This window comes from Streptomyces diastaticus subsp. diastaticus (genome assembly GCF_011170125.1).
Taxonomy (GTDB): domain Bacteria; phylum Actinomycetota; class Actinomycetes; order Streptomycetales; family Streptomycetaceae; genus Streptomyces; species Streptomyces diastaticus.
Genome location: NZ_BLLN01000002.1, coordinates 279,595 through 334,883, shown reverse-complemented (window position 1 = coordinate 334,883; position 55,289 = coordinate 279,595). Strand labels below are relative to the sequence as shown.

The window sequence follows — 55,289 nt, the reverse complement described above, 5'->3', positions numbered from 1 at the left end:
ACCGGCCACCCTCGCCTCGGCCGCTCCCGCGCCCGTCGGCACGGTGGCGCGGCAGCCCGTGCCCGGCGAGGAGACCGAGGCGGGCACCGCCGGGCCGCACGACGTCGTCTTCGTGCAGACCTCGGGGGAGAAGGGCAACCAGGTCGTCGCCTACACCCGGACCACCGACGGCACCCTGCGTGAACAGGGCAGCTACGAGACGCGCGGCGAGGGCGGCCGCCTGCGCGGCGCCGAGGCCGACGGCCACCAGGCGTCCCAGGGCTCCCTCGCGTACGACCCGCGGGAGGGCATCCTCATCGCCGCCAACTCCGGCAGCGGCACCGTCTCGGTCTTCGAGGTCGACGGCGCGAAGCTGACCCTCCGCCAGGTCACCCCGTCCGGCGGCGGATTCCCCGCGAGCATCGCCGTGCACGACGGCGTCGCGTACGTCCTCAACGCCGGAACCGGCGGCTCCGTCCAGGGCTTCACCATCGACGGCCCCCGCCTGGAGCCGATCGCGGGCAGCCGCCGCGAACTCGGCCTCTCCACCGACCGCGGGCCGCTCCAGTACACCCGCACCCCCGGCCAGGTCGGCTTCACCGACGACGGCTCCCGCCTGGTCGTCACCACCAAGGCCAACGGCTCCCTCCAGGTCTTCGACGTGGACGACGACGGGCTGCTCTCCGCCGAACCGGTCACCAACGACCTCGCGCCGAGCGCCCCCTTCGCCTTCACCACCGGCGAGGACGGCCGCCTGGTCGTCGCCGACGCCACCAACGCCGTCGACACCTTCACCCTGTGGAAGGACGACACCGTACGGCGCGTCGACACCGCCGACACCGGCGAGATGGGCACCGGCCGCATCGCCCGCAACGGCGGCACCGTGTACGTCTCCCACGCCGGCAGCGACGCCCTCACCGCCTACCAGGTCGACGCCTCCGGCCGCCTCACCTCGCTCGGCCGCACCGCCACCGGCGCCGGCCCCACCGACCTGGCGGTCTCCCCGGCGGGCGACTACCTCTACGTCCAGACCAGCGAGAACGGCGGCGTCGAGACCTACCGCATCGGCCCCGACGGCGGTCTGACCAGGACCGGCACGACCACCGTGCCGGACGCGGTCGGCGGCGAGGGGATCGTGGCGCCCTGACCGGACGCCCGCACCCCGAGCCCTGCTCCGACGCCCGGCCGCCCCGCCCCCGCCCGCCCGGACCTCCGCGCGCGGGGCGCGTCGCTCACACCGCCTTGCGCAGCGCGTCCTGCTCCCGCTCCCCGTCCGGCCGCGGTGTCGCCGGCTCCACCGCCGGCTCGGGGGCCGGCGGGACCGAGCCGGTCGCGGCGGGCGTGGTCCGGCTCTCCTCGCCGAGCCCCCGGACGAGCAGCCAGTACCCGCCGGCCGCGACCGTCCCGATGACGGCGCAGGCGCCCCACAGCCAGGCCGCGCCCCACCGGTCCAGGACGACGCCGGACATCAGCGGCGCCACCATCGCCGCGACCGCCCAGGACAGCGTGTACATGCCCTGGTAGCGGCCGCGTCCGTGGACCGGGGAGAGGCGGACGACCAGGCTGGTCTGGGTCGGCGCGTTGATGATCTCGGCGAGGGTCCAGACGCAGACGGTCAGCGCGAAGACCCCGACCGACCCGGCGAAGGCGGTCAGCCCGAAGCCGTACCCGGCGAGCAGCGTGGAGAGCGTCAGCAGCCGTCCCGCGTCCCGGTGCTCGATGAACCGCGTGACGGGGATCTGGAGCGCCACGATCAGCACGCCGTTCACCGCGATGACCAGGCCGTAGTCGGCCGGACTGAACCCCTCGCGGCCCATCGCCACCGGCAGCCCCACCGCCCCCTGCTGGAAGAGAAGCGCGGCCAGGAACGACAGCCCGACCACGCCCATGAACCGCCCGTCGCGCAAGACCGTCACCAGGCTCACCGCGTCCTCGGCGCCCTGCTCCTGCGCCGACCGCTCGGGCCGGGACTCCGGCAGCTTGACGAAGACGAGGATCGCGCAGGTCAGCGTCATCACCGCCTCGCCGAGGAACCCGGCGAGGTAGCTGTACTGCGCGATGAACCCGGCCGCCATCGCCGACACGGCGAAGCCGAGGTTGATGGCCCAGTAGTTGAGCGAGAAGGCCCGCACCCGGTCCTCGGGCCGCACGATGTCGGCCATCATCGCCTGCACCGCGGGACGGCTCGCGTTCATCGAGGCGCCGACCAGGAAGGCGACGGCGGCGATCGCCACCGGGTGCGTCATGAAACCGAGCAGCGCCACCGACAGGGCCGTCGACACCTGCGCGACGAGCATCGTGGGCCGTCGGCCGAGCCGGTCCGTCAGCACCCCCGCGACCAGCGAGGAGACCACCCCGCCGAGCCCGTGCAGAGCCGCGACGAGGCCCGCGTACGAGGCCGAGTGCCCGCGCTCCAGCGTCAGGTACAGCGCCATGAAGGTGGCGACGAACCCGCCCAGCCGGTTGACGAGCGTGCTCGTCCACAGCCACCAGAACTCCCGGGGCAGTCCCGAGACGCTGCGCCGCACGGCGGTGCGGACCGCCCGGGGGAGGAGCGAGGAAGGCGACGGCAGGGACGGCACGGGCATGATCGCGGCTCCGCGTACGGTAAGCGGTGAAAGAGGTCAGCGCATATTACGTCTGGCGCCACCCCGCCTGCCATCGCTTTTCACCCAGTGGTCCGCGCGCGCCCGCCCCCCTGAGCTTGGATTACGCTCGGGCCCATGGCCGACGCACCGTACAAGCTGATCCTCCTCCGCCACGGCGAGAGCGAGTGGAACGCGAAGAACCTGTTCACCGGCTGGGTGGACGTCAACCTCACCGAGAAGGGCGAGAAGGAGGCTGTACGCGGCGGCGAGCTGCTGGCGGCCGCCGGGCTCCTCCCCGACGTCGTACACACCTCGCTCCAGAAGCGCGCCATCCGCACGGCGCAGCTCGCCCTGGAGTCCGCCGACCGCCTCTGGATCCCCGTCCACCGCTCCTGGCGGCTGAACGAGCGCCACTACGGCGCCCTCCAGGGCAAGGACAAGGCACAGACCCTCGAGGAGTTCGGCGAGGAGCAGTTCATGCTCTGGCGCCGCTCCTTCGACACCCCGCCCCCGCCGCTGGCCCCCGACGCCGAGTGGTCCCAGTTCCACGACCCGCGCTACGCGGTCATCCCCCCGGAGGCCCGCCCCCGCACGGAGGCCCTCCTCCAGGTCGTCGAGCGGATGCTCCCGTACTGGTACGACGCGATCGTCCCCGATCTCCTCGAAGACCGCACGGTCCTCGTCGCCGCCCACGGCAACAGCCTCCGCGCCCTGGTCAAGCACCTCGACCAGGTCTCCGACGCCGACATCCCGGGCCTCAACATCCCGACGGGCATCCCGCTCTCGTACGAACTGGACGAGAACTTCCGCCCCCTCAACCCCGGCGGCACCTACCTGGACCCGGAGGCGGCCGCGGCCGCCATCGAGGCTGTGAAGAACCAGGGCAAGAAGAAGTAGGCGGCAGCGCTCAGGCCCTCGTCCCCGGAGTCTTCGGGGGCGGGGGCCTGATGCTTGGGCGAGGTGGTTTCCGGGAGCGGGCGTGGCAGGTCCGGTGCGTCCCGGGGCCGGCCGCGTTGCTCGGGCGGGTGAAGCGGGGGCCCGGGCGGACACCGGCGTGGAGTCGCTACAACCTCCTGCGCTCCCGCCCGGTCAGACTGACCAGAAACGCCCGTGGGCGCCTGCTCCGGGCGGGTTTCGAGACAGGGGGTCACACCATGCGTGTCCGTCCACTGCCCGCTCTGGCGTCCGCGTGCGCGGCGCTCGTCGCCGTCGCCCCTCAGGCCGGGGCCGCCACCACCGCCGACCGTGCCCCGCTGGCCACCTGCCGGGCCTTCGCCGTGGAGGTCGGTGCCAAGGCCGACGCCCAGGACAGGACCGTCGTCCGGATCACCGTGACCAACCAGGCCCGTCGGACCTGTGTCGTGGACCGGCTGCCCACCGTCAGCTTCGGGGAACTGGACGGGCCCGCTCAGCACGTGCCGGCGGGGGAGAGCGGGCCGTACCGGCTGGGGGCGGGGGAGACGGCGTACGCCACGGTGCGGACCGTGGGGGCGGACGGGGAGGTCCGGCGGGTCGGTGGTGTGACGGTGGCGGGGGACCCCTCGCACTCCGGGCGGACGTTCTCGGCGCGGGAGTTGGGGGCCGGGAGGTATGTGGAGGTGTGGGAGCCGGTGAGTTCGTGGTGGAAGGGATCGGCGCGGGCGGCCGACGAGGCCGTCGGGGTCGGCTGACGCCCGGAGTACGCGCGCCCGGTGGGCGGGCGCGCGTAATTCCGTGGCCGTGGGGGGCGGGGTGTGCCTAGCGTTCCGGGTATGGAACTGCTCTCGGTGAACGTCGGCGTGCCCCGCCTCAACCCGTGGAAGGGCCTGGCGGCCACGGGGATCGACAAGCGACCCGTCGAGGGACCGGTGGCGGTGACCGCACCGGGGCCCAAGGGCGACGGACGGGTCGGGCTGGCGGGGGACCGGGCGTACGACGTGAAGCACCACGGGGGTGCCGATCAGGCGGTGTACGCGTACGCGCGGGAGGACCTCGACCGGTGGGAGGGCGTGTTGGGGCGGCCGTTGGCGGGGGGTGTGTTCGGGGAGAACCTGACGACGCGCGGGGTCGACGTCAACGGCGCGCTGATCGGCGAGCGCTGGCGGATCGGGGCGGATGTGGTGCTGGAGGTGGCGGTGCCCCGGGTGCCGTGCGGGACCTTCCAGGGCTGGCTGGCGCGGGAGGGGTGGATCAGGGAGTTCACGGTGGCGGCCGAGCCGGGGGCGTACCTGCGGGTGGTGGCGGAGGGCGAGGTGCGTGCCGGGGACCCCGTGGAGATCGTGCACCGGCCCGGGCACGAGGTGACGGTGGCGCTCGCCTTCCGGGCGCTGACGCGCGAACCGGAGCTGCTGGCACGGCTGTCGCCGGCGCAGGCGCTGCCGGAGGAGGCGCGGGAGCTGGTCCGGCGGAGGACGGGGGCGGGGAGGGCCGGCCGACCGGGGTGAGCCCCTCGGGTCATGTGCCGATGACCCGGCGCATCGCCTCCTCGACCCGTCCCGCGTCCACCGGTTCGTCGCGCAGGAGGGACTGGAGGAAGAGGCCGTCCAGGGTCGCGGTGAGGGTGGTGACGGTGGCGGGGTCGGTGGTGAAGGGGGCGGTCAGTTCGGTGAGGACGTCGGTCCAGCGGGCGGCCGCCGGACGCAGGGCGGGGCGGCGGGCCGCCTGGAGGTACAGCTCGTACTCGGCGAGGGCGCGGGAGCGGTTCTCCTCCTGGCAGGCGGTGAGGTGGGCGGCCAGGTCGGCCAGGCCGTAGCCCTCGGGGAGGCGGGCGGAGAGGTCGCGGGCGTAGGCGTCGGAGCTGTCGCGCAGGGCGGCGGTGAGCAGGTCGTCGACGGCCGGGTAGTGGTAGGACGCGACCGACTTGGTGACGCCCGCCTCGGCGGCGACGGCGCGGTGGGTGACCCCGGTGACGCCGTCGCGTTCGATCACCCGGACCGTCGCGTCGAGCAGGTGGCGCCGGGTCTCCGCGCCGCGTGCCCTGCGTCCGTCCGTCTCGGCGCCGCCGGGTCCGGGGTCAGTGGGCACCGCCCGCCTCCAGGGCGACGACGCCGACGGCGACGAGAGCCAGGCCGCCGTACTGGACCGGGGTCAGGCTGTCCCCGAGGAAGGCCGCGCCGATCAGGGCGACCAGGGCGACACCCGCGGCGGCCCAGATGCCGTAGGCGATGCCGATGGCCATGCCGCGCTTGAGGACCAGGGCCAGCAGGGTGAAGGCGGTGAGGTAGCCGACGACCACGACGACCGACGGGGCGATCTTCGAGAACCCCTCGGAGAGTCGCAGGGAGATCGTCGCCGTGACCTCGGCGAGGATCGCGCACGCCAGCAGGACCCACGTCATCGTGATGCTCCGTTCCGTTCGCGGGATGGTGCGAGTACGTAGGAGGCGGGCGCCTCCGGCCGAGAACAACCTGGACGTTTGTCCAGTTATTCCAGCGTACGCCTGCGCACGTCCGCGGGCCCGCGCCCGGGTGTCACCGGAGGCGCGGGCCCGCGGGTGTGGGCGCGGTGGCGGTGTCAGCCGCAGCCGCCCCCGCACTGGCACGAACCGCCGGACTGGCAGCCGCAGCCGCAGCTTGAGCCGCAGCCGCAGGCGCCCAGCAGGACGAGGCGTGGCAGGTCGCGGCGGGTGGCGGGGCGGACGCGCTGTTCCTGGGAGGTCTCGGGTGTGCGGGCCTGGGCCATGGCGTTCCCTTCACGGGTCACAGGCGGACGGCGCTCCCGGCCCGGGCGCCCGCTCGATGGCGGTGCGCCGGCCGGATGCGCGTCCGGATCTGGCGGACAGCGTGCGGTGCGGCGCGGCGGGGCCGCGCGGGAGGTCCGGGCGGCTTGGGCCGTACAGACGGCGCCGCGTACGGCGCGGAGCCGTACCGCTCTCTCATTGGACGCCGCGACCGGTGGGCGCATCAACGGCGCACATGGGCGTGGGGCGTGAGGGGGCCGCACGCCGGTGCGCCCGCTCGCACCACCGCGCGGGACCGGTGGGGCAGGAGGGTCGCCGGGGCGCGGAAGTGACGGGAGGGGCGGGGCGCCGATGGGCACCCCGCCCCTCGCGTCCGCCCGGCTGCCACCCGGCGCGCCCCGTGAGGGGCCTCGCCGTGCGTCGGGGCTGTCGGGCTACACGCCCTCGACCGGCACCCCCGGCGTCTGGATGTCGTCGGCGTGCTCGCCGGTCACCAGGTAGACGACCCGGTTGGCGACCGAGACGGCGTGGTCGGCGAACCGCTCGTAGTAGCGGCCGAGCAGTGTCACGTCGACGGCCGTCTCCACGCCGTGCTTCCAGCGGTCGTCCATCAGGTGCTGGAAGAGCGTGCGGTGCAGCAGGTCCATCTCGTCGTCGTCGGTCTCCAGCTGGAGCGCGAGGTCGACGTCCTTGGTGATGATCACCTCGGCCGCCTTCGCCATCAGCCGCTGCGCGAGCTGCCCCATCTCCAGCAGCGTCGCGTGCAGGTCCCGGGGGACCGGCGAGTCGGGGAAGCGCAGCCGTGCCTGCTTCGCCACGTGCTTCGCCAGGTCGCCGGAGCGCTCCAGGTCGGCGCTCATCCTCAGGCTGGTCACGACGATCCGCAGATCGGTCGCCACCGGCTGCTGGCGGGCCAGCAGTGCGATGGCCCGGGCCTCCAGGTCGTGCTGGAGGTCGTCGATCTTCTGGTCGCCGGCGATCACGCTCTCCGCCAGATTCAGATCGGCGTCCAGTATCGCCGTCGTGGCACGACCGATGGCCGACCCGACCAGCCGAGCCATCTCGACCAGGCTGTCGCCGATCGAGTCCAGTTCCTCGTGGTACGCGTCCCGCATGGGCTCCCTCTCTCCCGGTTCGGGGGGCTCCGGGGGCGTCTCCCCGGTCTTCGTGGACCGGCCCGCGGTGTGCCGCGCGGTGCCTCGGTGTGCGAGGCGCCGTGCCCGGCGTCGCGGGCCCACGAAGGCCGGGAGTCGCCTCCTGGCCCCACGCTCCCACGATCGGGGGCCTTCGCGACGGCATCCGGCACCTCCGGTGAACCGGCCCCGTCGCCACGGTGAACTCTGGGCGACGAGTGGTGCGGGCCGCACTCCCACCGCTGTGACCGGGACCTTCCCCCCGCATAACCTGGACACATGGACGTGAACACGGCAGTGGCCGCGGTGGCCGCGCTCGCCGGGCTGTGCACCGGTGTCGTCGCGATGCTGGCGTTCCGCTGGAGCGAACGCGAGCTGCGGCGGCCCACCCGCAGTTCCCTGCACAGCACCCCGGTGCTGCCGCCGGGTGTCGACACCGTCCTCTCCGCGCTCCGCTCCTCCGCCGTCGTCCTCGACGAGGGGGACGGCGTCGTGAAGGCCAGCTCCGCCGCGTACGCCCTCGGGCTGGTGCGGGGCGGCAAGCTGGCCGTCGAGCCGATGCTGAAGATGGCCCGCGACACCCGGCGCGACGGCGAGATACGCCAGGCGGAGCTGGACCTGCCCCGCCGGGGCGCGATCCGGGGCGACGGCCTCGCCGTCTCCGCGCGGGTCGCCCCCCTCGGCTCCCGCCTGGTGCTGCTGCTGGTCGAGGACCTCACCGAGGCCCGCCGCATCGAGGCGGTACGGCGCGATTTCGTCGCCAACGTCAGCCACGAGCTGAAGACCCCGGTCGGCGCCCTCTCGCTGCTCTCCGAGGCGGTGCGGGACGCCGCCGACGACCCGGAGGCGGTCGAGCGGTTCGCCGGGCGGATGGAGATCGAGGCGACCCGCCTGACCAGCCTCGTCCAGGAGCTGATCGACCTCTCCAGGGTGCAGAACGACGACCCGATGGAGGACGCCGAACCCGTCGACGTCGACGAGCTGATCGCCGAGGCGATGGACCGCAGCCGCCAGGCCGCCGCCCACAAGCAGATCACCATGAGCTGGGGCGGCGACATCGACCTCTTCGTCTGGGGCAGCCGCGGCGCCCTGGTCGGCGCCCTCGGCAACCTGGTCGAGAACGCCGTCAACTACAGCCCGCCCCGGACCCGGGTCGGCGTGGCCGCCCGCCGGGTCCGCGAGCCCGACGGCGACTACATCGACATCACCGTCACCGACCAGGGCATCGGCATATCGGAGAAGGACCGCGAGCGGGTCTTCGAACGCTTCTACCGCGTCGACCCCGCCCGCTCCCGCGCCACCGGCGGCACCGGCCTCGGCCTCGCCATCGTCAAGCACGTCGCCGCCTCGCACGGCGGCGAGGTCACCGTCTGGAGCTCCGAGGGCCAGGGTTCGACCTTCACCCTCCGCCTCCCCGAGGCCGGCGCCACCCGCGACCGCCGGACGAGGCCCAAGGCGCGGCCCCGGCCCGGGACGGGCCCGGACGACTCCGCCTCCACCACGACCACCACCCCCGGCAGCGCCGCCGGGGGCTCCGGCGCCACCCGGCGCCCCCGGACCGACGACGTCGACACCGACGACGCAACCGGCGGCGCGGACCGCGCGTACGGCCACGGGGAGCCGCACGGCGCGGCGCCCCGCCCGGCCGCGGCCGTCCCGTCCTGCGCGTCGCCTTCCGCCCCACCATCCGTTCTTCCTGCCCCGGAGGTCCTCCCGTGACCCGAGTGCTCGTCGTCGAGGATGAGGAATCCTTCAGCGACGCCCTGTCCTACATGCTGCGCAAAGAGGGCTTCGAGGTCGCCATCGCGGCCACCGGCCCCGAAGGACTCGACGAGTTCGAGCGCAACGGCGCCGACCTGGTCCTGCTCGACCTGATGCTGCCCGGACTCCCCGGTACCGAGGTCTGCCGCCAGTTGCGCGGCCGCTCCAACGTGCCGGTGATCATGGTCACCGCCAAGGACAGCGAGATCGACAAGGTCGTCGGCCTGGAGATAGGGGCCGACGACTACGTCACCAAGCCCTTCTCCTCGCGCGAGCTGGTCGCCCGCATCCGCGCCGTGCTCCGCCGCCGGGGCGAACCGGAGGAGGCCGTACCGCAGGCCCTGGAGGCGGGGCCGGTGCGGATGGACGTCGACCGGCACGTGGTCACCGTCTCCGGCGACAAGGTCGACCTGCCGCTCAAGGAGTTCGACCTGCTGGAGATGCTGCTGCGCAACGCCGGGCGCGTGCTGACCCGGATGCAGCTCATCGACCGGGTCTGGGGCGCCGACTACGTGGGCGACACCAAGACCCTCGACGTCCACGTCAAGCGGCTGCGCGCCAAGATCGAGCCGGACCCGGGGGCCCCGCGCTACCTGGTCACCGTGCGCGGCCTCGGCTACAAGTTCGAGCCCTGACGGGGCCCGGCCCCGAGGCGGGCCGGTGACACGCGGAGGGCGGGACCCGGTGATCCGGGTCCCGCCCTCCGCGCGTCACCCTGCCGCCCGGCAGGGAGGAGTCCTCAGTGACCGGCCTCGGCGCCGTCCGCCTCGCCCTGCGCGCCGTCGGCCGGGGCTCCGGAGCCCTCGCCGGCGGTCTCGGAGCTCTCCGGGGAGGGGCTGTTCGAGGCGGGGGCGCTCGGCATGTCGCTCGGGCCCCACTTCTTGAAGTAGCCGGCGGCCGGGACGACCAGGGTGTCCAGCTTCACGTCGCCGGTACGGCTGAAGGTGAAGGTGACGGCCTGCGCGTTGCCGTCGAGGACGGAGGTGCGGCTGCTGGGCAGGACCGCCGAGGCGTTGTCCTCGCCGCCGACGATGAGGCGGCCGCCGGCCGGGATGGTCAGCGGGCCGTTGCCCTGCGCGGCGGTCAGCTCGGCCTTCTTGTCCACCCCGTCGACCACGACCGAGTCCAGGGTCTGGTCCTTGGTGCCGTTGTTGAAGATGGTGGCGGCGACGATCGCGGGACCGGTCGACTCGAGGTCGGGCTGGGTCACGATCGTGGCGTTCTGGACCATGATGTCGCCGACCGTGGCCGCCGCGTTGTCCGGACGGATCTGGTGGGTCTCGGCGTTGTTCCCTGCGGCGCACGAGGCGAGCGAGGCGATCGAGAACGCGATGGCGGCGGCGGCGACTGCGCCGCGTCGAAGGCTGCTGCTCACGGTGCGGGCAACTCCTTGAACGAGGACGGAACGAGGTCGGTACGGGACAAGCGGGCGGTTCGTGACCCTCCCGGTCAAGCGTGATCAGGTTACCGAGCCGTCGCCACCGGGCTTCACCCGACCCGCCCCCTGCCGGAGCGGTGACACCCCGGGCGGCGGTACGAGCCCGCCGGGACGGAGCCCGGGAGGCCCCGGGCTCCGTCCCGGCCCGGGGCCTATCCGGAAATGCGCGGGCGGCTCCGTTGAGGGGATTCCCGGGGTTTTCGGTAAGGAATGCATGGCCGTCGTGGGAAATGGATCAGAGCGCCGCGGGTTGCCGCCGGCGCTGTGCCGCGTGATCACCCCGTGATCGTGCCGTGATCCGGCGGGGCGTTTCCCGGGCGGTCCGGAGGCCGTCCGGCCGGGTGTGCCGGGCGGGTGGTGTGATCAATTCCGGCAATGCCGGGAAGTGTGACGCGGTCCCTCGAACACGGGAGCCGTCCGGGGGCCCGCCGTACCGGACAAAACGGGACATAGGGCCCGGTCTTTCCGGCTTCAACCACCTGTAACGTACGCGTTTCCCTTTCCCTGGAGAGCCGCCCCGACCTGCGAATACCTCCTTCCGCAGGCCCTTCGCAGCACGTTCGCGTTGTTGTTGTCAAGCCCCGAGATATGGCCTGACCTGCGAAAACGCCATTCAAGGGGCTCGATTCTCGTGTTACCCTAGATAGCCACGGAAGGGGTACCTGTCACATGACGTTCAAGGTTGGCGACACCGTGGTCTATCCCCATCACGGGGCCGCGCTGATCGAGGCAATCGAAACTCGTCAGATCAAGGGTGTGGACAAGAACTACCTGGTTCTCAAGGTCGCGCAAGGCGACCTGACGGTGCGCGTGCCCGCGGACAACGCGGAGCTGGTCGGCGTGCGCGACGTAGTGGGCCAGGACGGTCTGGACCGGGTCTTCGAGGTGCTGCGCGCGCCGTATGCCGAGGAGCCGACCAACTGGTCCCGACGCTACAAGGCGAATCTGGAGAAGCTGGCGTCGGGCGATGTGATCCGCGTCGCCGAGGTCGTCCGCGACCTGTGGCGCCGGGAGCGCGAGCGCGGTCTGTCCGCCGGTGAGAAGCGCATGCTGGCGAAAGCACGCCAGATCCTGGTCAGCGAGCTGGCGCTGGCCGAGAACACCAACGAGGACAAGGCCGAGGCCCTCCTCGACGAGGTGCTCGCCTCCTGACGTCCCGCTCCTCGCGGAGCGGCGTCGCGTGAGCGCGCACGTCCATCTGCCGAATCGCCCGTTGATCACCTTCACCGGGCGATTCGGCATGTCCGAACCGGACACGGAGAGAGTGCGGAAAAGAGGGGCACGCCTGCCGGTGTGCCCCTCTGGCGTACCGGGATACTGATCGACACGTGCCGTGTGTGATGGGTGGAGCGGACGGTCTGACCGCCGCCGTCCGGTGGTGTCGCGTCTGTGGTCGGAAAGGCCCCCGCGTGTCGCTCCTGGAGGTGCCGGGCCCCCGGCAAGTGGCTCGACCGGAAGTCACGGAAGGGTCCGGTCCAGACGTCGCGCCCGGCACGTTGGTGGCCATACCCAGGACGCCCGAGCGTACAAACCTGAACGGAACCGATGACTGACGAAACACAGGCGCCCCGCACGGCGGTGGTGATCCCGGCGGCCGGCCGCGGCGTGCGGCTCGGCCCCGGCACCCCGAAAGCCCTGCGTACGCTGCACGGAACCCCCATGCTCGTCCACGCCGTCCGGGCCATGGCCGCCTCGCGCGCCGTGTCCCTGGTCGTGGTGGTGGCCCCGCCCGACGGCGTCGCCGAGGTCCGGGCGATGGTCGACGACCACCTCCACCCGGCCGAGGCACCCTCCTTCGCCCCCGCGCGGCGCGGAGGCGGGGACGAGACCGACATCCGGGTGGTCGCCGGCGGCGAGACCCGGCAGGAGTCGGTACGCCGCGGGCTCGACGCGCTCCCCGACGACGTGACGGCCGTACTGGTGCACGACGCGGCGCGGCCGCTGGTGCCGGTGGAGATCGTGGACGGCGTGGTCGAGGCGGTGCGGGGCGGTGCCCCGGCCGTCGTGCCCGGACTGCCGCTGAGCGACACCGTCAAGGAGGTCGGCCCTCTCGCCGGGGGCGCCACCGTGCCCGGCGAACCGGTGGTGGCGACGCCCGAGCGGGCGCGGCTGCGGGCGGTGCAGACGCCCCAGGGGTTCGACCGGGAGGCCCTCGACCGGGCGCACCGCCAGGGACCCGTGGAGGGTGAGGGCGCCACGGACGACGCCGGGCTCTGCGAGCGACTGGGGCTGCCGGTCGTGGTCGTGCCCGGGCACGAGGAGGCGTTCAAGGTGACACGGCCGCTCGATCTGGTGCTGGCCGAGGCGGTTCTGGCGCGCAGGAGGGCCAACGATGGGTACTGAGGCGGGGCCGCGGGACGGGGCCGGGTTCGTGATGCCGCTGGTCGGGATCGGGACCGACGTGCACGCCTTCGAGCGGGGGCGCGAACTGTGGTGCGCCGGGCTGCTCTGGGAGGGTGAGGAGTTCGGGCTCGCCGGGCACTCCGACGGGGACGTGGCCGCGCACGCGGCGTGCGACGCGCTCTTCTCGGCCGCCGGCCTCGGGGACCTCGGGGCGCACTTCGGGACCTCGCGGCCCGAGTGGGCCGGGGCCTCCGGGGTCGCTCTGCTCGGCGAGGCCGCGCGGATCGTGCGGGCCGAGGGGTTCGGGATCGGGAACGTGGCCGTACAGGTCGTCGGGTTGCGGCCCAAGGTGGGGAAGCGGCGCGGTGAGGCCGTGGCAGCCCTGTCCGGGGCGGTGGGGGCACCCGTCTCCGTGTCCGGGACGACGACCGACGGGCTCGGGCTCACAGGGCGCGGGGAAGGGCTGGCGGCGATCGCCACCGCCTTGGTGTACCGGGCCGGGTGAGCCCGGCTCCGCCCGGCCGGGGTGGGCTGCGTCCGGCTGGGCGGGGTGACCGGTCTCGCCCGCCCGGGCTGGGGTGGGGTGGCCTCACGCGCCGGCCGGGCTGGGATCGGTTCGGCTGGGTGGTCGGTTTCGCCAACCGGGCCGGGGTGGGCCGGGTCGAGGGGCCCCCGGCCGGGGTTCTGGCGGGGCGGGGCGGTCAGCGGGTGTCTCCCTGCCAGTCCCAGCGGGACGGGGCTGTGGGGCGTGGCTTGTAGAGGGAGCGGCCGTCGGGGCCGTACCTGCTGAGGGCGGTGGGGAGGGCGGCGCCTTGCCGGCGGGTGGTGGGCGGGTGGCCGGTGATGTCGAGGAGGAGGCCGTCCAGCGGGCCGCCGACGAGTTCGGCGTAGTGGTGGCCGGGGAGGGGGGAGGCCTCGGGGGCGGCGGGGTCGTGGCCGTAGACCCGGCCGCGCAGGAGCCGCTCGTCGTCGCTGTCCATGGGGGCAGGGTGGCAGTCGGCACCGACAGGGCGGAATGGTTCCCTCCGGGTCGGCTGCGGGGCGCTCCCCTGACCCGCTCCTGCACATGGGTTGCACGTACGCTGGTACGGCAGGTTCGTGTGGCTGACGAGAGGCTGGTGGCAGGCGGGATGACCGTGGTGGCCGGAGTGGAAGCGGGTGTCCGGGAGCGGGCGGGGCGGGACGAGTACGTGCTGCGGACCGCGTCCGAGGCCGATGTGCCGGGAGCGCGGGCCGTGATGCTCGACACGGTCTACCGGGATCTGCGCTCCGGTTACGTGCCCCGCTGGCACGCCGACATCATCGACCCGGCCGCCGCCTACCTGGAGCCCGAGCGGTGCACGCTGCTCGTCGTCGAACGCGACGGGGAGATCGTCGCGACCGGCGCCGTCCGCGACCGGGGCCCCGCCGCGCCGCCCAACCCCCAGTGGGTCGCCGACCGCTTCCCCTCCGGCAGTACCGCCCAGCTCTGCCGGATCTACGTACGTCCCGAGCACCGGCGCCACGGACTGGCCCGGCGTCTGGTGCGGGAGCTGTGCGGCTTCGCGGTGCGGGCCGGCGGGTACGAGCGGGTCTATCTGCACACCGACCCCGCGGTGCCCGGCGCCGAGGCGTTCTGGCGGGCCACCGCCGAGGAGGTCTGCGACGAGCGGGCGCTGCCCGGAGGCGGGCAGGGCATCGTGCACTTCGAGGTGCCGGTGGCGGGGCTGGCCGGTGCCGCGCGCCGGGACCGGGCCGATTCCGTGGCCGGCTGAGGCGCGAGTCCGCCCATACCCCCTGTTATATGACAATCGTTTTCATATAAGGTCGCGTTCATGTCCTCGGAGTCCTCCCCGTCCTCCACGCCGTCCGCCCGCCGGAATCCCACCCGGACGGGCGTCCGCCGCCCCCTGCTCGCGCTCGGCGCCGCCGCGCTGCTCGTCCCCGTCGCCGCCTGTGGCGGCTCCCCCGGCGACAGCGGCTCCGGCAGCGGCGACCAGCGGCTGCGGGCCGTCATGGCGTTCCCGCCCGCGCAGGCCATGTCGCCCTACGGGGACGACGCGGTGACCCTCAGCCGGCTCTCGGTGATCGAGGGGCTGACCCGGATCGACGAGGACGGCGCCGCCGAACCCGCGCTCGCCACGAAGTGGCGGCGGGACGGCGACAAGGGCTGGGAGTTCACCCTGCGCGACGCCCGCTTCCAGGACGGCGGGGCCGTCGACGCCGAGGCGGTCGTCCGCTCGCTGACCGCCGCCCAGGCGGCCTCACCCAGGCCGCGCGTCCTGAGTGACGTGCGGCTGACCGTCGAGGCCGGGGGCGAGCGGACCGTGCGCGTCACCACCGACGAGGCCGACCCGCTGCTGCCCCAGCGCCTCGCCAACCCCTCGCTCGCCATCCTCTCCGAGGCCGCCTACGAGAAGGGCGCCAAGGGCACCCAGGTGAACCCGGCCGGGCACGCCACGGGGCCCTACACGCTGACCAAGGTGAACGGCGCCGTCTCCGCGACGCTGGAACGCAACGACACGTACTGGGGTGGGAAGGCGAAGGCGCCCGGTGTCGACGTGAAGTTCGTCGCCGACGGGACCGCGCGGGCCAACGCGCTGCGGACCGGCAGCGCCGACATCGCCGAGTACGTGCCCGTCGCGCAGGTCTCGCTGCTGGAGGAAAAGCAGATCCACGAGGTGCCGACCGCGCGCACCAACACGCTGTACCTGAACACCGGGCGCGGCGCCTTCGCCGACCCGGCGATCCGCGCCGCCGCCCGGGCCGCGATCGACTCCAAGGCGCTGGTCGACGGGGTCTACGAGGGCCGGGCCGACACCGCGCGGGGCCTGCTCGGGCCCGGTGTGCCGTGGGCCGCCGACGCGCGCGAGGCGCCCGAGGGCCGAGCCGAGCCCGCGGGCAGGGCCGAGGTGGCGAAGACGAAGCAGATCGTGCTCGCCACGTACACCAACCGCCCGGAGCTGCCCGAGGTCGCCTCGGCCGTGCAGCAGCAGTTGGAGGCGCGCGGCTTCACCGTCAAGCAGTACGTGCGGGACTACGCGCAGATGGAGGCGGACGCGCTGGCGGGCAGGTACGACGCCTTCATCCAGGCCCGCAACACCCTGCTCGACACCGCCGACCCCGTCTCCTACCTCGGCTCCGACTTCACCTGCGAGGGCAGCTTCAACATCTCCCAGCTCTGCGACCAGGGCGTCGACGAGGCGGTGGCGAAGGCCGCCGGGGCGGACGGGCTGACGGCGCGGCACACCGCCGAGATGAGGGCCGAGGCGAAGATCCTCGGGGCCGACGCCGCCGTGCCGCTGGTCCACGAACGGTTCGTGCAGGGCTTCGACTCCGGGAAGGTCGCCGGGGTCGCCCTCGACCCGATGGAGCGCCGCCTGATCACCGCCGACACCCGGCTGCGCTGACCGGCCCGCCCCCGCGACCGACGTGAAGCATTTCGCCGGGCGAGCCCTCACCCTGCTCGCCGTCCTCGCCCTGATCGGCCTGCTGCCGTGGCTGACCACGACCGACCCGGCGCTGACGATCCTGCACGCCCGCTACAGCGACCGGCAGCCCACCTCCGAGGTGCTCGACGCCATCCGCGCCGAGACCGGCCTCGACGGCGGGCCCGGACACGTCCTCGGCCGGTGGGCCGGCGGGCTGCTCCACGGCGACCTCGGCACCTCCTGGGTCTCCGGGCAGCCGGTCGGCCCGGACGTCACGGCCGCCCTCACCACCTCGCTGTCGCTGATGGGCGCCTCGCTGGCGCTCGCCGTGCCGCTCGCCCTCGCGCTCAGCGCCCGCACCCTGCGCCGGGGCGCCCGCCGCGAGACCGCCACCACGCGGGCCGGGGTGCTCGCCGCCGTCCTCGCCGCACTCCCCGAGTTCCTGCTGGCCGCCGTGCTGGCCACGGTCTTCGCGGTCCACCTCGGGTGGTTCCCGGCGCTCGGCTGGGGCACCCCCGCCCAGGCCGTGCTGCCCGCCCTCGCCATGGGCGTGCCCGCCGGGGCCCTGCTCGGCCGCCTCCTCGACGACGCGCTCCCGGCCGCCTTCGCCGAGCCCTGGGCCAAGGCCGCCACCGCCGCCGGGCTGCCCCCGTCCCGGATCGCCAGGCACGCCCTGCGCCGTACCCTGCCGGGCCTGCTGCCGCAGGGCGGCCTGGTCGTGGTCGGCCTGACCGGCAGCGCGGTCGCCGTCGAGACCCTCTTCAGCGTCCCCGGGCTCGGCTCCACCGCCCTGGCGGGCGCCCTCGCCCAGGACCTGCCCGTCCTCCAGGCCGCCGTGCTGATGCTGCTGCTGACGGGGCTGGTGGCCGCCCTCGCCGTACGCCTGCTCTCCCGGGTGCTGCTCGGCCCGGCCCTCACCGACCGGGCGCTGCCCGCGCTGGTCGCGCCCCGGCTGCCCACCCGCACGGGCGTCGCGGTGGGGGCCGTCGTGCTCGCCGTCCTGTTCTGCGCCGTCCTCGTCGCGGGACTGGCCCGCGACCCGCTGCACGTCGACGCCGCCGCCCGGCTGCTGCCGCCCTCGGCCGCGCACCCGTTCGGCACCGACGCGCTCGGGCGTGACGTGCTGGCCCGCCTCGGCCACGGCGCCGCCCGTACCGTGCTGCTGGCGTTCGCCGTCGCCGCCGTCGCGCTGCTGCTCGGGCTGATCGCGGGGTTCCTTCGGGCGGGCGCCCTCACCGAGACGGTCAACGCGCTGCCCGCCGTCCTCGCCGGGCTGCTCACCGCCGCCGTCGCCGGGCCCGGGCCCTGGGGCGCGGCCGCCGCCGTCGCCGCCGTGGCCTGGGCACCGCTCGCCGCCCACACCGAGGCCCTGTACGTCCAGGAGCGGGCCGCGCCCCACCTCGCCGCCGCCTGCTCCCTCGGCGCCGGCCCCGCCCACCTGCTCCGCCGCCACCTGCTCCCCGCCGTGCTGCCGCCCGTCACCCGGCACGCCCTGCTCCGGACACCCGCGCTCGCCCTGGCCCTCGCCGCCCTCGGCTTCCTCGGCCTGGGCACCCAGCCGCCCGCCCCCGAGTGGGGCCGGATGCTCTCGGAGAACATGCCGTACGTCGAACGCGCCCCCTGGGCGGTCCTCGCTCCGGCCGCCTCGCTCGCCGTGCTCGGCGCGCTGGCCGTCCTGGTGACCGCCGCCGTACGCGGCCGCACCGGCGCCGACACCGTGACCGCCGCCCCCACCGCCCACGAGGCCGCATGACCACCGGCACCGGCCTCCGCCCGGCCACCTCCAGCCTCCGCGAGGTCACCGGCCTGCCGCCGTACCTGCGGCTGCTCGCCGGGACCCAGTTCGCCTTCAACACCGGCTTCTACGCCGTGCTGCCCTACCTCGCCACCCACCTCGGCGACGGCCTCGGCATGGCCGGCTGGCTGGTCGGACTCGTCCTCGGACTGCGGACCTTCAGCCAGCAGGGCCTCTTCGTGGTCGGCGGCGCCCTCACCGACCGGTACGGGCCCCGACCCGTGGTGCTCGCCGGATGCGTGCTGCGGATCGCGGGCTTCGCCTGGCTCGCCTTCGCCGCCACCACCGTCACCGTCGTCGCCGCCGTGCTGCTGATCGGCTTCGCCGCCGCCCTGTTCTCCCCGGCGGTGGAGTCCGAGACCGCCCGCGAGGCCGTCCACCGCGAACAGGCCGACGGCACCGCCCGCGCCCGCACCCTGGCCGTCTTCTCGGCCGCCGGGCAGGCCGGGGCCTTCCTCGGACCGCTGCTGGGCTCGCTGCTGCTCGCCGCCGGCGGCGACTGGGGCTTCCGTGCCGCCTGCGCGGCGGGCGTCGCCGTCTTCGTCGCGGTGTTCGCCGGGCACGCGGTGCTGATGCCGCGCCGGGCCGCCGTCCACCGCGAACGCCCCCGCGGCGGCGTACGCCACCTCGCCCGGAACCCGCGCTTCCTCGTCCTCTGCCTCGCCTACAGCACCTGGCTGATCGCCTACAACCAGCTCTACCTGGCGCTCCCCGCCGAAGTGGCACGGGCCACCGGCTCCCAGGCCGCCCTCGGCTGGCTGTTCGCCCTCTCCTCGCTCCTGGTCGTCACCGCACAGATCCCGCTGACCCGGCACGCCGCCGTCCGCCTCGCCCCGCGCACCGCGCTGACCACCGGGCTCGCCCTGGTCGCCGCCGGGTTCGCCCTGGTGCCCGCCACCCCGGCCGGGCCGGGCGGCCTGCTCCCGGGCGCCGTCCTGGTCACCCTGCTGACCTGCGGGCAGATGCTGCTGGTCCCGGCCGCCCGGGGGCTCGTGCCGGACCTGGTGGACGACCGGCACCTCGGGCTCGCCACCGGGGCGCTCTCCTCGGTGTCGGGGCTCGCGGTGCTCGGCGGGAGCGCGGCGAGCGGGCTGCTGCTCCAGGCGCCCGCGCCGGTGCTGTGGGGCGCGCTGGCCGCCGTACCGCTGGCCGGCGCGGCGGCGGCGTGGCTGCTGCCGTCCGGGCGCGCGGCCGGTGAGGCGGGGCGTACGGCGGGGTAGGGGTGAGTCGGACCCCGTAGGCCCCATCCGCACCAGGAGGCATCCCTCGATGAGTGACACCGCGCAGCTCAGCGACGCCCTCAAGAAGAAGCTGGACACCCCGGTCTTCATCACCGTCGCCACCATCCAGCCCGACGGCAGCCCGCAGCTCTCCCCGGTCTGGGTGAAGCGCGACGGGAACGACGTGCTGTTCTCCACCACCGTCGACCGGCGCAAGACCAGGAACCTGCGCCGCGACCCGCGCGTCACCGTGCAGGTCCAGCCCTTCGACGAGCCGTACACCTACGCCGAGATCCGCGGCCGGGCCACCGTCACCGAGGAGGGCGGCCAGGAGCTGATCGACGAGTTGTCGCTGAAGTACACCGGCAAGCCGTACGCCGAGTTCAACCCGGCGGCCGGCCAGGACGCCGCCCGCGTCGTCGTCCGCGTCACCCCGGACAAGGTCGTCGGCCGCCTCTGAGCCGCGGCCGTCCCGCCCCCTTCGGTCACGAAGTGGCCGCGCCTGGCGCACGGGGGGCGGGGCACCGCCCCGGGCCTACTACCCTGGGAGACGTGACTATTCGGCTGTACGACACCAGCGCCCGGCAGATCCGTGACTTCGCCCCCCTCACGCCGGGCTGTGTCTCGATCTACCTCTGCGGTGCCACCGTGCAGTCGGCGCCGCACATCGGGCACATCCGCTCGGGGCTCAACTTCGACATCCTGCGCCGCTGGTTCGCCTACCGCGGCTACTCCGTGACCTTCGTCCGCAACGTCACGGACATCGACGACAAGATCATCAAGAAGTCGGCCGAGCAGGAGCGCCCCTGGTGGGCGATCGGCTACGAGAACGAACGCGCCTTCAACGCCGGCTACGACGCGCTCGGCTGCCTCCCGCCCACCTACGAGCCCCGCGCCACCGGCCACGTGCCGGAGATGATCGAGATGATGCGCGGCCTCATCGAGCGCGGCCACGCCTACGAGGCCGACGGGAACGTCTACTTCGACGTCCGCTCCTTCCCCGGGTACCTGGAGCTGTCCAACCAGGACCTCGACGAGCTGCGCCAGCCTTCCGGCGAGGGCGAGACGGGCAAGCGGGACCCGCGCGACTTCGCCATGTGGAAGGCGGCGAAGCCCGGCGAGCCGAGCTGGGAGACGCCCTGGGGCCGCGGCCGTCCCGGCTGGCACCTGGAGTGCTCGGCCATGGCCCACAAGTACCTCGGCACCGCCTTCGACATCCACGGCGGCGGCCTCGACCTGGTCTTCCCGCACCACGAGAACGAGATCGCCCAGGCCAAGGCGTACGGCGACGACTTCGCCACGTACTGGGTGCACAACGCGTGGGTCACCATGGCCGGCGAGAAGATGTCGAAATCCCTCGGGAACTCCGTCCTCGTCTCCGAGATGGTCAAGCACTGGCGCCCCATCGTGCTCCGCTACTACCTCGGCACCCCGCACTACCGCTCGATGATCGAGTACAGCGAGGAGGCGCTGCGCGAGGCCGAGTCGGCCTTCGCGCGGATCGAGGGCTTCATGCAGCGCGTCACCGAGAAGGCCGGGGAGACCCCCGCACCGGCCGCCGAGGTGCCGCCCGCCTTCGCCGAGGCGATGGACGAGGACCTGGGCGTGCCGCAGGCCCTCGCCGTCATCCACACCACGGTCCGCCAGGGCAACTCGGCGCTGGCCGCCGACGACAAGGAAGCCGCCGTCGCCCGCCTCGCCGAGGTCCGCGCGATGCTCGGCGTCCTCGGCCTCGACCCGCACGACCCGCACTGGGCGGGGGAGGCGGACCGCGGCGAGGACCTGCACGGCGCCGTCGACACCCTCGTCCGTCTCGTCCTCGACCAGCGCGAGGCCGCCCGTTCCCGCAAGGACTGGGCGACCGCCGACGCCATCCGCGACCAGCTCCAGCAGTCCGGCCTGGTCATCGAGGACAGCCCCACCGGACCGCGCTGGACGCTCGGCCCGCGCTGAGCCCCCGGCCGCCCCGGCCCGGACCCCACCCGGTGTGCCTCCCCGCCCGCGAGGCGGCACACTGGGTGGCGGCGTGCCGCAGCCCCACCCGGCACGCCCACCGCACCACCCAGACTTCGACGCAGTACCGACGGAAACAGGTAGACCTCATGGCCGCGAACAACCGCCGCATGTCCGGTAAGAAGGGCGCGCAGATCGGCAGCGGCGGCAAGCGACGCCGCGGCCTGGAGGGCAAGGGTCCGACCCCGCCCGCCGAGATGCGCAAGGGGCACGTGAAGAACCGCGTGGCCAACGCCAAGGCCCGGCAGACCGCCCGCCGCCCCGTCAAGGGCCGCGGCGGCCGCTCCACCTCCGAGCTGGTCGTCGGCCGCAACCCGGTCTACGAGGCCCTGCGCGACGGCGTCCCCGCCTCGACCCTCTACGTCCAGCAGTTCATCGACAACGACGAGCGGGTCCGCGACGCCCTCGCGCTCGCCGCCGAGCGCGGCGGCATCCACCTCATGGAGGCCCCCCGCCCCGAGCTGGACCGCATGACCAACGGCCTCAACCACCAGGGCCTCGTGCTCCAGGTCCCGCCGTACGAGTACGCGCACGCCGAGGACCTGACGGCGGCCGCCTACGACGCCGGGCAGGACCCGCTGGTCGTCGTCCTCGACGGCGTCACCGACCCGCGCAACCTCGGCGCCGTCGTCCGTTCCGTCTCCGCCTTCGGCGGCCACGGCGTGGTCGTCCCCGAGCGGCGCGCCGCCGGGATGACCGCCGGTGCCTGGAAGAGCTCGGCGGGCGCCGCCGCCCGTACCCCGGTGGCCCGCGCCACCAACCTGACGCGGACCCTGGAGGCGTACAAGAAGGAAGGCGTCATCGTGGTCGGCCTCGCCGCCGACGGCGAGGCCGACGTGACCGACCTGCCGGCCCTCGACGGGCCGGTCGCCATCGTGGTCGGCAGCGAGGGCAAGGGCCTGTCCCGGCTGGTCGGCGAGACCTGCGACATCCGGGTCCGCATCCCGATGCCGGGCGGCGCCGAGTCGCTCAACGCCGGTGTCGCCGCGGGCATCGTGCTCTACGAGGCGGCCCGCCGGCGCGCCTGACCCCAGCCTGTCCGGGCTCCAAGATCATTTGACGGGGCCCGGACAGATTCGGTGGCGTCAAGGCAGTGTCCTAACCACGCGTCACTCGGTTAGATGAGCGTGGAAACCAGAACGCCCCGCACGCCCACGGGGGGACGCTCGTCAGGGTTCGACGAAACTCCCACGCCGCTCAGCATGGTGAAAGTCCACTGCGACCCGGCGCAGGTCATCGTCAACCACGCGAGTTTCCGCGTACAGCTCCCCTCCGCGCAGAAGGCGCAGTCCCCGCGCATCTCGCGGCTCTCCGGCGGCGCGCTGGACGACACCGCGCGCATCCCCGTCGTCGGCACCGTCACCCGCCGCCGCGCGCCCGTCGTCTGGTCCGGCAGGTCCGCGCCCGGCGACGGCGGCGGCACCACCGGCCTGCTCCAGGCGGTCCGCGCCTCCGGCGTCCGGCACGGCGACGACCCGCCCGGCGCGACCCAGGTCATCCCGCTCCTCGACCCGGACCAGGAGGCCACCGGCGAGCTGCCCACCCTCACCGGCCACACCCCGGGCGGACCGCTGCTGCCCCGGATGCGCTCGGCCGGCAGCGCCTACGACGAGGACACCCCCACCCCGCACCACGGCACCCCCGCCCACGACGGCGACGGTGCCGGCGACGGCTACGACGGCGGCGACGGCAGCGACCCCGGCCAGGACGGGCGCCCCAAGGCCCGCTCCGCGGTGCGGCACGCGTACTACCCGTACCGGCGGATGAACCTCGGGGTCGTCCTGCTGCCGCTGCGCGTCCTGCTCGGCATCGCCACCGCCTACGCCGGGATGAGCAAGCTCTGCGACCCGGCCTACTTCGACGGCGGTGAGCGCGGCTCCCTGGTGCGGTGGCTCGACACGCTCCAGCCGTGGTCCCTCGCCGAACCGCTGCACGGCTTCGCCCTCCACCACCCGGTCGGCGTCGGCCTGCTGGTCGCCTTCCTCCAGGTCCTGGTCGGCGTGCTGACCGTGCTGGGCCTGTGGCAGCGGCTCGCCGCCGGTGCCGGCGCGGTGCTCGCGGCCACCCTGCTGATCACCGTCAGCTGGCGCGCGAACCCCGTCTACTCCATGTCCGACGTCATCTACCTGGCCGCCTGGAGCCCGCTGATCATCGCGGGCGCCCCGGTCTGGTCGGTCGACGGCAAGCTCGCCGCCGACGCCTGGCGCAAGCTCGGCCCGCGCGCCGAACTCTGGCAGTTGCGGCGCTGGGTGCTCAAGCGCGGCATGGTCGTCGCCACCGTCGCCGTCGGCCTCACCCTGCTCTTCGGCGCCCTGCTCGGCAGCGCCGTCCGCGACGCCGACCGGGTCGTCGTCCCCGGCCCCGGCGAGGCGCCGCGCAACAACGTGCCCGGCATGCCGCTGCCGAGCGAGTCCGGCCAGGTCTCCGGCAGCCCCGACGCCTCCGCCGACCCGGAGCAGACCCCGTCGGGCGGCACCACGGCCGGCCCCTCGGAGACCACCAGCGGCCCCGACGGCACCGAGCAGCGGGAGACCGCGGGCGCCGGCACCACCGCGCCCGCCGAGACCCAGGGCCCCGGACAGGCCCCGCCCCGGCAGAACGCCCCGCAGCCCCCGCCGCAGACCAGCGCGGGCCCGGGCGACGACTCCGGCGGCTCGGGCGAGCCGGGCGGGCAGGCCCCTGGCGACGGCGGCGGCGCCGAGGAGCCGGGCGACGACCCGGCCGACGGCGGCTCCGGCGGAGGCGGCCAGAAGCTGGTCGGCGGCCTCTTCGGCTGACCCGGCCGCCGGCTTCCGCCCGGCGCGCGGAACGGGCGAAGGCCCCGGACACGTATGTGTCCGGGGCCTTCGCCGTGCGGTGCCCGGCCCCGTCGGGGCCGGACGGTGCGTCAGGCCGCCTCCTGCGGGTGCAGCAGGCGGGCCAGCAGGTCGTCCAGGGAGACCAGGCCGGTGACGGTGCGCGCCGGGTCGGCCGGGTCGTGGACGACGGCCAGCGAGGCGCGGCGCTGCCGCAGCACCTCGATCGCCTGGCCCACCGTGTCCTCGGCGGAGAGCGCCGGCACCGGGCGGGCCAGCCTGCGGGCGGTCACCTCGCGGCCCCGGGAGCGGGCGATCAGCGCGTCCCGGGCGTGGACCGAGCCGATGAACCGGGCGCCGTCCCGGACCAGCAGGCGGCTGCGGTCGTGGGCGGCCGCGGTCGCCAGCACCGTCGGGGCGTCCGCGTCGGCGGGCACCGAGACGATCGCGGCCGCCGGGATCTGCAGGTCGCCCACCGGGGAGAGCGGTTCGGTCAGCGAGCTGGTGATCAGCTCGCTGTCGTCCTCGCTGATCAGCCCGAGCCGCCGGGACTCGGCGACCAGCTGGGTGAGCTGCTCGCGGTTGTGGACCTCGGTGATCTCCTCACGCGGGGTGACGCGGCACAGCCGCACCAGGGCGTTGCTCACGCGGTTGAGCACCCAGATCAGCGGGCGGACCAGCTTCACCAGCGCGCGGAACGGCGGTGCCAGCAGCATCGCCGAGCGCTCCGGGTGGGCGATGGCCCACGACTTGGGCGCCATCTCGCCGACGACCATGTGCAGGAAGACCACCACCATCATGGCGATGGCGAAGGCGATGCCGTAGCTGAGCGAGGCGGGCAGCCCCAGCCCCTTCAGCACCGGGTCGAGGGCGTGCGAGATCGCGGGTTTCGACACCGAGCCGAGGCCCAGCGTGCAGATGGTGATGCCCAGCTGGGCACCGGCCAGCATCAGCGACAGCTCGCGCATCCCGGCGAGGGCGGCGCCCGCGCCGCGCCGCCCCTCGGCGGCGGCCTTCTCCATCCGGTGGCGGCGCGCGGCGACCAGGGCGAACTCGGCGGCGACGAAGAAGCCGCTGCCGATCAGCAGGAGGACGGTGACGAACAGGGCCATCGGGAAGCTCATGCCGTCCCCTCCTCACGGGCCTCGGCGGGAGTGGCCGCCGGGGCGGTCTCCAGCCGCACCAGGTCCGGGACGTGCCGGTCCAGGGTGCGGACCACCAGGACCGCCTCCAGCCCGCCGTCGAGACCGACGGAGAGCCGGTCGCCCACGGCCGGGAAGCGGCCGAGCCGGTCGACGATGAGCCCGGCGACGGTCTCGTACGCCTCGTCCTCGGGCAGGTGGACGCCGGTGGCCTCGGCCACCTCGTCCACCCGGCGCCCGGCGTCGACCAGCCAGCCGGCGCCGTCCGGCGCCGCCAGGTCGGTGACGCGGTCGGACTCGTCGGCGATGTCGCCGACCAGTTCCTCGGCGATGTCCTCGTAGGTGACGATGCCGGCGACGCCGCCGTGCTCGTCGAGGACGACGGCGAACTCGTCGTCGGCCTCGCGCATCTGCTCGACGGCGTCGGGCAGCGGCAGCGTCTCGGGCAGCAGCAGCGGCTCGCGGGCCACGCCCCCGGCGGTGGTCGCGGCCAGCGACTCCTCCGAGTGGTGGGTCAGCTCGCGCACCCCGACGACGCCCGTGACGTCGTCGGGGTGGTCACCGAGAACCGGGTAGGTGGAGTGGCCGTACCGGGCGATCAGGTCGACCGCCTCGGTGGCGGGCGCGTCGTGGCGCACGAAGACGGTGTCGGCGCGCGGCACCAGCACCTCCTTCAGGGGGCGCTCGGAGAACTCCAGGGCGTGGTCGAGGAGGAGCGCGGTGTCCTTCGGCAGCTCACCCCGCTCGTGGGACTCGCCGATGAGGTGGCCGAGTTCCTCCAGGGTCGCGCCGTGGTGCAGCTCCTCGACCGGCTCGATGCCGATCCGGCGCAGCAGGCCGTTGGCGGCGCCGTCGAAGACGCGCACCACCGGCCCGACGATCTTCAGGTACAGCAGCGTGGAGGAGGCCAGCGACTTGGCGAGCCGCTCGGGCACGGCCAGGGCGAGGTTCTTCGGCGCCAGCTCGCCCAGCACCATCTGGACGACGGTGGCGAGGACGAAGGCCAGCACCACGGAGATGCCGGTGACGGCGGCGCCGGGCACGCCGGCGGCCTCCAGCGCGGGCCGCAGCAGCGCCGAGACGGACGGCTCGGCGAGGAAGCCGACGACCAGACCGGTGACGGTGATGCCGAGCTGAGCGCCGGAGAGCATGAACGACAGGCGTTCCAGCACCTTCAGGGCGCGCTGGGCGCGCTGGTCACCCTGCTCGGCCTCACGGGCCAGCTTGAGGCGGTCGGCGGAGACGTAGGCGAATTCCTGGGCGACGAAGTAGCCGGTCCCGGCGGTGAGCAGGACGACGGCCAGCAGGCCCAGAGCGGCACTCATCGAACACCACCCCGCCGAGTGCCTTGATCATGGTCATGGGGGCGGGATGGTCGGGGACTGTGTCCCGGAGGGTCCGTCGGACTGGCGGACACGCTTTCTCTCCTTGTGAGCTGGGTCGGTTCCCAGGCAACGCCCGGACCGCGCGAGGCGTTCCCGCCGGGCGTGTGGTGTGCGTCGTCGCGCCGGGCGGCGAGGTGTGCTGCCGGCGGTCCAGGAGGCCCCGGCGGGCGGCGCGGCCTCAGCGGCCGGGGCGCGCGGCCAGTTCGGCGGCGGCCTCGGTGAGGTCCTTGGCGGTGTCGATGGCCCGCCAGTAGGCGCCCTGCGGGAGCGGGTAGCCGGCCAGGCGGCGCTCGCGGGCCAGGCGCGGGAAGGTGGCCCGCTCGTGGTCGCCGCGGTCGGGCAGCAGCGCGGTGAAGGCGGCGGCGAAGACGTAGATGCCCGCGTTGATGTGGAAGGGCGACGGGGGCGCCTCGACGAAGTCCGTGACGTGTCCGAAGGCGTCGGTCTCCACGGCGCCCCAGGGGATGCGCGGCCGGGCCAGCGCGAGGGTCGCGAGGGCGTCCCGCTCGGTGTGGAAGGCGGCCATCTCGCCGAGCGGGAAACGGGTCCAGATGTCGCCGTTGGTGGCGTACCAGGGCGCGCCGGGGTCCGGGAGGTGCGCGGCGGCGTACTTGAGGCCGCCGCCCCGGCCGAGCGGTTCCGGCTCGACGACGGTGACGGTGCGCAGTGGCAGCTCGGCGGCGTCCAGCCACTCCTGGAGCACGCCGGCCAGGTGCCCGCAGGAGATCACGGCGTCGGTGACGCCCTCCGCGGCGAGCCAGGCCAGCTGGTGCCCGATGATCGGCGTGCCCGTGCCCGGGATCTCCACCATCGGTTTGGGGCGGTCGTCGGTGTACGGGCGCAGCCGGGTGCCCTGCCCGCCGGCGAGGACGACCGCCTGCGTGGGCCGTTCCGGCGGGAGGTCCGGGACGGCGGCAGCCGGCTGCGGGGGCGGGGCGGGGGTGGTCATGGCGGCACTCTACGCAGCGGGTGCCGCCGGGGCGGGGGACGGCGCGGTCACCCGAACTGGGCGACGCCGGAGGCGAAGGAGGTGTCGCAGACGGGCCGGGCGAAGGACTGGGCGCGGGTGGCGCCGTAGGTCTTCACGGCCGCCTTGCCGAGGGCGCGGGCGAGCGAGACGCAGTGCCGGGCGAGCGAGGGCTTGCGGTCGACGGCGCGCTGGAGGGAGGTCAGGGCCTCGCCCGGGTCCTTCTCCTGGAGCTCCAGGAGCAGCTTGTCGCGCAGCACGTCGTGCGCGGCGCGGGGCTTGGCGGGGACGGAGGCGTCCTCGGACGAGGCGGTGAGGACGGAGTCGGCCGGATTGCCCGACCAGTTGACGTGGGTGACCGCGAACGTCCCGGACAGCACCAGGACGACGGGGAGGACGAGCGCGAGGGAGCGGCCGATGCGGCGAGCGGTGTGGTTCACGCGCCTGAGAGTAGCGGCAAGTGATGATTTGGCGACATTTGGTCACTCTAACGGGTTGTGGCGCTCGGGTTTTCCCGGGTGTGAAGTTGACGGAGGATGGGGAAAGCGTGGGGTGTGCGGGGGTTCATGGGGGGTTGGTTCGGTTGTCGGGGTTTGCGAGGCGTCCGGGTGGGGGAACGGCGACAGGGCCGGTCCCACCCGCCATGCGGGGGAACCGGCCCTGCCTCAGGCGCGGGTGGCCTCGGGTCAGTCGCTGAGGCGCTCGCCGGTGGAGGTGGCGAAGAGGTGCAGCTCGCCCGGGCGCGGGACGACGTGCACGGTGGAGCCCTTCTCCGGGACGGCCCGGCTGCTGACGCGGATGACCAGGTCCTTCGACCCGCCGTCCAGGTCCACGGTGCCGAAGACGTACGCGTCGGCGCCGGTCTCCTCGACCACGTTGACGGTCACGGCGAGGCCGGCCGGGGCGTCCGAGCTCTCCTTGGTGAGCGCGGCGGCGGCCGCGCCGTTCTGCTCGGCCACGTCGAAGTGCTCGGGGCGCACGCCCACGGTGACGGTGGTGTCGCCGCGGTCGGCGGCGGCCTTCAGCGCGTCCCGGCCGACCGGCACCACGGAGTTGCCGAACTTCACGCCGCCGTCGGTGATCGGCACCTCGATGAGGTTCATCGCGGGCGAACCGATGAAGCCGGCGACGAAGAGGTTGGCCGGCTTGTCGTACATGTTGCGCGGCGAGTCGACCTGCTGGAGCAGCCCGTCCTTGAGGACGGCCACCCGGTCGCCCATCGTCATGGCCTCGATCTGGTCGTGGGTGACGTAGACCGTGGTGATGCCCAGGCGCCGCTGGAGCGAGGCGATCTGGGTACGGGTGGAGACGCGGAGCTTCGCGTCGAGGTTGGAGAGCGGCTCGTCCATGAGGAAGACCTGCGGCTCCCGCACGATGGCGCGGCCCATCGCCACCCGCTGCCGCTGACCGCCGGAGAGCGCCTTCGGCTTGCGGTCCAGGTACGGCGTGAGGTCGAGGATCTTCGCGGCCTCCTCGACCTTGGCGCGGATCTCGCTCTTGTTGACGCCGGCGATCTTCAGGGCGAAGCCCATGTTGTCGGCGACCGTCATGTGCGGGTAGAGCGCGTAGTTCTGGAACACCATGGCGATGTCCCGGTCCTTGGGCGGCAGGTGGGTGACGTCGCGGTCGCCGATGCGGATGGCACCGCCGTTGACGTCCTCCAGCCCCGCGAGCATCCGCAGCGAGGTGGACTTCCCGCAGCCGGAGGGACCGACCAGGACGAGGAACTCCCCGTCGGCGATCTCGATCTCCAGCTGGTCCACCGCGGGCTTCTCCGAGCCCGGGTAGATGCGCGTCGCCTTGTCGAACGTAACCGTGGCCATGGTGACAGGCCCCCTTCACCGGCAGGAACGTGCCGGACGATCCGAGTAAAGAAGGTGAACCGCCACGGGGGATCCCGCGACGGGGCCGCCGCCCCGGGCCGGGCCCGCGACGACGATTGGTCCAGTCCACCGGAGCGGACCCCTGGAAGCTACCCCGCCGGTGCCGCTCCTGTCAGTACCCGTCCCCCGACGATCACGCCCGCCCCGGTAACGATCCCGCCTACGCCCCCTCGCCCCCCGCAGAACCCAGCGGCCCGCGACCCCGCCGATGGGTACACTGCACGGGCACGCCTCCTTAGCTCAGTTGGCCAGAGCAACGCACTTGTAATGCGTAGGTCGTCGGTTCGAATCCGACAGGGGGCTCAGGTGAAAGGCCCAGGTCAGATCTGCTCTGACCTGGGCCTTTCGGGTGCGTGGGGCGTTCGCGGGGGTCACCGCCGGTCGGGGAGGGGGCGTAGGCCCCGGGTGCCGGGGGCCTGTTCGGTCCGCAGGTCGTCGCGGGAGCGGTTGCGGGTGAGCAGGAGCGTGAGCGCCAGCAGGGAGAGCACCCCTGCCACCGCCGCGGGCAGCACGGCCGGTGTGCCGCCGGGCGCCAGGGCGGAGGTGAGGGCCTGGGGGCCGGTCGCCGGGGTGAGCAGATGTGCCGCGGTCAGGGAGCCCATGAGGGTGATGCCGGCGATCAGGACCGGCAGGAGCCGGCGGAGGAACATGCCGGCCGCCAGCAGGAGGCACAGGGCCGCGATGCCCGCCGCCAGCCCGTACGCGCCCGCCGGCAGGCCGGCCCGCTGGAGCGGGAAGTGGGTCGCCGCGCAGAGGAGCAGCGCGGCGACGGTCGTCCAGCGCAGCCAGTGAGGGAGGGCCGGCGCGGGTGCGGTTCGCCGTTCGCGTGAGGTGGCGTGCGGTGCCTGCCGGGGGCGGTAGGACTGGTGGCGCCGACCGGTCGCGGGGCGTGCCGTCGGGCCGTCCATGGTCGGTGTCGCCGGTGCCGTCGTCGTGCCGGTGTCGTCCGTGCGGGCGTCGCGGACGGAGCCGTCGCCGGGGGAGCGGGCGTCGGTCGGCTCCTCGGCGGGGGAGTCCGTCGGCAGGGAGCGGGCGTGCGGGGACGCGTCCTCGGCCGGCGCCGGGTGTTCGGTCTCCAGCCGGTCGATGAGCTCGGCCAGTTCTTCGACGGTCAGCCCGGTGGCGGCCGCGTGCACCGCCTCCTCTCCGGCGTGGGAGTCGTGGGGCGGCCGGTGCAGGAGGGCCACGAGGTGGCTGACGTCGCCGATCGGGCGTTGCGCGGCCGCCAGATGGATCGCCTCGTCGGCGCGCTCGACCGGCTGCGGTGGCCGGGAGAGCAGGGCGACCAGGTCGGAGACGTCGTCCACGGGGCGCTCCACGGCGGCGGTGCGCAGGATCTCCTCCGCGGCCTCCGCTCCGCTCGGCGACTGCTCCAGCAGGCGGATCAGGTCGACGATCTCGGGCACCGAGCGCGTCGTGACCGCTGTTCTGACCAGGCCGTCGACGGGGCCGGCCGGGGGCTCGCCCGCCGGCGTGCCCGAGGAGGCGGGATGCTGCCTCGGCCGGGCGTCGCCCGGTTCCCCTCCGGCGGTGTCGTCCGGCGCGTGGTGGGCCGTCGTCGGTTCCTCCGGGCCGGCCGCGGGGGACTGGGCCGATATGTCGGGCGTGAGGTCTTCCGATTCCGTCGTCATGATTGCCTTCCGTTCCGAGCGCCGTCTCAGGCGGCGCCGCTGCACAGGCATACGCGGACTGCTTGCCTTCCTAGTCCTCGCACTGGTGGACGGCGATCAGGGCAGGGCCATTCGGATGACCGGGCCCCCGCGCCGTCGGGCGCCGGGGGGCCTGGTCCGTCGGGGTGGCGCGGGCGTGAGTGGGTCTCCGCCGGCGGTCCGGGGCTCAGTCCGGCGACGCCCCCGTCCGCGCGTCCGTCTCCGCCGCCGCGGTCAGCCGGACCTGGTCCGTCCCCGAGGCGCTGTGCCTGGCCGCCCAGTTCTCCAGGGCGGTGCGGCAGGCGTGGTCGAGGTGGTGGAGACCGGAGAGGTCGAGCGCGACGGGGCGGTCCTGGGGAAGGGACTCGAGGGTGTCGAGGATCCTGGGGAGGCGCAGGAAGGTGGCGTTGCCGGAGAGGTACGCCTGGACCGGACCCGCGCCCTTGTCCATGACCTCCAGCCTGACGTGGGAGGCGGTCCAGGCGGTCTTGGCGACGGCGAGGGCCAGGCCGATCAGGACACCCTCGAACATGTTGACCGTGACGATGGCGAGGGCCGTGACCGCCAGGATCACCGCCTCGCCCCGGTGCTCGCGCCACAGCGGGGCGAAGGAGCGCAGCGGGATCAGCTTCCACCCGGCGTGGACGAGGATGCCGGCGAGGGCGGGCAGCGGGATCAGTGCGAGGGCGCCGGGCAGCAGGGCGGCGAAGAGCAGCAGCCAGACGCCGTGCAGGACGCGGGAGGCCCTGGTGCGGGCACCCGCCTGGACGTTGGCGGAGCTGCGGACGATGACGGCCGTCATGGGCAGGGCGCCGAGCAGCCCGCAGACGGTGTTGCCCGCGCCCTGGGCGACCAGCTCCTGGTCGTACCGGGTGCGCGGGCCGTCGTGCATCCGGTCGACGGCCGCCGCGCTGAACAGGCTCTCGGCGGAGGCGATCAGGGTGAAGGCGAGGACGGTGCCGAGCAGGCTCAGGCTCGCCACCTGCCCGAAGGCGCCGGCGTCGGGCGGCTGGATCGAGCCGAGCAGTCCGTGCACCTCCACGGTGGCCACCGGCAGGCTGAACACCAGCGAGACGGCGGTCGCCAGGAGTACGGCGGCCAGCGCTCCCGGTACCGCACGGGCACGGCGCGGCAGGTGCGTCCAGCCGGCCATCACCACGACCGTGCCCGCGCCGAGGGCGAGCGAGGTGAGCGCGGTGGGGCTGGTGAGGGACCCGGCCAGCGCACCGGGCAACTGGAGGATCTTGTCCAGCCCGGCCGCCGGAGCCGCGAGCCCGGCCGCCGCGTAGAGCTGCCCGGCGATCAGGACGAGGCCGATGCCCGCGAGCATGCCCTCGACCACGGAGACCGAGACGGCCCGGAACCAGCGGCCCAGCTTCAGCAGTCCCATGGCGAGTTGGAGCAGCCCGGCGGCGAGCACGATCACGCCGAGGACGGCCAGGCCGAAGTCCTGCACGGCCTCGAGGACCAGCACGGTCAGGCCGGCGGCGGGACCGGAGACCTGGAGGCTGCTGCCGCGCATCAGGCCGGCGACGACGCCGCCCACGATGCCGGTGACCAGGCCCAGTTCGGCAGGGACACCGGAAGCCACGGCGACGCCGACGCAGAGCGGCAGGGCGACCAGGAAGACGACGAGGGAGGCGGCGAAGTCCTGCCTCAGGTGGGGGAAGCGAGGGGCCTTCTCCGCGGCCCGCATCACAGGGCCCGGAAGAGGTCGGCGCGGGCGTCGTGCGCCAGGACGGAGCCGGTGTGCACTTCGTAGTACCAGCCGTGCATCCGCAACGTGCCGTGTGCCAGGCGGCGTTCGACGCACGGGTAGGAGCGGAGCCGCAGGAGCTGGGTGAGGACGTGGTTCTGCACGGCGCCGCCGACGGCCGGGTCCCCGGCCGGGCCCTCGGGGCGGGGCGCGGCGTGGGCGAACCAGTCGCGTACGGCGGGGACGGCGGTCAGGTCGTCGCCGCGGACCAGGGCGCCGACGGCACCGCAGTGCGAGTGGCCGCAGACGACGATGTCCGCGACGCCGAGCACCTCGACGGCGTACTCGACGGTGGCGGCCTCCCCGGTGGGCGGCCGGGAGGCGTACGGCGGGACGATGTTGCCCGCGGTGCGCAGCTCGAAGAGTTCGCCGGGGCGGGCGCCCGTGATCAGGGCGGGGACGACCCGTGAGTCGGAGCAGGTGATGAAGAGGACCTGGGGGGCCTGGCCCTGGGCGAGCCGGGCGAACTCCTCGGGGCGCTCGGCCGAGCGGCGGTGGTACGAGCGGGCGTGATCGATGAGCGGCTGCATCAGTGTTCCTCCTGGCGCGCCGGATGCGGCGCGTCGGTGCGGACATGAGGGGTGGCGCCGGCGGCGTGCCGGCACGGCCCCGAGCCGGGACCCGGGGGTGACGGCCGGGCGCACGGGGGCGTCCGGGCGTGCCGCGGGATCGGCTCAGCGGCGGAAGACCTGCAGGGCGGCGGGTTCGTGGAGGCCGGAGGCTCTCGCCGCGTGCGTGGCGCCGGAGGGCGCCGCGCGGCCGGCGGTCCCGTGCGTGGCGGCGGTGGCGTCCGGCAGGGCGGTGCGGCAGGGCCCGTCGCCGGGGGCGCCGGCCGAGGTCCGGTGCCGGTCGCGGGAGTGGCGCAGGGCGCCGATCTCGCCGGAGCGTTCAGGGGGGACGCAGGTGGCCTGGGCGGGCTCCACGGCCCACACCGCCCCGGCCGGTGCGTCCTGTGGCGCGGCGGGGGCGTGGCTCCGGGCGCCGTTCTCGGATGGAGCGGGCGCCGTTCCGGTGAACGGGAGAGCCAGGAGGAGGCCGGCGAGGAGGGCGCCGACGACACGACCGAGGGCGGTTCGCACGGTGCCTCCTCTCCGGACCCGGCCCGGTGCCGACCGAACGCCAACAGCGTAAAGCGATTGCCGAGCGGGCCCGATGAGAAAAGGCGATCCGGGTGGCCCTTTACTCGCTCTTTAGTTCTGGTGGAGTGGGTCGCACCTTCTTGCATTCACCGCGGATTTCGCACAAATGAGCGTGGGTGATTGCTTCTTGAGTTCGAAGAGGGCCAGGGTGGCGACCCGTGGGTCGCTCGATTCCGCCAGGTCGTGGGCGCGATCCGGTCGTCGAGGTGTGGATGGGGCCGGGCGGTGTTCCTGGTGCGCGGAACGCGGTCGGCGGGTGCGGTGGCGAACGTGGCGCGATAATTGGCGGAAAATTCCCCTTGGGGAACTCTTGGTGTGCTCAAGGGGAATGGTGATGCGGGCCGCGGTGCCGTGCCCGCCCGGGGCCGGGACGCCTATCCGCGCACCGCCGCCCAGATCCGGTCCGGGAGTTCGCGGGCGGCCTCGTCGAGGTCGGTGTCGCCGAGGGTGAGGTGCCGGCGGGCGGTGGCGACGACCGGGCCGAGGATCAGCGATTCGAGCAGCGAGGGGGGGAGCGCGGCCAGTTCGCCGGTGGCGACGTGGTGCTGGAGCCAGGCGGCGAGCGGGGAGAGGCGGGCCTCCTGGGCGTCGCGGAGCTCGCGGGCGTGGGCCATGCCGTGGCGGTCGGCGGTGGCGGAGTGCAGGAGGCGGGCGGCGTCGGGGTGTTCCCGGACGAAGCCGAGGTAGGCGCGGACGGCGGCGCGGACGCCGTCCCGCGCGGAGTCCGCCTCCAGCAGGGCGGTGGCCAGCGGGGCGAGCAGACGCTCCAGCCACCGCTGCACGAGGGCGTGGACGAGCCCGTCGAGGTTGCCGAAGTGGTGGTAGAGGCTTCCCGGGCTGAGGGCGCCCGCCCGGGTGATCGCGCCGACGGTGAGGCCCTGCTCGCCCTCCCGCGCGTAGACGGACAGGGCGGCCGCCAGGGCCCGTTCGACGGTGGCCGCGCCGCGCTGCTGCTTCGGGCTCATCGGGTGAGGTGTCCTCGGGGTGGGGCGGCGCGGGGCGCGGCGGGCGAAAGCGGTGAGCGTCAGCCTAGAACACCCTTACCAGAAACGGATTCCAGAAAATGGTTCCAGTTTCTGCCCGGTTCCCGCAGACTGTTCCGGTCGGTCGCCACGGCTGCCCGAGAGTCCGTCTCCCGGGGCCGTGTCCCACTCGCACGCGCGCGGGCGGTACGAGCGGCGGCGGGGGAGCTCTCGTCCCGCCGCGCGCGGGCACGGGCGGAGGACCGAGGGCCGGGCCCCACGGGGAGGTGCGGAGTTCTTCGACGGAGGGGAACGAACTCCCGCCGGGGCCCCGCCCGCCCCGGGGCCGCCCTCTCCCGCGACCACGGGACCGTACGCCCCGTCCCCCGGCCAGGGACGCGCGCCGGAAAAGCATCCGGCCCCCGGGCGCTGTACGCACCCGGGGGCCGGATCTTGGTAGCGGGGACAGGATTTGAACCTGCGACCTCTGGGTTATGAGCCCAGCGAGCTACCGAGCTGCTCCACCCCGCGTCGGTAATCACCACCGTACACGAGTGACGGGGTGGTCCCCGACCACGCGCGGTCCGGGCGCTCAGGAGCGTGGCGGCAGTGTGAGCACCGTCTCGTCGTCCGCCGGCGGGCCCGGGGGCGAAGCCGAGGGCGGCTTGCCGGGCGTGCCGGTCCTGCGGGATGGTGCACCGGGGGAGGACCGTCGTCGATCTACCGGAAAGGTGGCAGGGCTCCAGCGAAGGGCCCGCACACGTGGACGCTACGAGGAGTTCCCCCGTCGGCGCGCCCCGGGCGCGTACCGGGCACCCGGCCCTACCCGGCGCCGGGTACGACGCCCCCTGGCCGGTCCTGGCCGCCGACATGGCCGGCGCCGTCGTCACCGCCAACGCGCACGCCGCCGCGCTGTTCCCGGCCGCCGTCCCCGGTGCCCCGCTCTCCGCGGCCGTACCCCGGTGGCTGGGCGCGGCACACCGGGCGGCGGTCGGAGCGGGCCCGGCGCCGCGGACCGGGGAGGCGGGCGAGCCCGCTTCCGGACCGGTCGGCGAACGGGTCTACCGCGCCGTGCCCGCCCCGGGCCGGGACGGCGGCACCCCGCACCTCGTCTGGTGGCTGAGCGACGACACCGAGCGGGCCGCCGCCGAGGCCGCGCTCGCCGTCGAACGCGAACGCACCGCCTTCCTCGCCGAAGCCTCCAACGCGCTGCTCGCCACCCTCAACACCGAACGCTGCATGGAGGTGACCGCGCAGCTCGCCGCCCGCCACCTCGCCGACGGCGTCGTCGTGGTCCTTTCCGGCGGCGGGCGGCGCACCCCGCTGGCCCGGGCGGTGGACGGCGGCGGCTCGACCCGGGCCCTGCTCACCCTCGACCCGGCCGACCTGCCCGGACTCGCCGAGGCGCTCCAGGGCTTCCCGCCCGTCCCCTCGCGCTGGATCGATCCGGAGGCGCTGCCCGACTGGGTGGTGCCCGAGGAGTTCGGCGGGCCGGTCGGCGCGGTCGCCGTCGTCCCGCTGCCGGGCCACGGCGTCCCGGCGGGGGCGCTGATCCTGCTCCGCCGCGACGGCAAGCGCGGCTTCACCGAGCCCGAGGAGGTCTTCGCCCGCCTCTTCGCCGCCCGCGCCGGAGCCGCCCTCTCCGCCGCCCGGATGTACGCCGAGCAGGCCGCCGTCACCGCGACGCTCATGCGCGAACTGCTGCCGCCCCGCCTGGAGCAGATCCGCGGGGTCGAGTTCGCCGGCGGCTACCGGGCCTCCGAGCGCGGCGAGCGGGTCGGCGGCGACTTCTACGACGTCCACCCCGAGGCGGGCGAGGCCGGGGCCTCGCTGGTGGTCCTCGGCGACGTCTGCGGCAAGGGCCTGGACGCCGCCGTCCTCACCGGCAGGATCCGCAACACCCTCCAGGCGCTGCTGCCGATGGCCGACGACCACCCGCGCGTCCTGCGGATGCTCAACGACTCGCTGCTCAGCTCCCACCACACCCGCTTCGCCACCCTCGTCCTCGCCTCCGCGATCCGCGACGGCGACGCCGTACGCCTTGACCTGACCAGCGCCGGACACCCGCCGCCCCTGCTGGTCCGCGCCGACGGCACCGTCGAGGCGGCCGACACCCGGGGCTCGCTGGTCGGCGCGCTGCCCGAGGTCGAGGCCACCACCGCCCGGGTCACGCTGCGCGCCGGGGAGACCTGCCTGCTCTACACCGACGGCGTCACCGAGGCGCGCGGCGGCCCGTTCGGCGACCGGATGTTCGGCGAGGAGCGGCTGCGCGAGGCGCTCGCCGAGTGCGCCGGGATGCCCGCGGAGGCCGTCGTCGAACGCGTGCAGATGCTGGCCACCCAGTGGGTGGGCGGCGGTGAGCACGACGACATGGCCATGGTCGCCGTCACCGTGCCGAAATCCACGGCAGGCGTGGTGAGCACCGCCCTCGGGGGCAGGGGCGACGCATGACGACACGTACGCCCCAGGGCGTCGCGACCGCTGTGACCGGCGGCTCGGCCGAGCCGTTGCGCGGGCTGCTTCAGGACGCCCTGCTGGCCGGCGACGAGTACGCGGCGGCCGGTGTCCTGTTCACCGCCCTCGACGAGGGGCTCACCGTCGAGCAGGCGCTGCTCGACGTGATCGGACCCGTCCAGGCGGAGGTGGGGCTCGGGTGGGCCGCCAACCGGCTCACCGTCGCCCAGGAACACGTCGCGACCGCCGTGAACGACCGGATCATCGCCGCCCTCGCCCACCGCTCACCGCCGCCCCGCGCGGCACGCGGGAGGATCACCGTGGCCTGCGTGGAGGGCGAGTGGCACGCCCTGCCCGCCCGGCTGCTCGCCGAGACGCTGCGGCTGCGCGGCTGGCGGGTCGACTTCCTCGGCGCCCAGGCCCCCACCCCGCACCTCATCGCCCACCTCCACCAGAGCGGGCCCGACCTGGTCGCGCTCTCCTCCTCGATCCCCACCCGGCTGCCCACGGCGCACGCCGCCATCACCGCCTGCCAGGCCGCCGGGGTGCCGGTCCTCGCGGGCGGAGCCGCCTTCGGCACCGACGGGCGGTACGCGCGGCTGCTCGGCGCCGACGGCTGGGCCCCGGACGCCCGCGCCGCCGCCGAGCTGGCCGCGGGCGGACCGGCCGTCCCCCCGGCCGTCCCGCACGAGCCGGTGGAGGACCTGCCACACCTCGCCGACCAGGAGTACACGCTGGTCAGCCGCGGCCGGACCCGGCTGGTCCGGGAGACCGTGGACGGGCTCGCCGACCGCGTCCCCGCCCTGCGCGCCTACACCGAACGCCAGCGGGAACGCACCGCCGAGGACATCGCCCACATCGTCGACTTCCTCGCCACCGCCCTCTACGTCGACGACGACGAGCTGTTCACCGGCTTCCTCACCTGGACCGCGGGCATCCTCGACGCGCGTGGCGTACCCGCCCGCTCCCTCGCCCCCGCCCTGGAACTGCTCGGCGAGCCGCTGCGCGACTTCCCCCGCGCCACCCGCCTGCTCCGCCGGGGCGGCGCCGCCCTCGCCACCGCCTGACCTCCCCGCACCCGACCGGCCCCGGAAGCCCGCATGACCCCTCCGGACGACCTCGACGACACCGGCCTGACCCTCACCGCCGAGCCGGACGCCCCCGGCACCCTCGGCCTGCGGCTCGCCGGCAGCCTCGACCACGAGAGCGCCGACGCCCTGGTGCGGGCCGTCGCCCGCCATCTGGAGACGCCCCCCGCCCCCCGGCTGCTGCGGCTGGAGTGCGCCGGGCTCACCACCTGCGACGCGCTGGGACTGGCGGCCCTGCTGATGCTCGGCCGCCGCGCCCGCGCCGCCGACTGCCTCCTTCGCCTGGAGAACCGCCCGGCCCGCCTGGAGAAGCTGCTCGCGGTCACCGGGACCCACGGGTACCTGGTCGGCCAGGAGCCCCGGCAGGCCTGAGACACGGTCCGGGGACACCCGTGGGCCCGTCCCGGCCGGAATCCGGTACGTCCGGCCCCTCGGAATTCTCCTTCCGCCGCCTCCGGTGCGGTCAGCCGCACCGCCACTCCGCCCTGTGCGGCGTGCCGCATTCCGCTGCCGACTTCCCGGAGAGGCGGAGGAATCGCGAGGGAACGGGCGGCCCGGCGTGACGGTCCCGGGCCCGTGCCGCCGGCCCGCCGTGCTCCGGTGTCCGCGCCGGTCGGCGGCGGGGCCACCGACCTGGCCGCGCCCTTCACCGGGCGGGACCCGAACCCTTTGCCGCGTGCCGGAATCCGGGTCCAGGAAGCCGGCTCCCCGGGCGCGGACGGCCTTTCCCCGGCGCGCTCCCGGAGCGGGAACCCGCGCCTTCCGGGAATTCCCTGTCCGCGGCCGGGGCCCGTTTGAACAGGGGGATCGTGGCAAAAAGCGCTGAACGGAACGGACCGTCCGAACCGAGGAGTGGGATTCGTGGAACGCCAGGAGAAGAACCCCGGCCGCGAGAACCGCACCGTGCGTCCCCGCGGCCACCGGCGAGATCCGCGGGCCCGCGGCCCGGGCCCGCGCGGACACCCCCTCGGGGGCCGCGCCGTTCCGGGCGCACGTGAAGAAGGAGGTAAGGAGCATGCTGGAGAGATCGGGGATGGACATCACGACGAGCGCGGAACCGTCCGCCTTCGTCATCGGCGTCCACGGCGACGTGGACCTGCACACCGCACCCGCCCTGGACGCCGCGCTGGCCCGGGCGCTGCGCGAGGCGGCGCCCCGGACGGTCGTGGACCTGTCCGGGACCAGCTTCGCCGACTCCAGCATCCTCGGCAGTCTGCTGCGCGCCCTGCGCGATCACCGCGAGCGGGAGCGGCGCCTGATCATCGCCGGGCCCATGAGCGACCTCGTCTCCCGGCTCTTCGAGGTCACCGGCACGCTCGCGGCGTTCGAGACGGCGCCCACCGTCCAGGTCGCCCGGGAGCAATGAACCCGGCCGTCCGCGGGTACCCGGTCCCCGGCGGCAGCTCCGCCGGGGGCCCGGGGCCGGTCCGGGACGAGAAGGCCGTACCGCAACCGCAGAGCCGAGCAGCCGTACCGACGCAAGGGGGCCAGCCGTGACAGTCGACGAAGGCGACGGAGACCTGATCCAGTTCCGGCAGGGCCTCGCCCGCGCCGAGGGCGACCACCGTCCCGGCGTCCTGCGCCGCCCCGGGGACGCGCCGCGGATCGTGTCGGCTCCGCGCCGTCGTGGGGCGCGGCGCGGCGCGGCGGTGCCCGCCACGGCGGGCGAGGCCCGCGACCTGGTCCAGCACGCGCTGCGCGACAGCTTCGGCCCGGACGCCGTGGCGGAGGCGGGCGGCGGCCTCGGCGAGAGCGTGGTCGTCGCCGACGTACTGCTGGTCACCTCGGAACTGGTCACCAACGCCATCCGGCACGGTGGCGGCCTCACCGGCTTCGACGTCCAGCTCGGCGACGCCCACCTGACCCTGCACGTCAGCGACGCCAGCTCGGCCGTCCCGACCACCACCCGCGCCGACGGCCCTTTCGATCCCGACCGCCCGTTGGTCGGCGGATACGGCTGGCCGCTGGTACGCCGCCTCGCGCAGGACGTCTCCGTACGGTTGCAGCCCGGCGGCGGCAAGTGCGTGACCGTCACCCTGCCCCTGTTCTGAGCCGGGCCGGAGCGCCGCTCAGTCGCGGGAGCCCTCGCCGGGGACCGCGGAGGCGTGGCGCAGCCGCTCGTTGACGCGGAGGGCCTCCTCGAGCTGGTCCTCCAGGATCACGATGCGGCAGGCGGCCTCCACGGGCGTGCCCTGGTCGACCAGCTCCCGGGCGCGCGCGGCCACCCGGAGCTGGTAGCGCGAGTACCGGCGGTGGCCGCCCGCCGAGCGCAGCGGCGTGATCAGGCGGGCCTCGCCGACGGCCCGCAGGAACGCCGGGGTCGCGCCGATCATCTCGGCCGCGCGGCCCATGGTGTACGCGGGGTAGTCCTCGTCGTCGAACTTGTCCGTCGGGTCCGGCGGGGTCTTACGGGTCACCTGCACCTCTTCGTGGGACGGATCGCTGCTCCTTCCGGAGGAAGTTCTCCCCGGCCTTTCCGCTGCACACGGTGGGCTCGGGACTCCGGCGGATCGCAGCACCCGGAGAAAAAAGGCTAACTCCGGGAAGGTCCTCTGTCTAACGTGGCCGTGACAGTTTTTCCCGGAGTGTCGTGGGGTTCGATCCCCGCGGCAGGGGTAGGCCCGGGGTCGGCGGGCCCGGGGCCGGAGGTGCCGCCGCGCGAGCCGGTGGGCGCATATCTGTCGCGGCTGGTGCAGAAAGAGGCGGCATGGCGGGTGCGGATTTCCTGGACGGAGAGTGAGCGGAAATCCCCAGGGGCCGCCGAATGGGCGCTTTCGGCCCCTCCGCCGGCGGAGGCCGCGTGCTAGTGTCGGTACCAGTTGCAGTTGTGGTTCCCAGAATTTCACGCTCCTTCGCGGAGGGTCCGACGAGAAATCGACGGCCATCAGCAGGAACGCTTGTGTATTTCCGGAGATTTTTCTCCGGGCGGGGTAATCATCGCGGCGGCGCGGGATTCGCACAGTGCGGGTCCCGGTGAATTGCCCCGAAGGAGATATGACATGGCTACTGGCACCGTGAAGTGGTTCAACGCGGAAAAGGGCTTCGGCTTCATCGAGCAGGACGGCGGCGGCGCCGACGTCTTCGCCCACTACTCGAACATCGCCACCTCCGGCTTCCGTGAGCTGCTGGAAGGCCAGAAGGTCACGTTCGACGTCACGCAGGGCCAGAAGGGCCCGCAGGCCGAGAACATCGTTCCTGCCTGACGCCTGGCGGTAGCGTAGACGCAGCTGGGGCCCGCACCTTGGGTGCGGGCCCCAGCTCGTGCGTTCCCCGGTTTTCCCAGGTGAGGCGTAGTCGCCTCGCCACCCCCGGCCCCTTCGCCGGAGCCCCCTCGGGTGCCGCTCCGCCGGAGTGCCGGTCGCCCTCGCCCCCTGATGCGCGAACCGCCGGGCCCGGGCCGTCGGACCGACCGCGCGTCCCGACACTCCCCGACGGGACTCCGTCCCGCCCGGACCCCTGTCCACCACCGAGTGGACGCACCCGCGGCCCCCTGTACCGTGAGGACACCCGGCCGTGCGGCCGGGCCGCGGCCCACGTGCCGCGAAGCGAGTGACCCGAGTGCCGCACGCCGAAAGCACCGCGGCGGCACGCCGCACAGCCACACCACGGCGGGGCGAGAGTCCCACGCCGAGATGAACGACCGTGATCCGACCGGCCCGCGCCGACCCCGGAGAACGCGGCCCGAATGGCCCGGGCTCTTTTCGACAAGGCGCGAGCGCATCTTCGGCGCGTCCCCTTGCCTGTTCCAGATTTCTGCTTTCCCCGCATTTTCTTCGGTTCGTATCGGTGACTCTTCCGCGTTCCAGCTCCGCGCGGCCGGGATTCCCCGGCGTTCCGCAACGAGGAGGTTCCCGTGAACCAGAACCGCGCGAGTCGCAGCGACGACCGCACCGGCCGGCGCTCCGGCGGCCACCGGGGCGCCGGCGCCCCCCGCTCCGCCACCCCCGACCGCTACCGCTCCCCGGGCCGAGGCGGCCCCCAGGGCGGCCGCCGCTCCGGCGGGGAGCGCACCCGGGCCGGAGCCCGCGGCGAGTTCGCCCCGCCCGCCACCGGCACCCCCGCCCTGCCGCCCGTCGACTCCTTCGACCGGCTCGGCCTGCCGTCCGCGCTGCTGGCCTGCCTGACCGCCGAGGGCGTCACCCAGCCGTTCCCGATCCAGGCGGCGACCCTGCCGAACTCGCTGGCCGGACGCGACATCCTCGGCCGGGGCCGCACCGGCTCCGGCAAGACCCTCGCCTTCGGCCTCGCACTGCTGGCGCGGCTGGAGGGGCGGCGCGCGGAACCGCGCAGCCCGCTCGGCCTGGTCCTGGTCCCCACCCGAGAGCTGGCGCAGCAGGTCACCGAGGCGCTCACGCCGTACGCCCGCTCCCTGCGGCTGCGGATGACCACGGTGGTCGGCGGGCTGTCCATCGGACGGCAGGCGTCGGCGCTGCGCGGCGGCGCGGAGGTCGTCGTGGCGACGCCGGGACGGCTGAAGGACCTCATCGACCGGGGCGACTGCCGCCTGGACCAGGTGGGCGCCACCGTGCTGGACGAGGCCGACCAGATGGCCGACATGGGCTTCATGCCGCAGGTCACCGAACTGCTCGACCAGGTGCGCCCGGGCGGGCAGCGGCTGCTCTTCTCGGCGACCCTCGACCGCAACGTCGACCTGCTGGTCCGCCGCTACCTGGACGACCCGACCGTCCACTCCGTCGACCCGTCGGCCGGGGCCGTCACCACCATGGAGCACCACCTGTTCCAGGTGCACGGGCCCGACAAGCACGCCCTGGCCACCGAGATCGCGGCCCGTGACGGGCGGGTGATCCTCTTCCTGGACACCAAGCACGCCGTGGACCGGCTCGCCGAGCACCTGCTCCGCAACGGTGTCCGCGCCGCCGCCCTGCACGGCGGCCGCTCGCAGGCGCAGCGCACGCGCACGCTGGCGCAGTTCCGCGACGGGCACGTCACCGCGCTGGTCGCCACCAACGTCGCCGCCCGCGGCATCCACGTCGACGACCTCGACCTCGTCGTCAACGTCGATCCGCCGGCCGACCACAAGGACTACCTGCACCGCGGTGGCCGCACCGCGCGCGCCGGAGCCTCCGGCAGCGTCGTCACGCTGGTCCTGCCCGAGCAGCGCCGCACGATGAGCCGCCTGATGGCCGACGCGGGGATCACCCCGCAGACCACCCGGGTGCGGTCCGGCGAGGCCGAGCTGAGCCGCATCACCGGCGCCCGGAAGCCCTCCGGTGTGCCCGTCACCCTGCGGGCCCCCGCGCCCGCCTCGCCCCGTCGTGGCGCGGCCTCCTCGCGCGGACGGCGCAGTCCCGCCGCGCAGGCGCGCCGCGCGGCGGCCGTGCGGTCCCGCCCGGCCGGGCAGGGCGGCGCCACGTCGCTCGGCTCGGCCGCTTGAGCCCGCGCCCCGGTCCGTCCGGCCCCTCGTCCTGACGGGGCCGGGTGGCGTCCGGGGCGCGTCGCGGACGTGGTCCGGCTCCGAGTACCGCTCGGGCCGGGCCTCGCCCGTACGGTGGGCGGTGGCCCGCGGGCAGCACGCCTGCCCGAATCCTCGCCCGCCACGGGTGCGGACGGATACGCTCATGGCGTCCTCGCGCTCCCCTTCCCGACCGGCCGGCCGGGAGCGCTGTCCGGCGCCGGTCCCCTTCGAAACCACGTGAGTTGAGGCACCCATGCGCTGTGTCATCGCCCGCTTCCCCTTCGACCTCGTCAAGAGCGAGGTGGTGGCGAAGATGAAGGGCGTCAAGCCCGAGCCGGTCACCGGCGAGTACGTGATCATCGGCCGCCACCACTACCCGGTCAAGCAGGTCGGGGAGGTCATCACCCGCCAGGACCGGCGTGACTTCAGCGCCGGCGAGGTGACGCGGGCGCTGACCCGCCTCGGCTTCACCTGCCGCCCCGCCCCGGGCACCGAGCCCGCCGCTCCCGAGCGCAGCGCCGTGGAGACGGCCGCCGCCCAGCTCGGAGGCGCCCCGGAGCAGGGCTGACCGCCACCTGACGGCCCGGCCGGACCTGATCGCTCGCGACAGGTCCGGCCGGGCTTTCGTCTGCCCGGGGGCGCGCTCAGCGGGCCGCCCGGTGGGCCTCGACCGCGAGGCGGGTCTCCTCGGTGACGAGGTCCATGTTGAGCATGGCGGCGGCGCGGACGGCGGCGCCCGCGGAGAGCACGACCTGGTCGGTGGGGCTGGCCACGTTGCCGGCCGCCCAGACGCCGGGGACGCTGGTCAGCCCCGTCGGGTCGGTGTCCAGTCGGCTGCCGACGACGGTGCCGCCGACCTCCACCGGGACCGTCGCCAGGCCGAGGCCGGTGAGGAAGCCGGCGCGCGCCGCGAGGGTGCCGCCGGTCGCCAGGGCGCGCACCGGCACCGTGCTGCCGTCGGCCAGCTCGACGCCCGCGAGACGTCCCTCGGCGTCGGTCGCCAGCCCCGCGACCTCGCCTTCGACGATCCGGGTCCCCCGGGCCTCGAGCTGCTCGCGCTCCTCGGCGGTGGGGCCGGAGGTGGTGTGCGTGAACAGCGTCAGCTCCTTCGTCCACTGACGCCACAGCAGGGCCTGGTGGACGGCGAGGGGGCCGGTGGCGAGGACACCGGTGGGCAGGTCCTGGGCCTCCCAGCCGTGGCAGTACGGGCAGTGCAGCACGTCCTTGCCCCAGAGTGCGGCGAGGCCGGGGACCGGCGGGAGTTCGTCGGTGACCCCGGTGGTGACCAGGAGGCGGCGGGCGGTCGCCGAGGAACCGTCGGCCAGGGCGACCCGGAAGAGACCGTCCTCGCGGTGGGCGTCGGTGACCGTCCCCTCGCGCAGCTCACCGCCGTACGCGGCGACCTCGGCCCGGCCGGTCCGCAGCAGCTCCCGCGGGCTGACGCCTTCGCGGCTCAGGAAGGTGTGGACGCCCGCGGCCGGGGCGTTGCGCGGTTCGCCCGCGTCGACGACGAGGACGGAGCGGCGGGCTCGGCCGAGCGTGACGGCACCGGCCAGACCGGCCGCGCCGCCGCCGATGACGATGACGTCGTAGGGGGTGGGCATGAGGGGCTCCCTTCAGTAGCTGCTGGGGCCGAGCATGGGGCGACGGCGGCGGAGAGCGCAAAGGGCGTTGCCGTTCCGGCAAAGAGGGCCTGGGTGGCGGGGTCCTGGCGCGGGAGAGCGGGGCGGGGGTGCCGGTGCTGCCGGTGCGGGTGCTCCGGGCAGGCGCCCGGCTCGACCGCCTGCGGCCGCCGGTCGCACCGTCGCGCGCCGGTCGCACCGTTCGCCGTTCTCCGCGTCCGGCCGGACCGAGGACGGCCACCCCGGCCCGGGTCGCGCGGGAGCGCTGCGCCACCGACTGCTCCCCGGTCTTCGGCGGGCAGGAGACCCGCCCTCGCCCCGCCCCCTGGCGGTCCGCCGGCCTGCCCCGCTCAGGCCCGCAGCTCCGGCGGGTACCCGGGCCGGCGCAGTTCCTCCGGCAGGTGGCCGAGGTCGTTGAAGAGCGTCAGGGCGGCGGGGCGGCCCGGGGGGTAACGGATCACGGTCAGGCCCGTGTTGGCGTGGTTGAGGCCGATCCAGCGCCAGGCCGGGGCGTCGAGCGCGTCGCGGACGAGCCAGGCGGCGAGGAAGGCGTGGGTGACGACGAGTTCGTGCCGGGCCTCGTCCCCCTCGGCCGGGCCGGTGAACCGGGCCTCGGCCGCGCGGGCGAGCGCCGGTCCGGCCGCACGCTCCTCGGCGGAAAGCCCCGCGAGGCGTTCGACCGTGGCGTCGGCCGACTCGGCGGGCAGTTCCTCGCGCCGGGGGAGGTACGGCGGATAGTCCCCCGCCTCCTCGGCGGCCTCCGCCGACACCCCGCCGACCCGCTCGCAGACGATCCGCGCCGTCTCCTCCGCCCGGGCCGACGGCCCGTGACGCACGGCGGTCAGCCCCACCCCGGCCAGCCGCTCGCCGAGCAAGGCCGCCTGCCGCCGCCCGGCCTCGGTGAGCGCGGACTCGTCGGCGGCCGCCTCGGCGTGGCGGGTGACGTAGAGGTAACGGGTGGCGGGCACGGCGGGGCTCCTCGCTGGGTGGGGCGCGTGGGGCAGGGCTGACCGGTGGCCCCGGCCGGCGACCGGGTGATGCGAGGGACGCGGAGGGCGCGGGCGGTGGTTCCGTCCCGACCCGGCCGTGCGGCCGCTGACCACCTCGCGGCGAGCGGGTCCCTCCTCGACGCGGTCCGACTCGTTCTCCCGGGACGGCGGGCACGTGGGGCGGGGCCGACAGCCGGGAGGGCTTCGTCCGGTCTCTCCCGCGACGGGCTGACGGGCCCCGCCCCTTCCATCTTTCGGTCGATGGCACCACCCCCGTCCTTCCGTACCGTGGGAGGACGGCCGCTTCTCGCAGGTGACGGCCGCCCCCCGCCGTCCGGAGAGCGCCGTGCCCAGCACCACCCCCGTCCCAGCCCCCGGCCCCGCGCCCCGGCGCGGGTCCCTCGCCACGCCCGCGCCCCGGGTGCTCGCCTGGTGTCTGCACCTGCTGGTGGGGGCGCTGTTGGTGATGGCGGTGGGGCGGGCGTTCGTCGGGGGCGGGGGACAGGCGTGGGCCGTCGGGGCGGTGGGGGCGGCGTTCGGGGCGGTGTACGCGGTGGGGCCGGTGCTGCCGGCGGTACGGCGGTCGCGGCGGGGGGCCGTGGTCTGGCTGGTGGGGGTGGGGGTGCTGTGGGCGGGGTTGCTGGCGTTGACGGCGGATGCGATGTGGCTGGCGTTTCCGTTGTTCTTCGTGCAGCTCCACCTGCTGGCGGGGCGGGCGGGGCCGTCGGCGGTGGCGTTGACGACGGGGGTGGCGGTCTGCTCGTACGCGGCGCACCAGGGCCGGTTCACGGCGGCGGCCGCGATCGGGCCGGTGATCGGGGCCGCCGTGGCGATCGCGGTGGTCCGGGGCTACCAGGCGCTGTACCGGGAGAGCGAGCAGCGGCGGCGGCTCATCGAGGAGCTGACCCGGGCCCGGGCCGACCTGGCGGCGGCGCAGCACACGGCCGGGGTGATGGCCGAGCGGGAGCGGCTGGCGCGGGAGATCCACGACACCCTGGCGCAGGGGCTGAGCAGCATCCAGCTGCTGTTGCGCGCGGCCCAGCGGTCGCTGGGCGCCGACGGCGGTACGGACGGCGCCGGGCGGTACGTCGAGCAGGCCCGCCAGGCCGCCGCCGACAACCTCGCCGAGGCGCGCCGGTTCGTCGCCGCCCTCGCCCCGCAGGATCTGGAGGGGACGACGCTGGCCGGTGCCCTGGAACGGCTCTGCGCCACCACCTCGGCCACCTCACCGGTGACCGTCCGCTTCCATCTGGCCCACGATCCGGGCCCGCTCTCCACCGCCTACGAGGTCGCGCTGCTGCGGATCGCGCAGGCGGCGCTCGGCAACACCGTGCGGCACGCCGGCGCGCGTACGGCCGCGGTGACGCTGAGCGGGCTCGGGGACGCGGTGGCGCTGGACGTGGTCGACGACGGGCGGGGGTTCGAGCCGGCCGCGCTGCCCGCGCCCGACCCGGACCGGGGCGGTTTCGGCATCCCCGCGATGCGCGCCCGGACGCGGGCCCTCGGCGGCACGCTGACGATCGAGTCCCGGCCGGGTGCGGGCACGGCCGTCGCCGCCCAGTTGCCGCTGCCGCCCGCCCCGTCCCCGTACGAACCCGCACGCGCACCAGAACCCGACCCCGTGACGGAGGCCCCGCGATGACCCTCATCCGCCTGCTGCTCGCCGACGACCACCCGATCGTGCGGGCAGGACTGCGGGCCGTGCTGGAGACGGAGCCGGACTTCGAGATCGCCGGGGAGGCCGCCAGCGCCGAGGAGGCCGTGGCGCTCGCCGGGCGGCTGGCGGTGGACGTGGTGCTGATGGACCTCCAGTTCGGGCCCGGTGCGCGGATGAACGGTTCGCAGGCCACCGCCGCGATCACCGCCCGGCCCGGCGCGCCACGCGTCCTGGTGGTGACGACGTACGACTCGGACGCCGACACCCTCCCGGCGATCGAGGCGGGCGCCACCGGCTACCTGCTCAAGGACGCCCCGCCGGAGGAGCTGGCCGAGGCGGTGCGGACGGCGGCGGCGGGCCGCACCACCCTGGCGCCGGCCGTCGCGGACCGGCTGCTGCGCCGGGTGCGTACCCCGGGTACGGCGTTGAGCAGGCGGGAGACGGAGGTGCTGGGCCTGGTCGCGGAGGGCATGTCCAACCTCCGCATCAGCGAACGCCTCCACCTGAGCCAGGCCACGGTCAAGTCCCACCTGGTGCACATCTACGCCAAGCTCGGCGTCGACTCCCGTACGGCGGCGGTCGCGGCAGCTCTGGAGCGCGGCCTGATCCGGCGCTGAGCCCCCGGTGGCCGGCGCCGGCCGTGCTCCGTCAGCCGCCCCACACGGCTCTCGCCAGGCCGAGCCCGAGGACGGCGGCGCCGAGGGCGGCGGTGAGGCTGAGGGCGACGTTGGCGAAGGCGGCGGTGCGCTCGCCCCTCTCGGCCAGGCGCAGGGTCTCGTAGGAGAAGGTCGAGTACGTGGTGTAGGCCCCGCAGATCCCGGTGCCCGCGAAGAGCAGCAGGTTCTCGGAGGCGGCGCCGGTGAGCAGGGCGCCGGTGAGCACGCCGAGGACGAGCGAGCCGGACACGTTGACGACGAGGGTGCCCCAGGGGAACGCCGAGGCGTGGTGGCGCTGGACAGCACGGTCGGTGAGGTACCTCAAGGGGGTGCCGATCATGCCGCCGGCGACGACGAGCAGCCAGTTCACACCGTGCTCCGTCCCGTGCGGCTGAGGCGTGGGCGTACCGCCCACCGGGTCAGCCCGGAGGCGGCGGTGACGGCGGCGAGCGCGGCGAGCAGGGTCAGCGCCAGGTCGGCGAGGGCGCGGCCGGGGCGGCCGCCGTCGAGAAGGGTCTGCACGTCCAGGGCGTAGGTGGAGAACGTGGTGAAGCCGCCCAGCACGCCGGTGCCGAGGAAGGGCCGCAGCAGCCGGGGGGCGCCCCGCCACACCTCGGTGAGCAGCGCCATCAGCACGCCCATGCCCGCGCAGCCGGCGGCGTTGACGACGAGGACCGTCCAGGGGAAGGCCCCGGTGGGGGTGGGCCACAGCACGGTCGCCCCGTACCGGACGGCGGCTCCGGCCCCGCCGCCCAGCGAGATGGCGAGGAGGACGGGGAGCCGGCTCTCCGGCGGCGCCCCCTGCGCCGGTCCCGGGCCGAGGTCGGGGTCGACCGGTTCGGGGGGCGGGAGCGGCAGGTTCGCGCGGTGCGTGCCACCCGGCTCCGGGGCGCCGGAGGCCGGAGGGACGGGGCGGGGGTCCGGTCGGTCGTCGGACGGGTGGGGCATGGGGCGAGCGTACGCCGGAAGGCGGCGCGGACCGCTGACGGCCGGCTCTCCGGGGGTGGGGGGCCGGCCTAGGCAGTTTCGTTTGGATCATCGGGTGGACCAGAGGAAGATGCCCGCGACGTGGAGTCCGGCCAGGTAGATGGTGGCGGTTTTCTCGTAGCGGGTGGCGATGCCTCGCCACTGTTTGAGGCGGTTGATGCACCGCTCGACGGTGTTGCGCTGTTTGTAGGTCTCGCGGTCGAAGGCTGGTGGTCTGCCGCCTCGGCTGCCTCGGCGGAGCCGGTGGCGGCGTTGGTCTGCGGGGACGGGGATCACGGCCCGGATGCCGCGCTTGCGCAGGTGTTCGCGGATGGCGCGGGAGGAGTATGCCTTGTCGGCGAGGACCACGTCCGGCCTGGTGCGGGGTCGTCCTCGCCGACGGGGGACCCGCAGGCGGGCCATGACCTCGGGAAAGGCAGGTGCGTCACCGGCCTGTCCGGCGGTGAGGACGAACGCGAGGGGCCGGCAGCGGGCATCGGCGGCGAGGTGGATCTTCGTGGTCAGTCCGCCGCGGGAACGGCCGATGGCGTGGTCGCCGGGTTCGCCGGCCGGGGCCCCTTTTTACGGGCCCCGGCCGCGTGCTGGTGGGCCCGCACGATCGTGGAGTCGACCGAGACGGCCCAGCTGACGTCCTCGTCGGCGTCGGCCTGGGCCACCAAGGCGGTGAAAACCCGCTCCCAGGTGCCGTCGACGGCCCACATCCGCAGCCGGTTGTAGACACCCCGCCAGTTGCCGTACTTCTCCGGCAGGTGCACCCACTGCGTACCGGTCTGGAACTTGTAGGCGATCGCGTCGATCACCTCACGATGGTCACGCCAGCGGCCACCCCGCTTCGGCGTCCGGTCCGGGAGCAACGGCTCGATCCGCGCCCACTGCGCGTCAGTCAACGGCACACCCGGACCAACGACCAACTGATCCAAACGAAACGGCCTAGGGCCAGTACAAGCGGGAGTCCATGCCGGAAGAGCGGGGCGCGGGCAGGCCGTCGCCTTGTGGCGGGTCCACCGCGTAGCCGAGGTCACGGAGCACCGCGGCTGCGACATCGGGCGCGTCGCGGACTGCCGCGCGCAACCGCGACTGGCGCCACTTCCCCGTTTCCGCCTCGATGATTTTGCGCCATCCGGGCTCGACGTCGATGGCGAACTCCCTCTCCAGGAGCAGCAGGACGTCCTCGAGCCCCGGCCGGAACCGGTGACCGCCGACAGGGAAGCGGATCTCCGAGACCCGGGGTGGCTTGCCTCGCCTGGACTTCCCGCTCGGGCTTGACTGCTTGCGTTCGGCGAGACGGAGCAGGTACGCGAGTTCGTCCCGGTGGGCGTGTACCTGAAGGTGCGCTCCGGGTGGGTTCTTCCCCTTGCGGACGTACTCGTGGCGCAGTAGCGGCTCAAGGCTGGATTCGAAGAACACCTTGACGTCGGCGCGGTCGGTCGCCAGGTACTGGCCTGCCGTGTCCCAGCAGCAGAAGTGCTGGATGTGCAGCTGTAGGCACGGGACTTGGTCGGTCGCGACAGGGATGCTGGTGGCGGTCATCCCGTCCTCGTCGAGCGGGGCCACGAGAACCCGAGTGCCGCTGTAGCCCGCGGAGAAGCGTGGCGAGTCCGGACCGAGGACTCCCCGCGTCAGGGCGGTGAGGGTCTCGGCGAACCCGGTGGCCTTCGCTTCGAGCCGGGCCTCGTCAGCGGTCACCGGCCAGAAGGTGGTCGATGCCTTCGATGGTGTGCCAAACGCTCAGCTCACGGGCGCTCAGTGTGTACGACTCGGCTCGGCGCTGGAGTTCGTCGTGGGTCATGTGGACCTCGGCCAGCAGCCGCGCACGCTGTGCCAAGAGGTCTTCGCGCGTCCTTCGAATCATGGTCCGCATGGGACTCCCCTGGATGGATCAGACGCTCTCAGTGAAGCAGGCCGCTCTGACAGCGACGCTTTGCCCATGAAAGACGTTGGCCAAGACATCCACCGGGAATCCGTCGAACGGATGCTCTATTCGTGCCGGCCGGGGCGCGGGTCCCCGCTCGGCCCCGGGAGCCCGCTGTCGACATCCTGTAAATAACACGGCCCGAGGGGTTCCCTCGGGCGGCGGCCCTTCTTACCATCGGTAACACCACGAGTGTGGTGTCGCCCGCATCCGGACGAAGGGGCCGCTCCCATGGCAACGACCGACGCACAGCCCACCGCCCAGGACGAGGGCGGGCACGACATCAACGACATCACGCGCCGTCTGCTGGAGTCCTCGGCGAAGCTCTCCTACGACCCGGCCACCGAGGTGGACTGGGACACCCCGCTCGACAAGGACTTCCACGGCATGAGCCCGGAGTGGAGCTCGCTCTACGGGACCCGCTACTGGGACGAACTGACGGAGGACCAGCGCAAGGAGCTGACCCGTCAGGAGTCCGGGTCGGTGGCGAGCACCGGCATCTGGTTCGAGGTGATCCTCCAGCAGATGGTGCTGCGGGACATCTACGCCAAGGACCCGGCCAGCCCCGAGTTCCAGTGGGCGCTCACCGAGATCGCCGACGAGTGCCGGCACTCCATCATGTTCGCGCGCGGCGTCCGCAAGCTCGGCGCCCCGGCCTACAAGCCGCGCCGCGCGGTGATGGAGCTGGGCCGTCTCTTCAAGACGCTGGCGTTCGGCGAGGCCGCGTACGCCTCGATCCTCGTCGCCGAGGAGGTCCTCGACGTGATGCAGCGCGACTGGATGCGCGACGAACGGGTGGTGCCCTTCGTGCGCACCATCAACAACATCCACGTCGTCGAGGAGTCCCGGCACATGAAGTTCGCCCGGGACGAGACCATCAAGCGGCTGGAGAACGCGGGCTGGCTGCGCCGCCAGACGCAGGCGCTGGTCATCTCCGTCTGCGCCTACTTCGTCATCACGAGCATGTGGAACCGCGACGTGTACCGCAACGCGGGGCTCGACACCGAGCGGGCGCGCGCCGAGGCCAAGGCCAACCAGCACCACAAGTCGATGATCCGCTCCAGCTGCTCGGGGCTGATGGACTTCCTCTCCTCCGCCCGGCTCCTCACCCGCCCGGCGGCCGCGGTCTACCGGCGGGCCAACCTGCTCTGACCCGCCCGCGTCCCGGCGGCGGGCCCGGCCCGCCGCCGTACCCCTCGCGGTCCGCGTCCCCGGCGGGCCCGCACCCCCTCACGGTCCGGGCCGCCCCGGGCCCGTACGACCGAGCCGGAAGCGGACCATGACCTACGCCATCACCCAGACCTGCTGCAACGACGCGACCTGTGTCGCGGTGTGCCCGGTCAACTGCATCCACCCCACGCCCGAGGAACGCGCCTTCGGCAGCACCGAGATGCTGCACATCGACCCCCGCTCCTGCATCGACTGCGGCGCCTGCGCCGACGCCTGCCCGGTCGACGCGATCTTCCCGGTCGACCGCCTCAAGCCCGCCCACCGCGAGTACGCGGCCCTCAACGCCGCCTACTACGAGGAGCAGACAGCGACGCCGGCCCCGGCGGCACCGGCCGGGGCGGAGCGGGAGGCGGTGGCCGCCGAGCCGGAGCGGGAGGCGGTGGCGGGCGCACCCGCGCGCAGCGGACCGCTGTTCCGTCAGTGGGAGGCGCCCGGCTTCGCCCGCACCCTGCCCGCCGACTTCGCCCCGCTGCGGGTCGCCGTGGTGGGCACCGGACCGGCCGGCATGTACGCCGCCGAGGACCTGCTGCTGCACACCGACGCCCAGGTGACCCTGGTCGACCGGCTGCCCGTCGCGGGCGGCCTGATCAGGTACGGGGTGGCGCCCGACCATCCGGCCACCAAGAAGGCCGGCGAGGCGTTCGCCCGCTTCCACCACCACGCGCGCGTCCGGATGCAGCTCGGCCTGGAGGTCGGCAAGGAGCTGAGCGCCGAGGAACTGGCCGCCCACCACGACGCGGTGATCTACGCGGTGGGCGCCGCCACCGACCGGCGGCTCGGCATACCCGGCGAGGAGCTGCCCGGCTCCCTCTCCGCGACCGGCCTCGTCGCCTGGTACAACGCCCACCCCGACCACGCCCCCGACGCCGTCTCCCTGGACGCCGAACGCGTCGTCGTGGTCGGCAACGGCAACGTCGCCCTCGACGTCGCCCGCATCCTCGTCTCCGACCCCGACGCCCTCGCCGCCACCGACATCGCCGCCCACGCGCTCGACGCCCTGCGCGGGCGCCGCGTCCGCGAGGTGGTGCTGCTCGGCCGCCGGGGCCCGGAGGAGGCCGCGTACACCCGGACCGAGCTGCTCGCCCTCCACCACCTCGACGGCGTCGACCTCCTCGTCGACGACCACGACCCGCGGACCGGCGCGGCCATCGACGCCGCAGGGCCGCTGGACAAGGCGGGCATGCTCAGCGGGGTCCCGCGCACCGCGGTCGACTGGTCGCTCCCGCCCGAGCCGGGCCGCCGCATCGTCTTCCGCTTCCACTCGGCGCCGCTCGCGTTCACCGGCGATCAGGCGGTCACCGGCATCCAGGTCACCGGCGGCACGGAGATCCCGGCCGAGCTGGTGGTCCGCTCGATCGGTCACCGGGGTGTGGCCGTGCCCGGACTGCCCTTCGACGAGGCCACCGGGACCGTGCCGCACGAGGCCGGGCGGGTGCGCGGGCGGGTCAACGAGTACGTGGTCGGCTGGATCAAGCGCGGTCCCTCCGGTGGCATCGGCGCCAACCGGGCCTGCGCCGCCGAGACCGTCACCACCCTGCTCGCCGACGCGGTGGCGGGCGAGCTTCCCACACCCGCCGGCTCCGCCAAGGAGTTCGCCCGGCTGGCCCGGCGCCGCAACCGGCGCCTGGTCGACGCCCGGGGGCTCGCCGCCATCGAGCGGGCCGAGCGGGAGAGCGGGAAGCGCGACGGGCGGGTACGCACCAAGTTCGCCACCGTGCCCGAACTGGTGGCGGCGGCCCGCCGGAGCAGGCTGCGGCTGCCGGGTTGAGCCCGGGCCGCGCGGGGTGGCTCGGCGCGGGGTGGCGCGGAAGGTCCCGGCCCGGACCTTCTGTGCCACCTCGCGATGTTTCACGTGAAACATCCCACGCGGGCGTCCTGGACAGGGCCGGGCGGCGCGCGGGATGGCCCGTCTAACCTGGACGACGGCCCGCCCGACCGGCGGGGGCCCGGGTTCGTGCCCCTCCGAGGCGCTGCCGCCGTCTTTGTCCCGCGAGGAGTAACCGTGAACGCCGCCGTGCCCGCCCAGGGCGTCCCCGATCTGGCCGGACCCGTACCGATCGGCCCCTGCGTCCTGCTGAAGCACGGCGAGGTCTTCCTCAAGGGCCGCAACCGGCACTTGTTCGTCGAGCGCCTCCACGACAACCTGCGCGGCGCCCTGCGCGGCGTCCCCGGCTCCGTCTGGATCAAGGAGATGCAGAACGTCACCGTCCTCGGCGGCGACGCCCCGCAGGACGAGCTGATCGCCCGGGCCCGGCGGGTCAT

At 74.5% G+C, this 55,289-nt stretch carries 54 protein-coding genes, 2 tRNA genes and 1 pseudogene (2 of these 57 only partly in view); 31 read left to right on the top strand and 26 right to left on the bottom strand.

Annotated elements, in window-relative coordinates; translation table 11 throughout:
• Window positions 1–1,126, top strand: the 3' portion of a protein-coding gene (locus tag Sdia_RS03335) for a lactonase family protein (RefSeq protein WP_115067701.1). Its footprint begins 86 nt before the window's first position; the window shows 1,126 of its 1,212 coding nt (coding positions 87–1,212); its start codon lies off the left edge, out of view; its stop codon occupies window positions 1,124–1,126.
• A gap of 85 nt (window positions 1,127–1,211) precedes the next feature.
• On the opposite strand, the gene Sdia_RS03330 is transcribed toward Sdia_RS03335, so the two are convergent.
• Window positions 1,212–2,567, bottom strand: coding sequence for an MDR family MFS transporter (locus Sdia_RS03330; RefSeq protein WP_229831588.1), 1,356 nt, complete (start codon window positions 2,565–2,567; stop codon window positions 1,212–1,214).
• A 135-nt stretch (window positions 2,568–2,702) separates the two neighbouring features.
• On the opposite strand from Sdia_RS03330, the gene Sdia_RS03325 reads away from it, so the two are divergent.
• The 3 genes from Sdia_RS03325 to Sdia_RS03315 all read left to right on the top strand — a co-directional run bounded on the left by Sdia_RS03325 (window position 2,703) and on the right by Sdia_RS03315 (window position 4,990).
• On the top strand, window positions 2,703–3,464 hold the full coding sequence (locus tag Sdia_RS03325; RefSeq protein ID WP_100456407.1) for a phosphoglyceromutase: 762 nt from the start codon (window positions 2,703–2,705) through the stop codon (window positions 3,462–3,464).
• 257 nt (window positions 3,465–3,721) lie between these two features.
• Entirely contained in the window at window positions 3,722–4,237 is a 516-nt protein-coding gene (locus Sdia_RS03320; protein WP_100456405.1) for a DUF4232 domain-containing protein, read from the top strand.
• An 81-nt stretch (window positions 4,238–4,318) separates the two neighbouring features.
• On the top strand, window positions 4,319–4,990 hold the full coding sequence (locus tag Sdia_RS03315) for an MOSC domain-containing protein (protein ID WP_100456403.1): 672 nt from the start codon (window positions 4,319–4,321) through the stop codon (window positions 4,988–4,990).
• 10 nt (window positions 4,991–5,000) lie between these two features.
• Here Sdia_RS03315 and Sdia_RS03310 read toward each other — a convergent pair whose 3' ends face one another.
• The 4 genes from Sdia_RS03310 to phoU all read right to left on the bottom strand — a co-directional run bounded on the left by Sdia_RS03310 (window position 5,001) and on the right by phoU (window position 7,340).
• Entirely contained in the window at window positions 5,001–5,570 is a 570-nt protein-coding gene (locus Sdia_RS03310) for a TetR/AcrR family transcriptional regulator (RefSeq protein WP_100456401.1), read from the bottom strand.
• Complete coding sequence (locus Sdia_RS03305; protein ID WP_100456400.1) at window positions 5,560–5,883, bottom strand: DMT family transporter; 324 nt, start codon at window positions 5,881–5,883, stop codon at window positions 5,560–5,562. The genes Sdia_RS03310 and Sdia_RS03305 overlap by 11 nt, the downstream gene beginning before the upstream one ends.
• A 176-nt stretch (window positions 5,884–6,059) precedes the next feature.
• On the bottom strand, window positions 6,060–6,227 hold the full coding sequence (locus Sdia_RS03300) for a hypothetical protein (RefSeq protein WP_164494962.1): 168 nt from the start codon (window positions 6,225–6,227) through the stop codon (window positions 6,060–6,062).
• Window positions 6,228–6,659: 432 nt separating this feature from the next.
• A complete protein-coding gene (gene phoU, locus Sdia_RS03295) occupies window positions 6,660–7,340 on the bottom strand; it encodes a phosphate signaling complex protein PhoU (RefSeq protein ID WP_100456398.1) in 681 nt (226 codons plus the stop codon).
• Between the two features lie 297 nt (window positions 7,341–7,637).
• Between phoU and Sdia_RS03290 the strand changes: the two genes are divergently transcribed.
• Both Sdia_RS03290 and phoP read left to right on the top strand, forming a co-directional pair.
• A complete protein-coding gene (locus tag Sdia_RS03290; protein ID WP_100456396.1) occupies window positions 7,638–9,077 on the top strand; it encodes a sensor histidine kinase in 1,440 nt (479 codons plus the stop codon).
• Complete coding sequence (phoP, locus tag Sdia_RS03285) at window positions 9,074–9,754, top strand: two-component system response regulator PhoP (RefSeq protein WP_100456394.1); 681 nt, start codon at window positions 9,074–9,076, stop codon at window positions 9,752–9,754. The genes Sdia_RS03290 and phoP overlap by 4 nt, the downstream gene beginning before the upstream one ends.
• 104 nt (window positions 9,755–9,858) lie before the next feature.
• Here the strand turns inward: phoP and Sdia_RS03280 are convergent, their stop codons facing one another.
• The gene (locus Sdia_RS03280; protein ID WP_115067709.1) at window positions 9,859–10,494 is read right to left on the bottom strand and encodes a DUF461 domain-containing protein; all 636 of its coding nucleotides are present in this window, start codon (window positions 10,492–10,494) and stop codon (window positions 9,859–9,861) included.
• A gap of 732 nt (window positions 10,495–11,226) precedes the next feature.
• Here Sdia_RS03280 and Sdia_RS03275 point away from each other — a divergent pair.
• The 3 genes from Sdia_RS03275 to ispF all read left to right on the top strand — a co-directional run bounded on the left by Sdia_RS03275 (window position 11,227) and on the right by ispF (window position 13,405).
• The gene (locus Sdia_RS03275) at window positions 11,227–11,709 is read left to right on the top strand and encodes a CarD family transcriptional regulator (RefSeq protein ID WP_003949795.1); all 483 of its coding nucleotides are present in this window, start codon (window positions 11,227–11,229) and stop codon (window positions 11,707–11,709) included.
• Between the two features lie 393 nt (window positions 11,710–12,102).
• The gene (gene ispD, locus Sdia_RS03270) at window positions 12,103–12,900 is read left to right on the top strand and encodes a 2-C-methyl-D-erythritol 4-phosphate cytidylyltransferase (RefSeq protein ID WP_100456390.1); all 798 of its coding nucleotides are present in this window, start codon (window positions 12,103–12,105) and stop codon (window positions 12,898–12,900) included.
• Window positions 12,890–13,405, top strand: coding sequence for a 2-C-methyl-D-erythritol 2,4-cyclodiphosphate synthase (ispF, locus tag Sdia_RS03265; RefSeq protein WP_189500491.1), 516 nt, complete (start codon window positions 12,890–12,892; stop codon window positions 13,403–13,405). The genes ispD and ispF overlap by 11 nt, the downstream gene beginning before the upstream one ends.
• 196 nt (window positions 13,406–13,601) lie before the next feature.
• Here the strand turns inward: ispF and Sdia_RS03260 are convergent, their stop codons facing one another.
• Window positions 13,602–13,880 (bottom strand): hypothetical protein, encoded by a 279-nt coding sequence (locus Sdia_RS03260; RefSeq protein ID WP_100456387.1) that lies wholly within the window; start codon window positions 13,878–13,880, stop codon window positions 13,602–13,604.
• Between the two features lie 150 nt (window positions 13,881–14,030).
• Between Sdia_RS03260 and Sdia_RS03255 the strand changes: the two genes are divergently transcribed.
• From Sdia_RS03255 to Sdia_RS03220, 8 genes are all read left to right on the top strand, one after another.
• A complete protein-coding gene (locus Sdia_RS03255) occupies window positions 14,031–14,654 on the top strand; it encodes a GNAT family N-acetyltransferase (protein ID WP_100456385.1) in 624 nt (207 codons plus the stop codon).
• 60 nt (window positions 14,655–14,714) lie between these two features.
• Entirely contained in the window at window positions 14,715–16,289 is a 1,575-nt protein-coding gene (locus Sdia_RS03250) for an ABC transporter substrate-binding protein (RefSeq protein WP_189500490.1), read from the top strand.
• A gap of 22 nt (window positions 16,290–16,311) precedes the next feature.
• Window positions 16,312–18,063, top strand: a complete 1,752-nt coding sequence (locus tag Sdia_RS03245; RefSeq protein WP_189500489.1) for an ABC transporter permease subunit — start codon at window positions 16,312–16,314, stop codon at window positions 18,061–18,063.
• The gene (locus Sdia_RS03240; RefSeq protein ID WP_100456379.1) at window positions 18,060–19,325 is read left to right on the top strand and encodes an MFS transporter; all 1,266 of its coding nucleotides are present in this window, start codon (window positions 18,060–18,062) and stop codon (window positions 19,323–19,325) included. Before Sdia_RS03245 ends, Sdia_RS03240 begins: the two co-directional genes overlap by 4 nt.
• Before the next feature lie 49 nt (window positions 19,326–19,374).
• On the top strand, window positions 19,375–19,785 hold the full coding sequence (locus Sdia_RS03235) for a PPOX class F420-dependent oxidoreductase (protein WP_100456377.1): 411 nt from the start codon (window positions 19,375–19,377) through the stop codon (window positions 19,783–19,785).
• Window positions 19,786–19,877: 92 nt separating this feature from the next.
• The gene (gene cysS / locus Sdia_RS03230; protein ID WP_100456375.1) at window positions 19,878–21,278 is read left to right on the top strand and encodes a cysteine--tRNA ligase; all 1,401 of its coding nucleotides are present in this window, start codon (window positions 19,878–19,880) and stop codon (window positions 21,276–21,278) included.
• A gap of 149 nt (window positions 21,279–21,427) precedes the next feature.
• Complete coding sequence (gene rlmB, locus Sdia_RS03225) at window positions 21,428–22,366, top strand: 23S rRNA (guanosine(2251)-2'-O)-methyltransferase RlmB (RefSeq protein WP_100456373.1); 939 nt, start codon at window positions 21,428–21,430, stop codon at window positions 22,364–22,366.
• 174 nt (window positions 22,367–22,540) lie between these two features.
• Window positions 22,541–24,115, top strand: coding sequence for a DoxX family membrane protein (locus Sdia_RS03220; protein ID WP_100456372.1), 1,575 nt, complete (start codon window positions 22,541–22,543; stop codon window positions 24,113–24,115).
• Window positions 24,116–24,225: 110 nt separating this feature from the next.
• Here the strand turns inward: Sdia_RS03220 and Sdia_RS03215 are convergent, their stop codons facing one another.
• The 5 genes from Sdia_RS03215 to Sdia_RS03195 form a co-directional block, all read right to left on the bottom strand.
• Window positions 24,226–25,257: a hemolysin family protein gene (locus Sdia_RS03215; RefSeq protein WP_100456370.1), complete on the bottom strand. Its 1,032-nt coding sequence runs from the start codon at window positions 25,255–25,257 to the stop codon at window positions 24,226–24,228.
• Window positions 25,254–26,600: a hemolysin family protein gene (locus tag Sdia_RS03210; protein ID WP_100456368.1), complete on the bottom strand. Its 1,347-nt coding sequence runs from the start codon at window positions 26,598–26,600 to the stop codon at window positions 25,254–25,256. Before Sdia_RS03210 ends, Sdia_RS03215 begins: the two co-directional genes overlap by 4 nt.
• A gap of 238 nt (window positions 26,601–26,838) precedes the next feature.
• Complete coding sequence (locus tag Sdia_RS03205) at window positions 26,839–27,609, bottom strand: nucleotidyltransferase family protein (RefSeq protein WP_115067715.1); 771 nt, start codon at window positions 27,607–27,609, stop codon at window positions 26,839–26,841.
• A gap of 47 nt (window positions 27,610–27,656) precedes the next feature.
• Window positions 27,657–28,067 carry a hypothetical protein gene (locus tag Sdia_RS03200; RefSeq protein WP_100456364.1) on the bottom strand — a complete coding sequence of 137 codons (411 nt, stop codon included), beginning with the start codon at window positions 28,065–28,067 and terminating at the stop codon, window positions 27,657–27,659.
• 246 nt (window positions 28,068–28,313) lie between these two features.
• Complete coding sequence (locus tag Sdia_RS03195; protein WP_100456362.1) at window positions 28,314–29,450, bottom strand: ABC transporter ATP-binding protein; 1,137 nt, start codon at window positions 29,448–29,450, stop codon at window positions 28,314–28,316.
• Window positions 29,451–29,739: 289 nt separating this feature from the next.
• Here Sdia_RS03195 and Sdia_RS03190 point away from each other — a divergent pair.
• Window positions 29,740–29,813: transfer RNA gene (locus tag Sdia_RS03190), tRNA-Thr, on the top strand.
• Between the two features lie 68 nt (window positions 29,814–29,881).
• Here the strand turns inward: Sdia_RS03190 and Sdia_RS03185 are convergent.
• From Sdia_RS03185 to Sdia_RS03160, 6 genes are all read right to left on the bottom strand, one after another.
• Window positions 29,882–31,141 carry a hypothetical protein gene (locus tag Sdia_RS03185; RefSeq protein ID WP_189500488.1) on the bottom strand — a complete coding sequence of 420 codons (1,260 nt, stop codon included), beginning with the start codon at window positions 31,139–31,141 and terminating at the stop codon, window positions 29,882–29,884.
• A 205-nt stretch (window positions 31,142–31,346) separates the two neighbouring features.
• Window positions 31,347–32,855: a SulP family inorganic anion transporter gene (locus Sdia_RS03180; RefSeq protein WP_189500487.1), complete on the bottom strand. Its 1,509-nt coding sequence runs from the start codon at window positions 32,853–32,855 to the stop codon at window positions 31,347–31,349.
• Window positions 32,855–33,445 (bottom strand): carbonic anhydrase, encoded by a 591-nt coding sequence (locus tag Sdia_RS03175; RefSeq protein ID WP_185393274.1) that lies wholly within the window; start codon window positions 33,443–33,445, stop codon window positions 32,855–32,857. The genes Sdia_RS03180 and Sdia_RS03175 overlap by 1 nt, the downstream gene beginning before the upstream one ends.
• 144 nt (window positions 33,446–33,589) lie before the next feature.
• Window positions 33,590–33,994, bottom strand: coding sequence for a hypothetical protein (locus Sdia_RS03170; RefSeq protein WP_189400691.1), 405 nt, complete (start codon window positions 33,992–33,994; stop codon window positions 33,590–33,592).
• Between the two features lie 434 nt (window positions 33,995–34,428).
• Complete coding sequence (locus Sdia_RS03165; RefSeq protein ID WP_100456352.1) at window positions 34,429–35,019, bottom strand: TetR/AcrR family transcriptional regulator; 591 nt, start codon at window positions 35,017–35,019, stop codon at window positions 34,429–34,431.
• Between the two features lie 451 nt (window positions 35,020–35,470).
• Window positions 35,471–35,547: transfer RNA gene (locus tag Sdia_RS03160), tRNA-Met, on the bottom strand.
• A 231-nt stretch (window positions 35,548–35,778) separates the two neighbouring features.
• Here Sdia_RS03160 and Sdia_RS03155 point away from each other — a divergent pair.
• From Sdia_RS03155 to Sdia_RS03135, 5 genes are all read left to right on the top strand, one after another.
• Window positions 35,779–37,467 (top strand): PP2C family protein-serine/threonine phosphatase, encoded by a 1,689-nt coding sequence (locus Sdia_RS03155; RefSeq protein WP_189500486.1) that lies wholly within the window; start codon window positions 35,779–35,781, stop codon window positions 37,465–37,467.
• The gene (locus Sdia_RS03150; protein ID WP_100456345.1) at window positions 37,464–38,537 is read left to right on the top strand and encodes a cobalamin B12-binding domain-containing protein; all 1,074 of its coding nucleotides are present in this window, start codon (window positions 37,464–37,466) and stop codon (window positions 38,535–38,537) included. Before Sdia_RS03155 ends, Sdia_RS03150 begins: the two co-directional genes overlap by 4 nt.
• A 33-nt stretch (window positions 38,538–38,570) precedes the next feature.
• Window positions 38,571–38,930: an STAS domain-containing protein gene (locus Sdia_RS03145; protein ID WP_124287535.1), complete on the top strand. Its 360-nt coding sequence runs from the start codon at window positions 38,571–38,573 to the stop codon at window positions 38,928–38,930.
• Window positions 38,931–39,573: 643 nt separating this feature from the next.
• On the top strand, window positions 39,574–39,924 hold the full coding sequence (locus tag Sdia_RS03140) for an STAS domain-containing protein (RefSeq protein WP_100456342.1): 351 nt from the start codon (window positions 39,574–39,576) through the stop codon (window positions 39,922–39,924).
• Between the two features lie 127 nt (window positions 39,925–40,051).
• Window positions 40,052–40,609 carry an ATP-binding protein gene (locus Sdia_RS03135; RefSeq protein WP_115067741.1) on the top strand — a complete coding sequence of 186 codons (558 nt, stop codon included), beginning with the start codon at window positions 40,052–40,054 and terminating at the stop codon, window positions 40,607–40,609.
• Window positions 40,610–40,627: 18 nt separating this feature from the next.
• Here Sdia_RS03135 and Sdia_RS03130 read toward each other — a convergent pair whose 3' ends face one another.
• Window positions 40,628–40,975 (bottom strand): MerR family transcriptional regulator, encoded by a 348-nt coding sequence (locus Sdia_RS03130; protein ID WP_370464574.1) that lies wholly within the window; start codon window positions 40,973–40,975, stop codon window positions 40,628–40,630.
• A 582-nt stretch (window positions 40,976–41,557) separates the two neighbouring features.
• On the opposite strand from Sdia_RS03130, the gene Sdia_RS03125 reads away from it, so the two are divergent.
• From Sdia_RS03125 to Sdia_RS03115, 3 genes are all read left to right on the top strand, one after another.
• Window positions 41,558–41,761, top strand: a complete 204-nt coding sequence (locus Sdia_RS03125; RefSeq protein WP_100456332.1) for a cold-shock protein — start codon at window positions 41,558–41,560, stop codon at window positions 41,759–41,761.
• Between the two features lie 650 nt (window positions 41,762–42,411).
• Complete coding sequence (locus Sdia_RS03120; RefSeq protein WP_100456329.1) at window positions 42,412–43,953, top strand: DEAD/DEAH box helicase; 1,542 nt, start codon at window positions 42,412–42,414, stop codon at window positions 43,951–43,953.
• Between the two features lie 274 nt (window positions 43,954–44,227).
• On the top strand, window positions 44,228–44,542 hold the full coding sequence (locus Sdia_RS03115) for an SCO5918 family protein (RefSeq protein ID WP_100456327.1): 315 nt from the start codon (window positions 44,228–44,230) through the stop codon (window positions 44,540–44,542).
• A gap of 76 nt (window positions 44,543–44,618) precedes the next feature.
• Here the strand turns inward: Sdia_RS03115 and Sdia_RS03110 are convergent, their stop codons facing one another.
• Entirely contained in the window at window positions 44,619–45,578 is a 960-nt protein-coding gene (locus Sdia_RS03110; RefSeq protein ID WP_100456325.1) for an NAD(P)/FAD-dependent oxidoreductase, read from the bottom strand.
• A gap of 368 nt (window positions 45,579–45,946) precedes the next feature.
• Complete coding sequence (locus tag Sdia_RS03105; RefSeq protein ID WP_100456324.1) at window positions 45,947–46,564, bottom strand: histidine phosphatase family protein; 618 nt, start codon at window positions 46,562–46,564, stop codon at window positions 45,947–45,949.
• Between the two features lie 367 nt (window positions 46,565–46,931).
• On the opposite strand from Sdia_RS03105, the gene Sdia_RS03100 reads away from it, so the two are divergent.
• Window positions 46,932–48,227 carry a sensor histidine kinase gene (locus Sdia_RS03100; protein WP_100456323.1) on the top strand — a complete coding sequence of 432 codons (1,296 nt, stop codon included), beginning with the start codon at window positions 46,932–46,934 and terminating at the stop codon, window positions 48,225–48,227.
• On the top strand, window positions 48,224–48,859 hold the full coding sequence (locus tag Sdia_RS03095) for a response regulator (protein ID WP_100456322.1): 636 nt from the start codon (window positions 48,224–48,226) through the stop codon (window positions 48,857–48,859). Before Sdia_RS03100 ends, Sdia_RS03095 begins: the two co-directional genes overlap by 4 nt.
• 31 nt (window positions 48,860–48,890) lie before the next feature.
• Here Sdia_RS03095 and crcB read toward each other — a convergent pair whose 3' ends face one another.
• From crcB to Sdia_RS03070, 5 genes and pseudogenes are all read right to left on the bottom strand, one after another.
• A complete protein-coding gene (gene crcB / locus Sdia_RS03090; RefSeq protein WP_100456321.1) occupies window positions 48,891–49,268 on the bottom strand; it encodes a fluoride efflux transporter CrcB in 378 nt (125 codons plus the stop codon).
• Window positions 49,265–49,846, bottom strand: a complete 582-nt coding sequence (locus Sdia_RS03085; protein ID WP_189500485.1) for a fluoride efflux transporter FluC — start codon at window positions 49,844–49,846, stop codon at window positions 49,265–49,267. The genes crcB and Sdia_RS03085 overlap by 4 nt, the downstream gene beginning before the upstream one ends.
• Window positions 49,847–49,933: 87 nt before the next feature.
• Window positions 49,934–50,796: pseudogene (locus Sdia_RS03080) on the bottom strand (IS5 family transposase).
• A gap of 19 nt (window positions 50,797–50,815) precedes the next feature.
• A complete protein-coding gene (locus Sdia_RS03075) occupies window positions 50,816–51,571 on the bottom strand; it encodes a hypothetical protein (RefSeq protein WP_189500130.1) in 756 nt (251 codons plus the stop codon).
• On the bottom strand, window positions 51,561–51,710 hold the full coding sequence (locus tag Sdia_RS03070) for a hypothetical protein (protein WP_229830964.1): 150 nt from the start codon (window positions 51,708–51,710) through the stop codon (window positions 51,561–51,563). The genes Sdia_RS03075 and Sdia_RS03070 overlap by 11 nt, the downstream gene beginning before the upstream one ends.
• Before the next feature lie 318 nt (window positions 51,711–52,028).
• On the opposite strand from Sdia_RS03070, the gene Sdia_RS03065 reads away from it, so the two are divergent.
• The 3 genes from Sdia_RS03065 to thiI form a co-directional block, all read left to right on the top strand.
• Complete coding sequence (locus tag Sdia_RS03065; protein WP_115067745.1) at window positions 52,029–52,949, top strand: AurF N-oxygenase family protein; 921 nt, start codon at window positions 52,029–52,031, stop codon at window positions 52,947–52,949.
• Between the two features lie 127 nt (window positions 52,950–53,076).
• On the top strand, window positions 53,077–54,795 hold the full coding sequence (locus Sdia_RS03060; RefSeq protein ID WP_100456317.1) for an FAD-dependent oxidoreductase: 1,719 nt from the start codon (window positions 53,077–53,079) through the stop codon (window positions 54,793–54,795).
• A 234-nt stretch (window positions 54,796–55,029) separates the two neighbouring features.
• On the top strand, window positions 55,030–55,289 hold the beginning of the coding sequence (thiI, locus tag Sdia_RS03055) for a tRNA uracil 4-sulfurtransferase ThiI (RefSeq protein WP_100456316.1). The gene runs 1,009 nt beyond the window's last position; only the first 260 of its 1,269 coding nucleotides appear in the window; its start codon is at window positions 55,030–55,032; the stop codon falls past the right edge of the window.

Coding starts and splice junctions, on each gene's coding strand:
- Sdia_RS03330 (WP_229831588.1), bottom strand. CDS start 2,567: ATGCCCGTGCCGTCCCTGCCGTCGCCTTCCTCGCTCCTCCCCCGGGCG.
- Sdia_RS03325 (WP_100456407.1), top strand. CDS start 2,703: ATGGCCGACGCACCGTACAAGCTGATCCTCCTCCGCCACGGCGAGAGC.
- Sdia_RS03320 (WP_100456405.1), top strand. CDS start 3,722: ATGCGTGTCCGTCCACTGCCCGCTCTGGCGTCCGCGTGCGCGGCGCTC.
- Sdia_RS03315 (WP_100456403.1), top strand. CDS start 4,319: ATGGAACTGCTCTCGGTGAACGTCGGCGTGCCCCGCCTCAACCCGTGG.
- Sdia_RS03305 (WP_100456400.1), bottom strand. CDS start 5,883: ATGACGTGGGTCCTGCTGGCGTGCGCGATCCTCGCCGAGGTCACGGCG.
- Sdia_RS03300 (WP_164494962.1), bottom strand. CDS start 6,227: ATGGCCCAGGCCCGCACACCCGAGACCTCCCAGGAACAGCGCGTCCGC.
- phoU (WP_100456398.1), bottom strand. CDS start 7,340: ATGCGGGACGCGTACCACGAGGAACTGGACTCGATCGGCGACAGCCTG.
- Sdia_RS03290 (WP_100456396.1), top strand. CDS start 7,638: ATGGACGTGAACACGGCAGTGGCCGCGGTGGCCGCGCTCGCCGGGCTG.
- Sdia_RS03275 (WP_003949795.1), top strand. CDS start 11,227: ATGACGTTCAAGGTTGGCGACACCGTGGTCTATCCCCATCACGGGGCC.
- ispD (WP_100456390.1), top strand. CDS start 12,103: ATGACTGACGAAACACAGGCGCCCCGCACGGCGGTGGTGATCCCGGCG.
- ispF (WP_189500491.1), top strand. CDS start 12,890: ATGGGTACTGAGGCGGGGCCGCGGGACGGGGCCGGGTTCGTGATGCCG.
- Sdia_RS03260 (WP_100456387.1), bottom strand. CDS start 13,880: ATGGACAGCGACGACGAGCGGCTCCTGCGCGGCCGGGTCTACGGCCAC.
- Sdia_RS03255 (WP_100456385.1), top strand. CDS start 14,031: ATGACCGTGGTGGCCGGAGTGGAAGCGGGTGTCCGGGAGCGGGCGGGG.
- Sdia_RS03250 (WP_189500490.1), top strand. CDS start 14,715: ATGTCCTCGGAGTCCTCCCCGTCCTCCACGCCGTCCGCCCGCCGGAAT.
- Sdia_RS03240 (WP_100456379.1), top strand. CDS start 18,060: ATGACCACCGGCACCGGCCTCCGCCCGGCCACCTCCAGCCTCCGCGAG.
- Sdia_RS03235 (WP_100456377.1), top strand. CDS start 19,375: ATGAGTGACACCGCGCAGCTCAGCGACGCCCTCAAGAAGAAGCTGGAC.
- rlmB (WP_100456373.1), top strand. CDS start 21,428: ATGGCCGCGAACAACCGCCGCATGTCCGGTAAGAAGGGCGCGCAGATC.
- Sdia_RS03220 (WP_100456372.1), top strand. CDS start 22,541: ATGGTGAAAGTCCACTGCGACCCGGCGCAGGTCATCGTCAACCACGCG.
- Sdia_RS03215 (WP_100456370.1), bottom strand. CDS start 25,257: ATGAGCTTCCCGATGGCCCTGTTCGTCACCGTCCTCCTGCTGATCGGC.
- Sdia_RS03210 (WP_100456368.1), bottom strand. CDS start 26,600: ATGAGTGCCGCTCTGGGCCTGCTGGCCGTCGTCCTGCTCACCGCCGGG.
- Sdia_RS03205 (WP_115067715.1), bottom strand. CDS start 27,609: ATGACCACCCCCGCCCCGCCCCCGCAGCCGGCTGCCGCCGTCCCGGAC.
- Sdia_RS03195 (WP_100456362.1), bottom strand. CDS start 29,450: ATGGCCACGGTTACGTTCGACAAGGCGACGCGCATCTACCCGGGCTCG.
- Sdia_RS03185 (WP_189500488.1), bottom strand. CDS start 31,141: ATGACGACGGAATCGGAAGACCTCACGCCCGACATATCGGCCCAGTCC.
- Sdia_RS03180 (WP_189500487.1), bottom strand. CDS start 32,855: ATGCGGGCCGCGGAGAAGGCCCCTCGCTTCCCCCACCTGAGGCAGGAC.
- Sdia_RS03175 (WP_185393274.1), bottom strand. CDS start 33,445: ATGCAGCCGCTCATCGATCACGCCCGCTCGTACCACCGCCGCTCGGCC.
- Sdia_RS03165 (WP_100456352.1), bottom strand. CDS start 35,019: ATGAGCCCGAAGCAGCAGCGCGGCGCGGCCACCGTCGAACGGGCCCTG.
- Sdia_RS03150 (WP_100456345.1), top strand. CDS start 37,464: ATGACGACACGTACGCCCCAGGGCGTCGCGACCGCTGTGACCGGCGGC.
- Sdia_RS03145 (WP_124287535.1), top strand. CDS start 38,571: ATGACCCCTCCGGACGACCTCGACGACACCGGCCTGACCCTCACCGCC.
- Sdia_RS03140 (WP_100456342.1), top strand. CDS start 39,574: ATGCTGGAGAGATCGGGGATGGACATCACGACGAGCGCGGAACCGTCC.
- Sdia_RS03125 (WP_100456332.1), top strand. CDS start 41,558: ATGGCTACTGGCACCGTGAAGTGGTTCAACGCGGAAAAGGGCTTCGGC.
- Sdia_RS03115 (WP_100456327.1), top strand. CDS start 44,228: ATGCGCTGTGTCATCGCCCGCTTCCCCTTCGACCTCGTCAAGAGCGAG.
- Sdia_RS03110 (WP_100456325.1), bottom strand. CDS start 45,578: ATGCCCACCCCCTACGACGTCATCGTCATCGGCGGCGGCGCGGCCGGT.
- Sdia_RS03095 (WP_100456322.1), top strand. CDS start 48,224: ATGACCCTCATCCGCCTGCTGCTCGCCGACGACCACCCGATCGTGCGG.
- Sdia_RS03085 (WP_189500485.1), bottom strand. CDS start 49,846: ATGCCCCACCCGTCCGACGACCGACCGGACCCCCGCCCCGTCCCTCCG.
- Sdia_RS03065 (WP_115067745.1), top strand. CDS start 52,029: ATGGCAACGACCGACGCACAGCCCACCGCCCAGGACGAGGGCGGGCAC.
- Sdia_RS03060 (WP_100456317.1), top strand. CDS start 53,077: ATGACCTACGCCATCACCCAGACCTGCTGCAACGACGCGACCTGTGTC.